At 70.2% G+C, this 57,188-nt stretch carries 54 protein-coding genes (2 of these 54 cut by a window edge); 31 read left to right on the top strand and 23 right to left on the bottom strand.

Annotated features, from left to right (window positions below):
• From AB0F17_RS37145 to AB0F17_RS37095, 11 genes are all read right to left on the bottom strand, one after another.
• On the bottom strand, positions 1-617 hold the start of the coding sequence (locus tag AB0F17_RS37145; protein ID WP_358032593.1) for an aminopeptidase P family protein. Its footprint begins 697 nt before the window's first position; the window shows 617 of its 1,314 coding nt (coding positions 1-617); its start codon is at positions 615-617; its stop codon lies off the left edge, out of view.
• The gene (locus AB0F17_RS37140) at positions 610-1,893 is read right to left on the bottom strand and encodes an alpha/beta fold hydrolase (protein WP_358032590.1); all 1,284 of its coding nucleotides are present in this window, start codon (positions 1,891-1,893) and stop codon (positions 610-612) included. The genes AB0F17_RS37145 and AB0F17_RS37140 overlap by 8 nt, the downstream gene beginning before the upstream one ends.
• On the bottom strand, positions 1,890-2,714 hold the full coding sequence (locus AB0F17_RS37135; protein WP_358032588.1) for an ATP-binding cassette domain-containing protein: 825 nt from the start codon (positions 2,712-2,714) through the stop codon (positions 1,890-1,892). The genes AB0F17_RS37140 and AB0F17_RS37135 overlap by 4 nt, the downstream gene beginning before the upstream one ends.
• Complete coding sequence (locus AB0F17_RS37130) at positions 2,711-3,535, bottom strand: ABC transporter ATP-binding protein (RefSeq protein WP_358032585.1); 825 nt, start codon at positions 3,533-3,535, stop codon at positions 2,711-2,713. Before AB0F17_RS37130 ends, AB0F17_RS37135 begins: the two co-directional genes overlap by 4 nt.
• Positions 3,532-4,527, bottom strand: coding sequence for an ABC transporter permease (locus tag AB0F17_RS37125; protein ID WP_358032582.1), 996 nt, complete (start codon positions 4,525-4,527; stop codon positions 3,532-3,534). Before AB0F17_RS37125 ends, AB0F17_RS37130 begins: the two co-directional genes overlap by 4 nt.
• A complete protein-coding gene (locus AB0F17_RS37120) occupies positions 4,527-5,462 on the bottom strand; it encodes an ABC transporter permease (protein ID WP_358032579.1) in 936 nt (311 codons plus the stop codon). Before AB0F17_RS37120 ends, AB0F17_RS37125 begins: the two co-directional genes overlap by 1 nt.
• A 6-nt stretch (positions 5,463-5,468) precedes the next feature.
• On the bottom strand, positions 5,469-7,151 hold the full coding sequence (locus tag AB0F17_RS37115) for an ABC transporter substrate-binding protein (protein WP_358032576.1): 1,683 nt from the start codon (positions 7,149-7,151) through the stop codon (positions 5,469-5,471).
• Positions 7,152-7,335: 184 nt separating this feature from the next.
• Positions 7,336-9,318 (bottom strand): beta-galactosidase, encoded by a 1,983-nt coding sequence (locus tag AB0F17_RS37110; RefSeq protein WP_358032573.1) that lies wholly within the window; start codon positions 9,316-9,318, stop codon positions 7,336-7,338.
• 11 nt (positions 9,319-9,329) lie between these two features.
• Positions 9,330-10,172: a carbohydrate ABC transporter permease gene (locus tag AB0F17_RS37105; protein ID WP_358032571.1), complete on the bottom strand. Its 843-nt coding sequence runs from the start codon at positions 10,170-10,172 to the stop codon at positions 9,330-9,332.
• Positions 10,169-11,125, bottom strand: coding sequence for a sugar ABC transporter permease (locus AB0F17_RS37100; RefSeq protein ID WP_358032568.1), 957 nt, complete (start codon positions 11,123-11,125; stop codon positions 10,169-10,171). Before AB0F17_RS37100 ends, AB0F17_RS37105 begins: the two co-directional genes overlap by 4 nt.
• Before the next feature lies 1 nt (position 11,126).
• Positions 11,127-12,335 carry an ABC transporter substrate-binding protein gene (locus tag AB0F17_RS37095; protein WP_358032565.1) on the bottom strand — a complete coding sequence of 403 codons (1,209 nt, stop codon included), beginning with the start codon at positions 12,333-12,335 and terminating at the stop codon, positions 11,127-11,129.
• Positions 12,336-12,475: 140 nt separating this feature from the next.
• Here AB0F17_RS37095 and AB0F17_RS37090 point away from each other — a divergent pair, with 140 nt between their 5' ends.
• Entirely contained in the window at positions 12,476-13,666 is a 1,191-nt protein-coding gene (locus tag AB0F17_RS37090; RefSeq protein WP_358032563.1) for an ROK family protein, read from the top strand.
• Positions 13,667-13,684: 18 nt separating this feature from the next.
• On the opposite strand, the gene AB0F17_RS37085 is transcribed toward AB0F17_RS37090, so the two are convergent.
• The gene (locus AB0F17_RS37085; protein ID WP_358032560.1) at positions 13,685-14,911 is read right to left on the bottom strand and encodes an alpha-hydroxy acid oxidase; all 1,227 of its coding nucleotides are present in this window, start codon (positions 14,909-14,911) and stop codon (positions 13,685-13,687) included.
• 163 nt (positions 14,912-15,074) lie between these two features.
• Between AB0F17_RS37085 and AB0F17_RS37080 the strand changes: the two genes are divergently transcribed.
• On the top strand, positions 15,075-15,710 hold the full coding sequence (locus AB0F17_RS37080) for a metal-dependent phosphohydrolase (RefSeq protein ID WP_358032557.1): 636 nt from the start codon (positions 15,075-15,077) through the stop codon (positions 15,708-15,710).
• Here AB0F17_RS37080 and AB0F17_RS37075 read toward each other — a convergent pair.
• From AB0F17_RS37075 to AB0F17_RS37060, 4 genes are all read right to left on the bottom strand, one after another.
• Entirely contained in the window at positions 15,660-15,923 is a 264-nt protein-coding gene (locus tag AB0F17_RS37075; protein ID WP_358032554.1) for a DUF4031 domain-containing protein, read from the bottom strand. The genes AB0F17_RS37080 and AB0F17_RS37075 overlap by 51 nt on opposite strands.
• A gap of 10 nt (positions 15,924-15,933) precedes the next feature.
• Entirely contained in the window at positions 15,934-16,686 is a 753-nt protein-coding gene (locus tag AB0F17_RS37070; protein ID WP_358032551.1) for an HAD family hydrolase, read from the bottom strand.
• A gap of 19 nt (positions 16,687-16,705) precedes the next feature.
• Positions 16,706-17,878, bottom strand: a complete 1,173-nt coding sequence (locus AB0F17_RS37065; protein ID WP_358032547.1) for a cytochrome P450 — start codon at positions 17,876-17,878, stop codon at positions 16,706-16,708.
• A gap of 91 nt (positions 17,879-17,969) precedes the next feature.
• Entirely contained in the window at positions 17,970-18,245 is a 276-nt protein-coding gene (locus AB0F17_RS37060) for a hypothetical protein (RefSeq protein WP_358032544.1), read from the bottom strand.
• Positions 18,246-18,442: 197 nt separating this feature from the next.
• On the opposite strand from AB0F17_RS37060, the gene AB0F17_RS37055 reads away from it, so the two are divergent.
• Complete coding sequence (locus AB0F17_RS37055) at positions 18,443-19,684, top strand: hypothetical protein (RefSeq protein WP_358032541.1); 1,242 nt, start codon at positions 18,443-18,445, stop codon at positions 19,682-19,684.
• Between the two features lie 19 nt (positions 19,685-19,703).
• Complete coding sequence (locus AB0F17_RS37050) at positions 19,704-20,387, top strand: DUF2786 domain-containing protein (RefSeq protein WP_358032538.1); 684 nt, start codon at positions 19,704-19,706, stop codon at positions 20,385-20,387.
• 73 nt (positions 20,388-20,460) lie between these two features.
• Here the strand turns inward: AB0F17_RS37050 and pgm are convergent, their stop codons facing one another.
• Positions 20,461-22,098 (bottom strand): phosphoglucomutase (alpha-D-glucose-1,6-bisphosphate-dependent), encoded by a 1,638-nt coding sequence (gene pgm / locus AB0F17_RS37045; RefSeq protein WP_358032535.1) that lies wholly within the window; start codon positions 22,096-22,098, stop codon positions 20,461-20,463.
• A gap of 76 nt (positions 22,099-22,174) precedes the next feature.
• Here pgm and AB0F17_RS37040 point away from each other — a divergent pair, with 76 nt between their 5' ends.
• The 3 genes from AB0F17_RS37040 to thrS are packed head-to-tail and all read left to right on the top strand — an operon-like array spanning position 22,175 to position 25,737.
• The gene (locus AB0F17_RS37040; protein ID WP_358032531.1) at positions 22,175-23,068 is read left to right on the top strand and encodes an LLM class F420-dependent oxidoreductase; all 894 of its coding nucleotides are present in this window, start codon (positions 22,175-22,177) and stop codon (positions 23,066-23,068) included.
• A gap of 50 nt (positions 23,069-23,118) precedes the next feature.
• Positions 23,119-23,724, top strand: coding sequence for a glycoside hydrolase family 25 protein (locus tag AB0F17_RS37035; RefSeq protein ID WP_358032528.1), 606 nt, complete (start codon positions 23,119-23,121; stop codon positions 23,722-23,724).
• 21 nt (positions 23,725-23,745) lie between these two features.
• Positions 23,746-25,737, top strand: coding sequence for a threonine--tRNA ligase (gene thrS / locus AB0F17_RS37030; protein WP_358032525.1), 1,992 nt, complete (start codon positions 23,746-23,748; stop codon positions 25,735-25,737).
• A gap of 140 nt (positions 25,738-25,877) precedes the next feature.
• Here the strand turns inward: thrS and AB0F17_RS37025 are convergent, their stop codons facing one another.
• A complete protein-coding gene (locus AB0F17_RS37025; protein WP_138664761.1) occupies positions 25,878-26,081 on the bottom strand; it encodes a TM2 domain-containing protein in 204 nt (67 codons plus the stop codon).
• A 460-nt stretch (positions 26,082-26,541) separates the two neighbouring features.
• Between AB0F17_RS37025 and AB0F17_RS37020 the strand changes: the two genes are divergently transcribed.
• Positions 26,542-27,420, top strand: a complete 879-nt coding sequence (locus AB0F17_RS37020; protein ID WP_358032522.1) for an LLM class flavin-dependent oxidoreductase — start codon at positions 26,542-26,544, stop codon at positions 27,418-27,420.
• Between the two features lie 172 nt (positions 27,421-27,592).
• On the opposite strand, the gene AB0F17_RS37015 is transcribed toward AB0F17_RS37020, so the two are convergent.
• Both AB0F17_RS37015 and AB0F17_RS37010 read right to left on the bottom strand, forming a co-directional pair.
• A complete protein-coding gene (locus AB0F17_RS37015) occupies positions 27,593-28,033 on the bottom strand; it encodes an Asp23/Gls24 family envelope stress response protein (RefSeq protein WP_358032520.1) in 441 nt (146 codons plus the stop codon).
• An 895-nt stretch (positions 28,034-28,928) separates the two neighbouring features.
• Positions 28,929-29,570: a transposase gene (locus AB0F17_RS37010; RefSeq protein ID WP_358032518.1), complete on the bottom strand. Its 642-nt coding sequence runs from the start codon at positions 29,568-29,570 to the stop codon at positions 28,929-28,931.
• Between AB0F17_RS37010 and AB0F17_RS37005 the strand changes: the two genes are divergently transcribed.
• The 3 genes from AB0F17_RS37005 (at position 29,451) to AB0F17_RS36995 (ending at position 31,281) form a co-directional block, all read left to right on the top strand.
• Positions 29,451-29,939, top strand: coding sequence for a hypothetical protein (locus tag AB0F17_RS37005; RefSeq protein ID WP_358032799.1), 489 nt, complete (start codon positions 29,451-29,453; stop codon positions 29,937-29,939). The genes AB0F17_RS37010 and AB0F17_RS37005 overlap by 120 nt on opposite strands.
• 14 nt (positions 29,940-29,953) lie before the next feature.
• Positions 29,954-30,610, top strand: coding sequence for a transposase (locus tag AB0F17_RS37000; protein WP_358032515.1), 657 nt, complete (start codon positions 29,954-29,956; stop codon positions 30,608-30,610).
• Positions 30,611-30,750: 140 nt separating this feature from the next.
• Positions 30,751-31,281, top strand: coding sequence for an HIT domain-containing protein (locus AB0F17_RS36995; protein ID WP_284735149.1), 531 nt, complete (start codon positions 30,751-30,753; stop codon positions 31,279-31,281).
• Here AB0F17_RS36995 and AB0F17_RS36990 read toward each other — a convergent pair.
• From AB0F17_RS36990 to AB0F17_RS36980, 3 genes are all read right to left on the bottom strand, one after another.
• Complete coding sequence (locus AB0F17_RS36990) at positions 31,237-33,282, bottom strand: hypothetical protein (protein WP_358032511.1); 2,046 nt, start codon at positions 33,280-33,282, stop codon at positions 31,237-31,239. The genes AB0F17_RS36995 and AB0F17_RS36990 overlap by 45 nt on opposite strands.
• Positions 33,283-33,377: 95 nt before the next feature.
• Positions 33,378-34,958, bottom strand: a complete 1,581-nt coding sequence (locus AB0F17_RS36985) for a family 10 glycosylhydrolase (RefSeq protein ID WP_358032508.1) — start codon at positions 34,956-34,958, stop codon at positions 33,378-33,380.
• 128 nt (positions 34,959-35,086) lie between these two features.
• Positions 35,087-37,225: an elongation factor G-like protein EF-G2 gene (locus AB0F17_RS36980; protein ID WP_358032505.1), complete on the bottom strand. Its 2,139-nt coding sequence runs from the start codon at positions 37,223-37,225 to the stop codon at positions 35,087-35,089.
• 166 nt (positions 37,226-37,391) lie between these two features.
• Between AB0F17_RS36980 and pgsA the strand changes: the two genes are divergently transcribed.
• The 20 genes from pgsA to AB0F17_RS36880 all read left to right on the top strand — a co-directional run.
• A complete protein-coding gene (gene pgsA / locus AB0F17_RS36975; RefSeq protein WP_358032502.1) occupies positions 37,392-38,003 on the top strand; it encodes a phosphatidylinositol phosphate synthase in 612 nt (203 codons plus the stop codon).
• Complete coding sequence (locus AB0F17_RS36970; protein ID WP_358032500.1) at positions 38,000-38,908, top strand: phosphatidylinositol mannoside acyltransferase; 909 nt, start codon at positions 38,000-38,002, stop codon at positions 38,906-38,908. The genes pgsA and AB0F17_RS36970 overlap by 4 nt, the downstream gene beginning before the upstream one ends.
• Positions 38,905-40,035 carry a glycosyltransferase family 4 protein gene (locus tag AB0F17_RS36965; protein ID WP_358032497.1) on the top strand — a complete coding sequence of 377 codons (1,131 nt, stop codon included), beginning with the start codon at positions 38,905-38,907 and terminating at the stop codon, positions 40,033-40,035. Before AB0F17_RS36970 ends, AB0F17_RS36965 begins: the two co-directional genes overlap by 4 nt.
• Entirely contained in the window at positions 40,032-40,574 is a 543-nt protein-coding gene (locus AB0F17_RS36960) for a hypothetical protein (RefSeq protein WP_358032494.1), read from the top strand. Before AB0F17_RS36965 ends, AB0F17_RS36960 begins: the two co-directional genes overlap by 4 nt.
• A gap of 77 nt (positions 40,575-40,651) precedes the next feature.
• On the top strand, positions 40,652-41,659 hold the full coding sequence (locus tag AB0F17_RS36955) for a DUF3048 domain-containing protein (RefSeq protein WP_358032492.1): 1,008 nt from the start codon (positions 40,652-40,654) through the stop codon (positions 41,657-41,659).
• A gap of 114 nt (positions 41,660-41,773) precedes the next feature.
• Positions 41,774-42,688, top strand: a complete 915-nt coding sequence (gene pdxS, locus AB0F17_RS36950; protein ID WP_358032787.1) for a pyridoxal 5'-phosphate synthase lyase subunit PdxS — start codon at positions 41,774-41,776, stop codon at positions 42,686-42,688.
• A gap of 367 nt (positions 42,689-43,055) precedes the next feature.
• Positions 43,056-44,738, top strand: a complete 1,683-nt coding sequence (locus AB0F17_RS36945; protein ID WP_358032489.1) for an alkaline phosphatase D family protein — start codon at positions 43,056-43,058, stop codon at positions 44,736-44,738.
• An 84-nt stretch (positions 44,739-44,822) separates the two neighbouring features.
• Entirely contained in the window at positions 44,823-45,245 is a 423-nt protein-coding gene (locus AB0F17_RS36940; protein WP_358032487.1) for a MarR family transcriptional regulator, read from the top strand.
• Positions 45,246-45,255: 10 nt separating this feature from the next.
• Positions 45,256-46,455, top strand: a complete 1,200-nt coding sequence (locus AB0F17_RS36935) for an MFS transporter (RefSeq protein ID WP_358032483.1) — start codon at positions 45,256-45,258, stop codon at positions 46,453-46,455.
• 77 nt (positions 46,456-46,532) lie between these two features.
• The gene (pdxT, locus tag AB0F17_RS36930; protein ID WP_358032481.1) at positions 46,533-47,111 is read left to right on the top strand and encodes a pyridoxal 5'-phosphate synthase glutaminase subunit PdxT; all 579 of its coding nucleotides are present in this window, start codon (positions 46,533-46,535) and stop codon (positions 47,109-47,111) included.
• A gap of 3 nt (positions 47,112-47,114) precedes the next feature.
• On the top strand, positions 47,115-47,867 hold the full coding sequence (locus AB0F17_RS36925) for a YebC/PmpR family DNA-binding transcriptional regulator (protein WP_358032478.1): 753 nt from the start codon (positions 47,115-47,117) through the stop codon (positions 47,865-47,867).
• Between the two features lie 41 nt (positions 47,868-47,908).
• Positions 47,909-49,543 (top strand): hypothetical protein, encoded by a 1,635-nt coding sequence (locus AB0F17_RS36920; protein ID WP_358032476.1) that lies wholly within the window; start codon positions 47,909-47,911, stop codon positions 49,541-49,543.
• Positions 49,544-49,554: 11 nt separating this feature from the next.
• Positions 49,555-50,712, top strand: coding sequence for a GNAT family N-acetyltransferase (locus AB0F17_RS36915; protein WP_358032474.1), 1,158 nt, complete (start codon positions 49,555-49,557; stop codon positions 50,710-50,712).
• A gap of 170 nt (positions 50,713-50,882) precedes the next feature.
• Positions 50,883-51,440, top strand: coding sequence for a crossover junction endodeoxyribonuclease RuvC (gene ruvC / locus AB0F17_RS36910; RefSeq protein ID WP_358032471.1), 558 nt, complete (start codon positions 50,883-50,885; stop codon positions 51,438-51,440).
• Positions 51,437-52,042, top strand: a complete 606-nt coding sequence (ruvA, locus tag AB0F17_RS36905; protein WP_358032468.1) for a Holliday junction branch migration protein RuvA — start codon at positions 51,437-51,439, stop codon at positions 52,040-52,042. The genes ruvC and ruvA overlap by 4 nt, the downstream gene beginning before the upstream one ends.
• A 37-nt stretch (positions 52,043-52,079) precedes the next feature.
• Positions 52,080-53,111: a Holliday junction branch migration DNA helicase RuvB gene (gene ruvB / locus AB0F17_RS36900; RefSeq protein ID WP_358032465.1), complete on the top strand. Its 1,032-nt coding sequence runs from the start codon at positions 52,080-52,082 to the stop codon at positions 53,109-53,111.
• Positions 53,112-53,329: 218 nt separating this feature from the next.
• Positions 53,330-53,761 (top strand): preprotein translocase subunit YajC, encoded by a 432-nt coding sequence (gene yajC / locus AB0F17_RS36895; protein WP_358032462.1) that lies wholly within the window; start codon positions 53,330-53,332, stop codon positions 53,759-53,761.
• Positions 53,762-53,803: 42 nt separating this feature from the next.
• Positions 53,804-55,615 carry a protein translocase subunit SecD gene (gene secD / locus AB0F17_RS36890; protein WP_358032459.1) on the top strand — a complete coding sequence of 604 codons (1,812 nt, stop codon included), beginning with the start codon at positions 53,804-53,806 and terminating at the stop codon, positions 55,613-55,615.
• A 1-nt stretch (position 55,616) separates the two neighbouring features.
• On the top strand, positions 55,617-56,612 hold the full coding sequence (secF, locus tag AB0F17_RS36885; protein ID WP_358032455.1) for a protein translocase subunit SecF: 996 nt from the start codon (positions 55,617-55,619) through the stop codon (positions 56,610-56,612).
• 217 nt (positions 56,613-56,829) lie between these two features.
• Positions 56,830-57,188: the 5' portion of an adenine phosphoribosyltransferase gene (locus AB0F17_RS36880; RefSeq protein ID WP_358032452.1), read on the top strand. Its footprint extends 160 nt past the window's final position; the window shows 359 of its 519 coding nt (coding positions 1-359); the start codon lies at positions 56,830-56,832; the stop codon falls past the right edge of the window.

Raw genomic sequence — 57,188 nt, 5'->3', positions numbered from 1 at the left:
TCGCCCGCCCCGGCTATCGCGGCCGGGACCTCGGCGAGCACGGCGGCGAAGCCCTCGACCGTCCGGTCCACCGCCTCCCGGAGCTGGCCGATCTCCCAGGCGTCCTTGATCATGCGCAGCTCGGCCAGCGTCCTGGCGACGTCCTCATCGGTGGAGACCGTGCCGTCGAAGTCCGCCAGCGCCCTGACCTCGACGCCCAGCGCCGCCGACCACTCGCCCAGACCGGGGGCCGCGCCCACCCACAGCTCTCCTCGGGCGGCGTCGGCGAAGAACCCCTGCTCGCCCGGATAGGCGGGGACGGGCAGGTACACGACCGCGTCGCCGTCCCTGACCACCGCCACGGCGTCCTCGGCCACGCAGCCGGTCAGCCAGTAGAAGTCGCTGCCGGGGCGGAAGTCGTAGGAGGTGTCGTTGCTGCGTACCGGGGCCCGGCCCGCCGACGCCACGACGGTCCGGCCGGGGAGCGCGGCGGCGAGCCGTAACCGGTGGGCGGCGGCGGCCTCGGCGGCGCCGGGGACGACGGGCGGGGTGCGGTCGGGGATGTCCCAGCCCTTGCCGATGTAGTCGGCGAACGCCGGGATATCGATAAGTTTCGGCGGCTTGTGGTCGTCAGTCACCTGTGATGCCTCCTCCGAGGTCCCGCACCAGTCCGGTCAGCCTGGCGAAGACGCGGTCCTCGCCCAGGCCGTCGTGTTCGTACTCGTTGGTGACCCACGCCTGGGCGTTGCCGATCCGGGCGGCGGTGTCCAGTTGCAGGCCGGAATCCACGTACATGTCGTCGTAGTAGACGGCGGCGGACAGCGGCACCTCGTTGGCGGCCAGCCGTGCCGGGTCATAGAGCGGCGGCCAGTCCGTGCGCGAGGCCAGCGACTCCACGGCCGCGCGGAACGGGCGCAGCCCGCGGATCTCCTCGAACATCCAGGGATACATCATCTCCCCGGTGAACAGCAGTGGTCTGGCCGACTCCGCGAAGCCGGGATGGCGGGCGCGCTCGCGCTCGGCGGCCCAGCCGGTGGCGCCCGGGCCCGAGCCGTAGATGCTCTCCTGGAGCGCGGCGAACAGCGGGTTGTCGCTGTAGGAGGAGCGGGCCAGCACCTGGTGCAGGAAGGTCTCCGTCGGGTGCTCGCCGTCGAGTGCCTCGTCGAGCAGCCAGTGCATGCGCTCGTACCCCGGCTTCATGCCGAAGTCGATGCCGAGCGACTGCAGCCGGCGCACCGTGAGCACGTCGCCGTCCGGCAGCAGGACGTCCCCGGCCGACAACCGGTCGGCGAGGCGGGTCACGGTCTCCCGGTGGTGCGGGTAGCGGCGGTAGAACTCGGCGTTCTTGGCCGCGACGCGGGGATAGGTGCGCCGGTAGACCTCGGCGGCGTCCGGCTCCAGGGCGGGCAGGCCGCCGGTGACGTAGCAGGCCCGCAGTCCCTGCGGCGCCTTCGACAGGTACGTCAGCGTGATGAAGCCGCCGTAGCTCTGGCCCAGCGTCTCCCAGCGACGGCCGCCGAAGACGGTCGTCCGCAGGTGCTCGGCGTCGGCGACGATCGAGTCGGCCCGGAAGCGGGCGAGATGTTCGGCGGCCGCCCGCGCGCTCCCGAACGCGCTGATGACCCGCCCGTCGATCCTGGAGCTGCGGCCGGTGCCGCGCTGGTCGAGCAGGATCACCCGGTGCGTCTTGAGCGCCTGGCCGAGCCAGCCGTTCGTGCCGATCGGGCGCGGGCCCTTGCCGCCGGGACCGCCCTGCAGGTACAGCAGGCACGGCAGGTCCTCGGCGGCCCGCACCGGATCGGCCAGCTCCCGGGCGAACACCGTGATCGTGTCCCCGCCGGGGTCCGACCAGTCGAGGGGCACCCGCACCACGTGGTCGCGCACGCGCATCCCGGGGATCGTGTACGTGGTCAACGGAGACTCCCTTCACGGCGCCTGCGGTCCCATTCGGGATTGATGCGGGGGATGGCGGCCAGCAGCGCACGGGTGTACGGGTCCTGGGGGTCGCCGAAGACCTGGGCGCACGGGCCCTGCTCGACGATCCTGCCCTCGCTCATGACCGCCACCCGGTGCGCGATCTGCCGGACGACCGCCAGGTCGTGGGCGATGAAGACATAACTGAAGCCGCTCTCCGCCTGCAGCCGCCGCAGCAGCTCGATGACCTGGGCCTGCACCGAGACGTCCAGGGCGGACACCGCCTCGTCGCAGATGACCAGCTTGGGGTTCACGGCCAGCGCGCGGGCGATGCCGATCCGCTGGGCCTGACCGCCGGAGAACTGCGCGGGGTAGCGCTGGGAGTGGTCCGGGTCGAGCCCGACCCGCTCCATCAGCTCCCGGGCGTGCGCCCGCTTCCCGCCGCTCGGCGGGATCCCCTGGTACACCAGCGGCGCCATCAGGATGCGCTCGACCGTGTGGCGGGGGTTGAGCGAGGAGTACGGGTCCTGGAAGACGACCTGCACGTTGGCGCGGTAGCGGGCCAGCGCGGTCCCCTTGGCGGTGGTGATGTCCTCGCCCTCGAACGCGAGGGTGCCCGCGCTCGGCTCCATCAGCCGGGCCACCATGCGGGCGGTCGTCGACTTGCCGCTGCCTGACTCGCCCACCACGGCCAGCGTCTCGCCGAGCCGGACGTCGAAGCTGACCCGGTCGACCGCGGTGAACTCGCTCCTGCGGCCCAGCGGCCCGCGGGTGACGAACCGCTTGGTCAGCTCGCTCGCCCTCAGCAAGGGCTCACTCATGACATCACCTCGACGTCGGGGGGGTCCATGGGGGAGTCGTCGATGCGCGGGACGCTGTCCAGCAGCATGCGCGTGTACGCGTGCCGCGGCCCGGAGAAGACCTGCTCGGTGGTGTCGTACTCGACCTGCTCGCCCCGGCGCATCACCAGGACGCGGGTGGCGATCGAGCTGATCACCGCCAGGTCGTGCGTGATGAACACCATCCCGGTGCCGCTCTGCCGCCGCAGGTCGGCGAGCAGGCGCAGGATCTGCGCCTGCACGGTCACGTCGAGGGCGGTGGTCGGCTCGTCGGCGATGAGCAGGGCGGGAGAGCAGACCAGCGCCATCGCGATCATGACGCGCTGCCGCTGCCCGCCGGAGAACTGGTGCGGGTAGTAGTCCACCCGCCGCTCCGGATCGGGCAGGCCCACCTGCTCCAGCGCCTCGATCGCGACCTTGCGCGCCGCCTTGCGCGAGCGCCCCCGATGGGCCCGGTAGACCTCCTCGATCTGCAGGCCCACGGTGTAGTACGGGTTCAGCGACGACAGGGGGTCCTGGAAGACCATCGAGATCCGGTCCCCCCTGATCCGGCGCAGGTCCTTGTCGGCCCGGCCGAGCAGTTCGGTGCCGTCCAGCCGGATGCTGCCCCGGGTCACGGCGCCCCGGGGCAGCAGCCCCATGATCGCGAGGCTGGTCATCGACTTGCCGGAACCGGACTCGCCCACGATGCCGACGGTCTCGTCGCTCCTGACGGTGAAGGAGACGTCCTTGACCACGTCCACCGGTCCCCGCGTGGTGGGGAAGGTGACGGTGAGGTCCTCCACGACAAGCAGGTCGCTCATTTCGCGGTGATCCTCACTCTCGGGTCCAGCCTGGTGTAAACGAGATCCACCACCACGTTGCCCACCACCACGAAGAACGCGGCGAGCAGCGTCACCGCCATGATCACCGGCTGGTCGTTCTTGGCGATGGAGTCGGCGGCCATCTTGCCGACCCCGTTGAGGCCGAAGACCGTCTCGGTGATGAGGGCGCCGCCCAGCAGGGCCGCGAAGTCCATGCCGAAGATGGTGGCGATCGGGGTGAGCGCGGGCCGCAGCGCGTGCCGCCGCAGGGTGAGCGCGGGGGACAGCCCCTTGGCCCGGGCCGTGCGCATGAAGTTCTCGGCCAGCGTGTCGATCACGTTGGCCCTGGTCAGCCGGGCGTAGAGACAGGCGTAGCCGGTGGCCAGCACGACCCACGGCATCAGATACGACTGGAACCACAGCGCAGGGCCGTCGGAGAAGGCGACCGCCGACGGGAAGGGCAGGATCTGCAGCCACACCACCAGCACGTACTGCAGCGCCAGTGCCAGCACGTAGTTGGGGATGCTCGATCCGCCGAGCGCCAGCCCCATCGCGGCGCGATCCCACCAGGTGCCCTCCTTGACCGCGCTGACCAGCCCGGCCACGATGCCGACCAGCAGCCAGAGCACCGCGGCGCCGATCGCGACGGTGGCGCTGACCGGCAGCCGGTCCAGGACCATCTGCCAGACCGACTGACTGGTCTGGAAGCTGTAGCCCAGGCACGGGGCCGCGCAGTGGACGAGGTTGGGTCCCGAGCCGTAGTCCCGTCCGGCGAAGATGCCCGCCAGGAACGTCCAGAACTGGGCGAAGAACGGCCGGTCGAGCCCGAGCACGGCGCGGATCTGGTCGATCCGCTCGGGTGTGCACGTCTTTCCGCAGATCATCACCGCCGGATCCGGCTGCAGCGTGAAGAAGATGAGGAAGGTGAACAGGCAGATCAGGAACAGGATCAGCACGATCCCGGCGAACCGCCCGGCCAGATAACGGGCCATCAGGAGGCCTCCCCGGCGTCGAAGGCGGCACGCAGGCGGTCCCCGAGCACGGTCAGGGACAGCACGGTGCAGAACAGGAAGGCGCCGGGCACCGCGAAGTACATCGGGTCCACGGCGTACCACCCCACCGAGCTGGAGATCATCTGCCCCCATGACGGGGTCGGCGGGGCGACGCCGACGCCCAGGAACGACAGCCCCGCCTCGGTGCCGATGTAGCCGGGCACCGACAGCGTCGTCATCACGATCAGTGAGCTGCGCAGGTTCGGCAGGATCTCCTTGAACACCAGGGCCCCCGTGGAGGCGCCCGAGGCCCGGGCGGCCTCGACGAACTCCCTGTTGACCAGCGTCAGCGTCTGTCCGCGCACCACCCGGGCCAGGTAGGGCCAGCCGAAGACGCTGATCACCACGACCAGCAGCACCGGCCGGTTCCCCGACGGCAGCGTGGACAGGATCGCGATCATGAAGATCAGGGCGGGGAAGGCCATCAGGAAGTCCATGATCCGGCAGATCACCTGGTCGACCCAGCCCTGGTAGAAGCCGGCCAGCATGCCGAGCACCACCCCGAGCAGGGTGGTGAGCACGGTGGCCGCGGCGGCGATCAGCAGCGAGACGCGCGCGCCGTAGGCGATGCGGGCCAGGATGTCGCGGCCGTTCTGCGGCTCGACGCCGAGTGGGTGGCCGGCGCTGATCCCGCCCAGCGAGCCGCGCGGCAGCCCGCCGAGGTCGGTGTCGATGGCGGCACTGTCGAAGTCGTTCGGCCCGTGGCCGGTGATCGCGGAGATCAGCGGCGCGCAGATCGCCATCAGCAGGATCAGCACGAGGAAGGCGCCGGCGAGTACGGCGGCCCAGTCGTGCAGCAGCGCGCCCGCGACCCGCCGGGCCGAGGTGGCGGGCGCCACGGGGGCGCCCGCCGGAGGGAGAGTGGTTGTGGTCATGGTCGGCTACTTGGTCGGCTTGGCCAGTCCGACGGAGACCAGATCGATGCCGCCGGAGAACGAGGCGGACTGGTACGCGCCGGCGATGTTGGCGCCCGAGACGAGGACGTACTTCTCGTAGGCCAGGGGCACGATCGGCGCCAGCTTCATGATCTGCTTGTCCAGCTCGCCGTAGGCGGCGTTCGCGGCCGTGACGTCGGGCATCGCGGCGATCTCGTCGATGCGCGCGTTGATCGCCTTGTCGTTGATCTGGGCGAGGTTCGCGTTGCCCTTGTCGGTGATGTTCCGGCCGTCGAACAGCGGCGGCAGGAACGTCGCGCCGGAGGCCCAGTCGGGGCACCAGCCGGTGACGGCCGCGTCGTGCTGCTGCGCGGGCGTGCCGATCACCTCGTAGTAGGTGGAGGTGTCGATGTTGTTGATCTTCACCTCGATCTTCACGGCCTTGAGGGCCTCCTGGATGGCCACGGCGACCGCCGACATCTTCGCGTCCGGCCGGGTGTCGAGGGTGAGGGTGAAGCCGTCGGCCTGGCCCGCCTCGGCGAGCAGCTTGCGGGCGGCTTCGACGTCGGTGGGATAGGGGTCGTAGTCCACCCGGCCGGCGACCGTCGGCGGCTGGATGGAGGTGCCCTTGGCCGCCAGGCTCGTACCGCCCATCCCGGCCACCACGGTGTCCTTGTTGATGGCGTAATTGATGGCCTGGCGCACCCGTACGTCGTCCAGCGGCTTCTTGGTGGTGTTCAGGCCCATGTAGGTGGTGCAGCCGTTGAGCCCGCTCAGCGAGCGCGCCTTGAGCTGTGGAGTCTGCACCCGCGCCACGGTCGCCGCCTGGATCGTGCCCCCGACGGCGTCGGCGTCGGCGCCCTGCCCGGCCAGCATGCGCTCGTCGATGGTGGCCGGGTCCAGCCCGAACGTCCACTCCCAGGCGTCCGGCTTGGCCGCCCTGACGGTGTCGGTGGTGGCCTTCCACTGCGGGTTGCGCACCAGCTTGAGCGAGGAGCCGCGCTGGTAGCTCGCCAGCTTGTACGGCCCCGACGCGATCGGCTTGGTGTCGAACGCGGCCGCCGCGCCGGTCCCCTTGGGGAAGGGGGTGAAGTTGGCCATGGCCAGCGCGCTGGGGAAGTCGGCGAACGGCTTCTTGAGATGGAAGACGATGGTCTTGGCGTCAGGGGTCTCGATCGTGTCGAGGTCACCGGACAGGTAGGGCCCCTTGTAGTCCTTGGGCGCGTCGAGGAGCAGCTTGGCGTACGGCGAGCCGATCCCGGCCTCCGGGTCGAATCCGCGCGAGGCGCCGAACTTCACCGCCTCGCTGTTGATCGGCGTGCCGTCCTCGAAGAACAGGTCGTCCTTGAGGGTGAAGGTCCAGGTCTTGGCGCCGTCGGACGGCTTGCCCGTGTCGGTGGCGAGATCGGGCACGATCTTCGTGCTCTCCGCGCCGGGGCCCGCGCCGAACGCGGTCAGGCCCCGGTAGATGAGCCGGAAGAAGTTGTTGACGCCGCCGTCCCAGCCGCGCGCGGGATCCAGGTGGGAGAAGTCCGCCTTGACCAGGAAGTGCACGGTGCCACCCGTGGCGGCCGCCTTCGCTGATGACCCGGACCCCGTTGTGGTCGCGGCGCCGCCGCCGCCTCCACAGGCCGCGAGCGCCAGCACGGTGGTCACCGCGACGCCCGAAAGCGCAGCCGATCTCCTCATGTCGCCTTCTTTCTGAAGATCCCTCGACAGCCAGCCATCCGTCCCGCGCGACGCCGTTCGGCCACCGTCGGTTCGTCAGTAATGTGTGGCATTGCACTGAACCATAGGTGTCTGCCGGGTTGACTGCAAAGGGTTGCGGCGAGGAATTCATCGACCGTAACCAGACCGTAAACCGGGAAATGGTCTAATTCAGGAGGCGCCCCGCGATCCGTACCAGGTCAGCGGGGTGCGGCGCGGCCACCGTGCGGCCCGCGAACGTGGCGCTCGCCGCCACCGAGGAGTCCAGCCACCCGTTGACGCCCTTCACCACCAGGTCGCCGAGCTCGCCATCGGTCAGGCGGAGCACCGCCGCCCCGCCCCGCGCGGCCACGACCTCGACGTCCCCGAGCGGGGTCCGCACGCCGACCGGGCCGTCCTGCTCGTCCTGGACGAGCACGGTGAGGTAGTGGACGTCCCGGTCCGGGTGGCTGCGCAGGAACGCGTCCGCCCGGCCGTACAGGATGGACAGCGGGCCGGGTGTGGCGGGCAGCGGCTCGGAGGGGCGGAAGAGCGAGCAGGGCTCCATGTTCTCGTCGAGCGTGGGCACCGGGCCGTCCACCAGCACCCGGCCGCCGCGGGCGAGATGGCCGGCCAGCAGCCGCTGCACGTGACGGTGCATGAAGGGCCCGCCGGGCACGGTCACCGTCGCGAAGGCGGCCAGCCGATCCGGCGTGACCGTCTCCAGGTCGAGCAGCGCGTAGTCGCGGCACCGCGCCCGCATCCGGTCGTGGAAGGCGCGCAGCGTCCGGCCGCACTGCGGGCCGTCGGCGCCCGACAGAGCGGCGATCCCGGCATAGGGCAGGTACAGCCCGAAAGCCTCCGACGTCACCGGGATGCACTCCAGGAACTCGGCTCCGTGGCGCGCGAAGAAGCCCGCCAGCGCGTGGACCACGGGTGCCTTCGCCGAGGCCGAGCCGTCCGCCGCGATCGGCGCGCAGTCGGGATAGCTGCCGGTGTGGGCGGAGTCCAGGTCGGGCGGCCAGCCGGAGGTGGACACCCCGGTGTAGACGTTGACGCCGGTGGCCCCGGCGGCCAGGGCGAGCAGGCTCTGGTGGAAGCTCGTCGCCGCGTCGACGTAGGCGGGGTCGTAGAGCTGGGAGAAGCCCCAGTTCTCCTCCATGTTGGGGCCGGGGGCGCGCTTGGCCGCGATCACGTAACGGGCCTGCGCGTCGGGGTCGGCCGAGACGACGCCCATCCAGTTGGTGAAGCCGTAGGAGATGCCGTCCCACAGCTCGGGGCGGACGCGGGCCAGCCAGTCGTCCAGCTCCGCCACGGTCGGCGGGTTGAGGTTGACCACCACGGGCAGTTCCGAGCCGACGGCCCGCACCGAGACCCGGTAGACCGCCGCCAGGTACTCGGCGTGGCAGCGACCCCAGTCGGCCTTCGCCCGCGGACCGGACCCGGACGGGCGCGGCGGCTCGATCTCCGCCCACCCGCCGAACGACGTCTGATGGACGCGGTTGTACGCCTGGAGCGTGCCGTACCAGGCCCGCAGCCGGTCACGGAAGAAGGCCAGCCCGGACGGGCTGTAGTCGTAGGCGGTCAGGGGCAGCGCGCCGCTGGTGTAGATGCCTTCGTTCGCGATCTGCAGCGCGACGACCGGGCCGCCGTCCACGAGCACTTCCTTGCCCACCGCCGACAGCCACTCGCCGGCCCTGGCCAGGAAGACGGCGCCCAGCGGCGCGGGCAGCGGGCGTCCGGGGACGTGGGCGGGCGAGTCCGACCAGCGGGAGGGGGCGCCCGACGCGTCGAGCAGCGCCTCGATCGCCGGGTCGGCGTCGGGGCAGACCCAGTCGGGCAGCCCGCCGTAGGTGACCTCGGCGTGGATGAACGGGCCCGGCTTGGCCACCACCTTCAGCCCGAGGTCCCGGCAGAGCGCCAGGAAGCCGATGACGTCCCTGGACGGATGGGTCGCGCCGGTGAAGTCGGGCGCCGTGCCCGGCTCGGGCTGGTGGTGGCGCCAGGGCAGGTAACAGGTGATCACCTCGATGCCCAGCTCGTCGCGTACGGCCCGCAGCCGCTCCGCCCAGACGGCGGGATCGTCGCGGTAGTAGGGATAGTCGGCGGTGACGAGCACCCGCGGCTCGCCGTCGACCACGGCGACCCCGTCGCGGAACTCGATGGACACGCTCACACTCCTCATGCCTTGAGCCCGGTGAAGGCGATGCCCTGGAGGATGCGGCGCTGGAAGACCAGCAGCACCCCGATCACCGGAATGACGGCGAGCGTGGCGCCCGCCATGATGTAGTACGCCCGGCCGCCGTCAGGGCTGGCCACGAGCTGCTGCAGCGCCAGCGGCAGGGTGTAGAGGTCCGGGTCGTTGAGCACGACGAGCGGCCAGACCAGGTCGTTCCAGTGGAACAGGAAGCTGGTGATCGTCACGACGGCCAGCACCGGCTTCGACAGCGGCAGCACGATCCGCCAGAAGATCTGCATCCGGCTCGCGCCGTCGATCAGCGCCGCCTCCTCCAGCTCGGACGGGAGCGACAGGAAGAACTGCCGCAGCAGGAAGATGTCGAGCACCGAGGCGATGTTGGGCACGATGAGCCCCCACCCGGAGTCGAACATGCCGAGCGCCTGGGTGATGTGCAGACGCGGCACCAGCAGCGTGATCGTCGGCACCATCATGCCGCCGAGCAGCACCACGAACAGCTTGTCGCGGCCCGGGAACGGGATCCTGGCGAAGGAGTAGGCGGCCAGCGCGTCGATGAGCAGCTTGGCGGGCACCAGGACCAGGCACACCCACACGCTGTTGACGAAGGCCCGGCCGAGCCCGCCGACGTTCAGGACGTAGTCGTAGTTCTCCAGCGTCGCCGCCCACTCGCCGGTCTTGCGGTCCACGGGCAGCAGGTTCGGCACCTTGGTGTAGATGTCGTGGCCGTGCTTGAAGGAGGTGGCCAGCATCCACAGGAACGGCACCACCGACACGGCCGCCAGCAGCACGAGGGCGACGTAGATCGACGCCTTGCGGGCCCTGGTCATGACGCCTCCTGCTTGACGAACCTGAACTGCAGAGCGGTGATGATCATGATGAAGATCAGCAGGATGAACGACATCGCGCAGGCGGCGCCCATGGCGTCGTAGCGGAAGGCGAACAGGTACAGGTGGAGCACGTAGCTGAGCCCCGACTGCTCGGGCCCGCCGGTGACGCTCCGCCCCGACCCCGAGAAGATCACGTACACCAGCCCGAACACCTGCAGCGCCGCGATCACGCCCGTCACCAGCAGGTAGAACGTGGTCGGGCGGAGCATGGGCACGATCACCCGCCAGAACCGCTGCCACGGCCCCGCCCCGTCGATGATCGCCGCCTCGCGGATGGTCCCCGGAATGCCCTTCAGGCCCGCCAGATAGATGATCATCGAGATGCCGCACTGCCAGGCCGAGATGAACGCCAGGGCGGGGATGACCAGCTCGGGGGTGTTCAGCCAGTTCTGGCCGGGGATGCCGACCAGGCCGAGCACCGAGTTGATCAGGCCGTACTGCGGGTCGTACAGCCAGCGCCAGATCGCGCCCACCGCCGCCTCGGCCGTCACCACCGGCAGGAACAGCAGCAGCCGGAACAGGTTCGCCCCGCGCCGGACCGCGTTCACCAGCAGCGCCTGCACCAGCGCCGCCACCATTGTCAGCGGCACGGCGATCAGCGTGTACTGCAGGGTGACCTGCACGGACTTCCAGAAGTGCGGGTACTTGACGTCGTCGAACATCAGGTCCGCGTAGTTGGCGAGTCCCACCCAGGAGGCCGCCGAGCGCAGGTTCCAGTCCGTGAAGCTGTAGTACAGCGCCGACAGGGCCGGATACAGCAGGAAGACGGCGAAGTAGGCGACCGCGGGGGTGACCAGGAGCCACCCCACCAGGCGGTCGTTCGTGCGGCGGCGCGGGCGCCTCCTGGGACGGGTCGCCACCTCCTTCCGGCCCTCCAGTACGGGTGCCGTCACCTCAGCCGGTCCAGCCCAGCAGGGACCGGGTCTTGCCCGCCGCGTCGGTCAGCGCCTGCTGGGCGGTGGCCTTGCCGGTCAGCGCCGACTCCAGGGCCGGGGCGATGATCTCGTCGTTGACCTGGATCCACTGCGGCACGGCCGGCCGGGCGTGCGCCACCTTGAGCTGCTCCAGGAACGCCGCCTGCTCGGGCCCGGCGGCGACGACCTGCGCCTTGAGGTTGACCGGGAAGCCGCCGAACGCGTCGGCGATGACGCCGTTGTTCTGGGCGTCGGTCAGGAACGCCAGCCACTTCCAGGCCAGGTCGGCGTTCTTGCTGGTGGAGAAGACCACGGAGTCCTCGCCGCCGATGTTGCCCGCCGGCTCGCTCTTGTACGGCAGGGGCGCCACGCCGAAGTCCAGGTCGGGGAACTGCTCGTGGATCGTCGGCACGTCCCACGGCCCGGAGATCGTCATGGCGGCCAGGCCGTTCTCGAAGGGTTTGTCCGAGTCGGTGATCTTGCGCGGCGACGACTTCAGCAGATCCACCCACAGCTGCAGCGCCTCGACGGCCGGCGGCTGGTCGAACAGCACCTTCTTGCCCGCGTCGTCGACCATCTGGCCGCCCGCGCCGTGCACGATGCCGGGGAACATCCAGGCGCCGTAGCCGTCGCCCTTGGGCACGTTCATCCCGGCCACGCCGGCGTCGGCCTGGTGCACCCGGGCGGCCGTCGCCTTCATCTCGTCCCAGGTCTTGGGCGGCGCCGGGACCAGCTTCTTGTTGTAGAACAGCGCCACGCAGGTCTGGTCGGCGGGCAGGCCGTAGAGCTTGCCGCCGGCCCGGTTGGTGTCGAGCGCGCCCTTGTAGAAGGCGCTCTCGTCGATCAGCCCGGCGGGCACCTCCTTGATCGTGCCGTCCAGCGCGTACTTGGAGACCAGGGGCTGGTCGAGGATCCCGGCGTCGGGCGCGCTCTTGCCGGCCACGGCGCCGCCCAGCTTGGTGTTGTAGTCGTCCTTGGGGATCTTGACGAGTTTGACCGTGACGCCGGGGTTGGCCTTCTCGAAGTCCTTGCGGACCTTCTCGATGACCTGACCGGCCTGCGGTGTGCGGTCCTGGTACATCCAGAAGGTGAGCGTCTTCTCATTGCCCGACCCCTGGCCGCCGCCGCAGGCGGCGAGCCCGGCCACGAGTACCGCCACCGCGGCTCCTCGGACGACTGCTCGGCTCATTGTCTACTCCTCATCGGGGGGATGGCCAGACCATAATCTAAGTCGTGAATAAAGTCAGGAGCACCGAAGAAACACTTCGGTAACACCAGGCTTCGCGCTGTGAACTAACATGACGGAGCACTCGGGAGAGGACGGCGACGATGGGCACGCCACAGCGCAGGACGGTGCGGGACCTCCGCAGGGGAAACCGCGCGATGCTCCTGCGGGCGCTGTACTTCGGCGGCCCGGCCAGCCGCAACGACCTGTGCGGCGTGACCGGGCTGAGCGCGGCGACGGTCAGCACCATGACGGGCGACCTGCTCGCCGACAACGTCGTGGTCGAGGCGGGTCAGGTCGACTCCGACGGAGGCCGCCCCCGCGTGCTGCTGCGCGTCAACCCCGTCTACGGCTACGCGATCGGCGTGGACGTGGGGGAGACGCAGGTCCGGGTCGAGCTGTTCGACATGGAGATGAAGGAACGCGCCAGGGCGCACTACGCGGTGCGCTCGGCCAGGCACGACCCCGAGCTGGTCGCCCGCCACATCCTCACCGGCGTCGACGCGGTGATCGCCGAGGGCGGGATCTCCGCCGGCCAGGTGCTGGGCGTCGGTGTCGGCGTGCCCGGCATCGTCGAGCCGGGCCCCGACGCGCTGGTGCGCGCCAAGACGTTCGGCTGGGAGGCCGTCCCGCTCGGCGCGCTGCTGCGGGCGGGCACCTCGCTGCCGCTGTACGTGGACAACGGCGCCAAGACGATGGGCCAGGCCGAGCTCTGGTTCGGTTCGGGACGCGGCACCCGCGACGCGATCATGGTGCTGATGGGCTCCGGCGTGGGCGGCATGATCGTCGCGGACGGGAGCATCTACCGGGGCGCGGGCAAGGCCGCCGGCGAGGTCGGCCACCTCAAGGTCGTCGCGGGCGGCCGGCCCTGCCGCTGTGGCGCGCGCGGCTGCCTGGAGGCGTACGTGGGCGCCGAGGCCGTCCTGGAGCGGGCGGGCGTCGTCGCCGACTCGGCCGATGAGGAGTCGGCGCTGGCCGGGGTGCTGGAGTCGGGGTCGCCGGTCGTCGGCGAGACCGTCGAGATGCTCGGGGCCGGCCTGTCGAGCCTGGTCCACCTGTTCAACCCGGAGCGGATCGTGATCGGCGGCTGGGCGGGCCTGATGCTGGGCGGGCGGCTGCTCGACGAGATCCGCGCCGCGACCGCCGCCAACACGCTGGCCCAGCCGTTCAGCGGCGACTCGATCGTGCTCGGCCGCCTCGGCGCGGACGCCGTCGCGCTGGGCGCCGCCACGCTCGTCATCGAGGCGTTCTTCCGGGAGGCCGCCTTCCGGCAATCTGTCACGACTATTGCCTAAGTGTTAAATAAAGTCGCTCTATCGCAGGCGCACGCAGTCGGGGTCGAGGCCCTCCACCCCGCCCACACCCAGGAGTTGCAGCGTGCGGACCAGCTCGGCGCGGAGCAGGGCCAGCACCCGGTCCACGCCCGCCTCCCCGCCCGCCATCAGCCCGTACAGGTAGGCCCGGCCGACGAAACAGGCCCGCGCGCCCAGCGCCACCGCGATCGCGATGTCCGCGCCGCTGCGTACCCCGCCGTCCAGGAACACCTCCGTACGGTCGCCGACCGCGGCCACCACCTCCGGCAGCAGCTCCAGCGGGGTCGGAGCGCGGTCGAGCTGGCGGCCGCCGTGGTTGGAGACGACCAGCCCGTCCACCCCCACCGCCGCCAGGTCCTTGGCGTCGTCCACCCGCTGCACGCCCTTGACCAGCAGCGGTCCCGGCCAGACCGACCGGATCCACTCCAGGTCCGGCAGCGTCACCGTCGGATCGAACATCAGGTTCGTGATCCCCGCCAGGTCGTCCGGCGCGCCGTCGACGGTGGCGAAGCGGAGCGGCTCGCTGGTGAGGAAGTCGAACCACCAGGCCGGCCGGCTCATCGCCTGCAGAACGCCGCGCCAGCGCAGGGCGGGCGGCATCGTCATGCCGTGCCGCACGTCACGCAGCCGCGCCCCCGCCACCGGCACGTCCACGGTGACGACCAGCACCTCCATGCCCGCCTCGCGGGCCCGGTCGAGCGTCTCGCGGCTGCGCCCTCGGTCGCGCACGACATAGAGCTGGAACCAGTTCCAGCCGCCCGGCGCCGCCGCCATCACGTCCCCGGCCGTCGTGGTCCCCATCGTGGACAGCGTGTACGGCACGGCCGCCCGGGCCGCCGCCCTGGCCACGGCCCGCTCGCCCTCGCGGTGCATCATCCGGGTGAACCCGGTGGGCGCGAGCACGACCGGCATCGCGATCCGCTTGCCGAGCACCTCCACCGCCGTGGGCGCCTCGGACACGTCCCGCAGCACCCGCGGCCGCAGCTCGGCCCGCGCGAACGCGGCCACCGACCTGGCCAGCGACCGCTCCGCCTCGGCCGCGCCGTCGACGTAGTCGAAGACCACCCGCGGCGCGCGCCGCCACGCCAGCCGCCGCACGTCCGCGAGATCGGCCGCCTCGGCGAGCCGCCGTTCCCTCGACGGGAACGGCCGCGGCCGGGGCGGCAGCACGGCGCGCAACTCCCGCCAGCGCGGCATACGCCGCGGATCCCTCGCCGTCGGCTCCATGCCCAGAACGCTATCAAGCCGGTAGATCCCGGTATACGCCCTCACTCACGCGCCGCCCAGCGAGCTCGCGCCTACCGCCCGCCGCCCGGCGCGCTGCTCTCGCGAGGCGCGGCGCGCGCTGGCCACTCGCGAGCCGTCACGTGGGGTGATCTACCGTGGTCCCATGCGCGACGACTGGCTCACCCTGGTGGCGGACTCTCCGGCGGCCAGGGCCACCGGTGCCGAGCTGGTCGCCCGGTGGGCCGAGCCGCACCGCCGCTACCACACGCTCGCCCACCTCGCCGCCGTGCTCGCCGCGATCGACCGGCTGGCCGGCGCCGCCGACGATCCCGTCGCGGTGCGGCTGGCCGCCTGGTTCCACGACGCCGTCTACGACGGACGGCCGGGCTGGGACGAGGAGCGCAGCGCCCAACTGGCCCAGGCGCGGCTGCCCCGCTGCGGCGTGCCCGCCGACAGGGTCGCCGAGGTGGCCAGGCTGGTACGCCGGACGGCCGCGCACGACACGCTGGCCGAGGGCGACCGCGACGGCGCCGTCCTGTGCGACGCCGACCTGGCGGTTTTGGGCGGTCCCGGCTACCAGAGCTACACGGGCCAGATCCGCCAGGAGTACGCGCACGTGCCCGACGAGCTGTTCCGCCAGGGCCGGGCCGGGGTGCTGCGCCGGCTCCTGGCCGTACCCAGGCTCTATCGGACGGACGAGGCGCACGAGCTGTGGGAGCGGCCCGCGCGGGCCAACATGAGCGCCGAGCTAGCGGCGCTTGCGGCGGCGCAGCCCGGCGGCGATGAGGCGGCGCAGTAACTCGCGCGAGCTGACCGCCTCCGCGCCCAGCTCCACGGCCTGGGCGTGCACGGTCTCCGGCACGTCGTAGTGGTCCCGGTCGAACGCCCGCTCCGGCACGCCGAGCCGTACCGCGAAGGCGTGCAGTTCGTCCAGGGAGCTGTCGCTGACCAGGTGCGACCACATGAGGCCGCGCGGCCCCGGCCAGGCGGGGGGATCGATGAGCACCGTCACGACGTCAAGGTTAGGAGGTCAAGGGTAGGACCCTGCCCCGCACGGCCAGCTCCACGAGGTCCTTCACCACCACGTCGGCGTCCTGCGAGCTCAGCTCGGCGATCTCGCCGTGCCGGTCGACCGCGACGACGAGCCCGAAGCCGCCCTTGCGGCCCGCCTCGATCCCCGGCAGCGCCGCCTCGACCAGGGCCGCCTTGGCCGCGGGCAGGGCCAGGCGGCGGACCGCCTCCAGGAACAGCGCGGGGTCCGGTTTGCCCGGCAGGTTCATCAGGGCCGCGTCGTTGCCGTCGACCAGCAGGTCGAACAGGTGCAGCACGCCCGCCGAGCCGACCAGTTTACGGGCGTGCAGGCTGGCGGAGACGGCCGCGGTGCGCGCCCCTCTGCGGCGCAGCTCGTGCAGCAGCGCCACGGTCGAGGGGAAGGCGGCCACCCCGTACTTGTCCACCTGCGACATGAACAGCCGGTCCTTGGCCAGGCCGAGCCCGTGCACGGTGGGCGCCCCCGCCTCGTCGTCGGGGGCGCCCTCCGGCAGCGTGATGCCGCGGGAGGCGAGGAACATACGGACGCCGTCGAGCCGCGGACGGCCGTCGACGTGGCGCAGGTAGTCGTCGCGGATGTCGAAAGGCGCCGAGCGTCCGCGCAGGAACGCGTCGAAAACATGCTTCCAGGCGGCCGCGTGCCCCCGAGCGGTGTCGGTGACCACGCCGTCGGTGTCGAAGACGACGGCGCTGATCGCGGTCAGGTCGATGACGGGCTCGTTCACACCTGTGAACGTAACCGCTCTACCACGCTACGGGTAGCTTCTCCACGCCATAGACGATGGCGAGCTTTCTGAACGGCACCTCACCCGCCACGTGGAGCCCCGGAAAGCGGCGCAGCAGCGCGGGGAAGGCGATGCGCATCTCCATCTGGGCCAGGGGCGCCCCGATGCAGCGGTGGATGCCGTGGCCGAAGGCCAGGTGCGAGCCCGCCGTCGCGCGCTCCGGCCGGACCTGCTCGATCCCCTCGCCGAGGTGGGGGTCGCGGTTGGCCGCCGTGAGCGAGCAGAGCACCATCTCGCCCTTCTTGACCGTGTGGCCGAGCAGGTCCAGGTCCTCGCGGGCGAAGCGGGGGAAGGCCACCTGCACCACGGTCATGTACCGCAGCAGCTCCTCGACCACCTGCTCGACGTAGTCGTCGTCCTCGCGTACCCGGGCGGCCTGCTCGGGGTTCTCCAGCAGCCAGAGCGTGCCGAGCGCGAGCATGCTCGTGCTGGTGTCGTGGCCGCCGGTGAGCAGGCCGTCGGCCATGCTGGCCAGCGTCCGGTCGTCGAGATCGTCGCCGTGCTCGCGCAGCAGTTGCCCGAGCAGGCCGTCGCCGGGGTGCTGCCGCTCGCGGGCGACCAGGTCCGTCAGGTACGCCATCGCGTCGTTGACCGCCTGAAGCGACGCCTCGGGCCCCGCGGTGAGATCGAAGCGGTTCGTGCTGAGCTTCAGGAAATCGGACCGTTCCTCGTACGGCACCCCCAGCAGCTCGCACACGACCAGGGACGGGATCGGCAGCGCGAACGACTCCATCAGATCGGCGGACGAGCCCTTGGCCGCCATCCGGTCCAGGTGCTCCTCGACCATGGCCTCGATGCGCGGCACCAGCCTGCGCAGGCGGCGCATGGTGAACTCCGGCGTCAGATACTTGCGCAGCCTGGTGTGCTCGGGCGGATCCCGGAAGCCCAGGCCGCCCGGGTCCTCCTGGCTGGTGCCCAGGCCGATCACGTTGCCGAAGTCGTTGCTGAACCGTTCGTGGTCGGCCAGCACGCCGCGCACGTCCTCGTACCGGGTCACCAGATACACCGTCTGGTCACCCGGGATCCGCATCGGGAACACCGGCTGCTCGGTACGGATGCGGGCGAGCTCGGCCACGGGATCGAAGCCCTCGCGCATGAACTGGACGAGGGGGAAGTCGTCTGTGTCTGACATCGAAATCCGTCCTGCTGGGGATACATCGCACGTTGTTGGGATAAATCCCTACATAGATGGTCCCATCTGGCAGGACGCGATCTGGCCAGCGTCAGTCGAGCGCCAGCATCCTGGTGACCTCGTCCGGGGGTGGGACCGACCGGTCGCGCGCCCACAACGGCGGCTCGGGCAGCGGGACCTCCGCCACCAGGGACGGCGGAGCCGGTTTGGGCCGGCGCGGCTCGCGCACCCCGCCCTTCCCTCCGCCCGGTTCGTCGAACGGGAAGTCGTCGTCGTCCGGGCCGTGCGGCTCGCCCGGCCCGAAGCCGGGCAGCCAGCTCAGAGCCCCACTGGTGAGAACACGGCGCCTGCGGGATCGCTTGCTCACGAAGCCTCCTTGGCCTCCTTCACCAACCGGCTCCATTGTGCGTCACCACCTTCAGGAGCGCGAGGTCTCCTGCGATGGGGGAGGATTGTGGTAAACGTGGGCATAGCGGGGCGGCAGAGGCTGTTTGGCGTACAGGTACGCCGTATTCTGCGATGATCTCGCTATAAGCGGAGTTTGAGCCTCACGGATAGTGACTGATGCCCACATTCGAGGAAATTGCTGCCTTCGTCGCCGAAAAGCCGTTCGCCACCGCGGTCATCGCGCTACTGGGCCTGGCCGGGCTGGTGCTCGCCTACCTGATACTCAGGGTCACCTGGCGGGCCGTCTCCTGGCTGGTCTCGCGCTATATCGCCCCCCGTCCCATCGAGGACGTCCTGACCGTCGTGGCCGCGTCCATCGCGACCGGTGTCTCCGCCCAGGGCATGTGGCGCTTCTCCGGTGACGTGCTCGGCCTCGACGGGCCGCTGCGGCTGCTGCTGTTCGCGTTCATCGAGGTCGCGATCATCACCTCGGCCGTACGGGCGCGCCGCAACATGCGCGAGAACTTCTCCGCCGGGATCGACGGCATCGCGGTGTGGGCGCTGACCTGCCTGACCGCCGTACTGTCCAGCATGGACGCGCGCAGCGCGCCCGAGGCCCTCTTCCGGCTCGCCGCGCCGCTGGTCGCCGCCTGGCTGTGGGAGCGCGGCATGGCCATCGAGCGCCACCGCATCAGGGGCACCGGCCGTATCAACTGGCGGCTCACCCCCGAACGCCTGCTGGTCAGGGTGGGCCTGGCCGAGGTGAGCGACCGCACCGCGAGCGAGGTCGACGCGCACCGCAGGCTCACCCGCGTCGCGCTGGCCGCCAAGCGGGCCAAGTCGCTGCGCGACGGCGGCGGGTCCGAGCGCAAGATGCGCGGCGCGCTGGCCAAGCTCGACAAGGCCATGGACCAGGCCGTCGAGCACACCGGGCTGGCCGTCGACCAGGGCCGCCAGGAGGCGCTGCTCGCCCAGATCGCCGCCCTGTACAACACCTCCGCCCTCATCGACGCCGACCCGCGCGTGCCCTGGGAGCCCGAGGCGGACCACCACCCCGTGCCCGCCCGCCCCGCCCTGCCGCCCGCGCTGGTCGAGCTCGTCCAGGACGACGACGACGACATCCAGGTCTTCGACACCACGCCGCAGGTCGTCGACACCGCCCAGCGGGCCGCGCTGATGCGCTCCGCGCGCGACTACTGGGACCGGCAGATCGCCAAGGGTATCGTGCCGCGTACGGTCGACATCGCGCAGGAGATCGGCCTCTCGCTGATCGCCGCCCGCCAGTATCGTGCCCTGTGGAAGCTGGAGCCCGAGGCGCACGCGCTCATCGAGGCTCTGTACCAGCAGCATGGCATCGTGGACACCGGCGCCTTCCCGGCCATCGCCGACGACGGGCGGATGCTGACCACGAAGTTCTAGAGCACGTTCGGGGGAGCGGTTGAGGGAGCGCACGCTCGAGCGGGTCAGGAAGCTCCTGGCCAAGGCCGAACGCACCGACAACGAGCACGAGCGGGCCACGTTCATGGCGGCGGCGGCGTCGCTCATGGCCAAGTACGGCATCGACTCCCTCGACCCCGCCGACACCCGCCAGACGCCGGGCGACCGGATCGTCACCCTGCCCAACCCCTGGGCCAGGGAGAAGGCGCGGCTGGTCAGCCTGGTCGCGCAGGCCCTGCGCTGCCGCCCCCTGCTCATCGGGCGCGACGACGGCGGGCAGCGGGTGCACGTCTTCGGCTTCGCCGCCGACCTGGAGCGGGCCGACGTGCTGGCCACCTCGCTGCTGCTGCAGATGGCCACGGGACTGGCCAGGGTACGGCCGCCCGACAACGCGATGCGCGCCTACCGGCGGTCGTGGCTGCTCGGGTTCACCGACGAGGTGTACCGGCTGCTGCGCGAGGCCGAGACGCGGGCCGAGGAACAGGCGCCCGCCGCGAGCACCGCGCTGGTCCTGGCCGATCGGCGGGCGGAGGTGGAGCGGGTGGTGGCGGCGCACTACCCGCGCATCCGGCTCACCGTGCCGCGCACCAGCGGCACCGGCTACCGCGCCGGCGTCGAAGCGGGCCGCCGCGCCGACCTGGGCCGCACCCGTGTGGACGCCCAGCCGGGCCGCGAACTGACCTGACCGCGGCCTGATCCGACCCCGACCCCAGCCCCACCCGGCCTCAGCCTCATGCCGGACGCGAGCCGGCCGGGTGTCAGCCCAGGGTGGACGAGACCAGGGAGCGGGCCTCCTCCTGGACCTCCGCCAGGTGGCCGGGCCCCTTGAAGGACTCGGCGTAGATCTTGTAGACGTCCTCGGTCCCCGACGGCCGGGCCGCGAACCAGGCGCTCTCCGTCGACACCTTCACCCCGCCCAGCGGCGCCCCGTTGCCCGGCGCCGCCGTCAGCACCGAGGTGATCGGCTCGCCGGCCAGCGACGTCGCCGTGACCTGGTCGGCCGACAGCTTGCCCAGCAGCGCCTTCTCCTCCCGTGTCGCCGGCGCGTCCACCCGGGCGTACGCCGGCTCGCCGTACCGGGAGGTGAGGTCCCGGTAGTGCTCGCTCGGCGAGCGCCCCGTGACCGCGAGGATCTCCGACGCCAGCAGCGCCATGATCACGCCGTCCTTGTCCGTCGTCCACACCGACCCGTCGCGGCGCAGGAACGACGCCCCCGCGCTCTCCTCGCCGCCGAACCCGAGCGAGCCGTCCAGCAGCCCCGGCACGAACCACTTGAAGCCCACGGGCACCTCGTAGAGCCGCCGCCCGAGCGAGTCCGCCACGCGGTCGATGACCCCGCTGCTGACCATCGTCTTGCCCACCCCGGCGCCCGCGGGCCAGCCGTCGCGGTGCGTGTAGAGGTAGGAGATCGCCACGGCCAGGTAGTGGTTGGGGTTCATCAGCCCGCCGTCGGGCGTGACGACGCCGTGCCGGTCGGCGTCGGCGTCGTTCCCGGTGGAGATCTGGTACTTGTCGCGATTGGCGATCAGCGAGGCCATGGCGTACGGCGACGAGCAGTCCATCCGGATCTTCCCGTCCCAGTCGAGCGTCATGAACCGCCACGCCGGGTCCACCAGCGGGTTGACCACGGTCAGGTCGAGCCGGTGCCGCTCGGCGATCTCCCCCCAGTAGGCCACGCTGGCCCCGCCGAGCGGGTCCGCGCCGATCCGTACGCCCGCCGACCTGATCGCGTCGAGGTCGAGAACCGAAGGCAGGTCGTCGACGTACGCGCCGACGAAGTCGTAACGCCCGGTCGTGTCCGCCCGCAGCGCCTTGGTGTACGGGATGCGCAGGATGTTCTTCATGCCCCCGGCCAGCAGGCGGTTGGCCCGGTTCTGGATCCAGGTCGTGGCGTCGGTGTCGGCCGGACCGCCGTGCGGCGGGTTGTACTTGAAGCCGCCGTCGGCCGGCGGGTTGTGCGACGGCGTGATCACCACTCCGTCCGCAAGCCCGGTGGAACGGCCCCGGTTGTAGGTGAGGATCGCGTGCGAGACGGCGGGCGTCGGCGTGTAGCCGTCACGGCTGTCGATGAGCACCCGTACCCCGTTGGCCGCGAACACCTCCAGCGCCGACACCCTCGCCGGCTCCGAGAGCGCGTGGGAGTCGATGCCGAGGAACAACGGCCCGTCGGTGCCCTGGGCGTGGCGGTACTCGCAGATCGCCTGGCTGGTCGCGAGGATGTGATCCTCGTTGAACGCCGTGTTCAGCGACGAGCCACGATGCCCGGAGGTGCCGAACGCCACCCGTTGCGCCACCTCGTCGGGATCGGGGTGGAGGGCATAGTAGGCGGTGACCAGCTTGGCGACGTCGACCAGGTCGGCGGGCTGGGCGGGTTGTCCGGCGCGTTCGTGGCTCATGGGGCCACTTTACGAGTGGCCGTATGGAGACCGTGGGCTAGACTCGCGTCAGTCACTAGAATGGAGTTCTGTTGCCATGCGTATCGGGCTGCTCCTGAATGAATCCAAGGATCCGGACCCGCTGGGCGGGCTCCGCGACACCCTCGCCCAGGCGGCCGACGACGGCTTCGCCTCCGCCTGGCTTTCGCACATCTTCGGCCTCGACGCCCTCACCGCGCTGGCCGTGGCCGGCAGTCAGGTGCCCGGCATCGAGCTCGGCACCGCCGTGGTGCCGACCTATCCACGCCACCCTCTCGCGCTCGCCCAGCAGGCCATGACGGTCAACGCGGCGGTCCGCGGGCGGCTGTCGCTGGGCATCGGCCTGTCGCACCAGATCGTCATCGAGCACATGTTCGGCTACAGCTTCGAGCGGCCCGCCAGGCACATGAAGGAGTACCTGAACATCCTGATGCCGGCCACCCGCGGCGAGCAGGTCGACAACGACGGCGAGACCCTCAGGGCCCACGCCCGGCTCACCACACCGGGAGCCGGGGTGCGGGTGCTGATCGCGGCCCTGGGCCCGCGCATGCTCAAGCTGGCCGGCACCGTCGCCGACGGCACCGTGCTCTGGATGACCGGCCCCAAGACCGTCGCCGAGCACGTCACGCCCGTCATCACCGCCGCCGCGAGCGAGGCCGGGCGGCCCGCGCCGCGCGTGGTCTGCTCACTGCCGATCTGCGTCACCGACGACGCCGACGCCGCCAGAGCCCGCGCCAACGAGGTCTTCTCCGTGTACGGCCAGTTGCCCTCCTACCGGGCCATGCTCGACCGGGAAGGCGCGGCCGGGCCGGGCGACGTGGCGATCGTCGGCGACGAGGACAGCGTGGGCGCCCAGATCGACGCGCTGGCCAAGGCCGGGGTGACGGAGTTCGTGGCCTCCGAGTTCGCCAAGCGGGAACGTACCAGGGCATTCCTCAAGACGCTTCTCTGATCGGCGCGTCGGCCGGAGGACCAGGAGGCATCCGAATAAACTCCCGCAAGGTGAAGCGCGAGCTGCATGGCATTGACGTGTCCAACTGGCAGGGATCCGTCGACTGGACCGACCACGCGGGAGCGGGCGTCAGCTTCGCCTTCGCCAAGGCCACCGAGGGCGGCGACTACACCGACCAGTACTTCGCCCGCAACTGGCAGGGCATGCGGGAGAGCTGGATCGTCTGCGGCGCCTACCACTACGCGCGTCCGAAGGGCGACGCGGCCGAGCACGCCCGCCACTTCCTGCGCGCGATCACGGCGGCGGGCGGGCTGCGCCGCGGCGACCTGGTCGCGCTCGACCTGGAGAACAACGAGGGGCTCCGGCCCGAGCAGGTCGCCCACCACGCCCGCCGCTGGTGCCGCTACGTGGAGCGGCACGGCGGCGTGCGCCCGTTCGTCTACACGTTCCAGTCATTCGCCCGCGCGGGCAACTGCACGGGCCTCGGCGACTATCCGCTGTGGATCGCCAACCCGGAGAAACCCCGCGGCGAGCCGCTGGTGCCCAGTCCCTGGCGGGACTGGACGATTCATCAGTATGCGAACAGTCCGCTCGACCGCAACGTCTTCCACGGAAGCCGGGAAGACCTGACAAGGCTGGGGTTTCACCCGCGATAGCATCGGTGTTCACCACCGACAGTGCTATCCAAGGGAGTCACCGTGTCAGCCGAGCTACGCATCACCCTCGCCGGAGCCGAGCGTGTGGTCGCGGCCGGCACGACGGCCGGTGACGCGCTGGAGGCCGACGGCCGCACCGTCATCGCCGCCAGAGTCAACGGCGAGCCCCGCGACCTGACCCACCAGGTCGCCGAGGACGACGTCGTCGAGCCGATCGAGGTCGCGAGCGACGAGGGCCGGGCCATCGTCCGCCACTCCACCGCCCACGTCATGGCGCAGGCGGTGCAGGAGCTGTTCCCCGGGGCCAGGCTCGGCATCGGGCCGCCGGTCGAGAACGGCTTCTACTACGACTTCGACGTCGAGCAGGCCTTCCACCCCGACGATCTCAAGCGCGTGGAGAAGCGCATGCGCGAGATCGTCAAGCAGGGGCAGCTGTTCTCCCGCCGGGCCGTCTCCGACGACGCGGCCCGCGAGGAGCTGGCCGGTGAGCCGTACAAACTCGAGCTCATCGGGCTCAAGGGCGGCAGTGACTCCGACGAGCACGCCAACGTCGAGGTCGGCGCCGGGCAGCTGACCATCTACGACAACCTCGACCCGAAGACCGGCGAGCTGTGCTGGAAGGACCTGTGCCGCGGCCCGCACGTGCCCTCCACCAGGTCCATCCCGGCGTTCAAGCTGATGCGCTCCGGCGGCGCCTACTGGCGCGGCAGCGAGAAGAACCCGCAGCTCCAGCGCATCTACGGCACCGCTTGGGAGTCGCGCGACAAGCAGGACGCCTACCTCAAGCTCCTCGAAGAGGCCGAAAAGCGCGACCATCGCAAGCTGGGCGTGGAGCTCGACCTGTTCAGCTTCCCGCCGGAGCTGGGCAGCGGCCTGCCGATCTTCCATCCCAAGGGCGGGATCATCCGCAAGGAGATGGAAGACTACATGCGCAGGCGGCAGGCCGAGGCGGGCTACGAGTTCGTCAACACCCCGCACATCACCAAGTCGTCGCTGTTCGAGACCTCGGGCCACCTGCCCTGGTATGCCGACGACATGTTCCCGGCCTTCGAGCTGGAGGGCATCGAATACCGCGTCAAGCCGATGAACTGCCCGATGCACAACCTGATCTTCAGGGCGCGCGGGCGGTCCTATCGGGAGCTGCCGCTGCGGCTGTGCGAGTTCGGCTCGGTCTACCGCTACGAGAAGTCGGGCGTGGTCCACGGGCTGACGCGGGTGCGCGGCATGACGCAGGACGACGCGCACATCTACACCACCAGAGAGCAGATGGCCGACGAGATCAAGTCGCTGCTGAGGTTCGTGCTCAGCGTGCTGCGTGATTTCGGCCTGGTCGACTTCTACCTGGAGCTGTCCACCCGCGACGACTCCGACAAGTTCATCGGCGACCCCGCCGAGTGGGAGGAGGCGACGCAGGCGCTGCGCCAGGTCGCCACCGAGTCCGGGCTGGAGCTGGTGGACGACCCGGGCGGCGCGGCCTTCTACGGGCCGAAGATCTCCGTTCAGGCCAAGGACGCCATCGGCCGCACCTGGCAGTTGTCCACGATCCAGCTCGACCTCAACCAGCCCAAGCGCTTCGGTCTCGAATACCAGGCGGCCGACGGCAGCCGGCAGACCCCCGTCATGATCCACCGCGCGCTGTTCGGCTCCGTCGAGCGCTTCCTCGGCGTGCTGACCGAGCACTACGCGGGCGCTTTCCCCGCCTGGCTGGCTCCGGTGCAGGTGGTCGGCATCCCGATCGCCGATGCCCATGTGGCCTACCTGCAAGATGTCGCCAAGAAGCTGCGTGAGCGTGGGATCCGGGTCGAGGTCGACGCGGCCGACGACCGCATGCAGAAGAAGATCCGCAACGCGCAGAAGTCGAAGGTCCCCTACATGCTGCTCGCGGGCGACGACGACCTCGCCAACGGCGCGGTGTCCTTCCGCTACCGCAGCGGCGAGCAGAAGAACGGCATCCCGGTGGACGAGGCGATCGCTGAGATCGTCAACGCCGTGGAGCGCCGCGTTCAGGTCTGATTTTCGGCGGGCACTTTGAAGGGGCACTTTGAAGGGGTACGGCGGGTCTCCGCCGTACCCCTTCGTTTGTGCTTTTTCGGCGACGTTATTCGCCGTTATCGCGCACGCTTTGTTCGGGTGCGCTTTCGCGCTATATCGCGTTACTTGGCTAGAGGCTGGCCCTGCTTGTCGGTGAACTTCCCGATGAGGATCATGATGAAGTCGATCAGCACCCAGACGCCCAGCCCGCCGAGGGTGATGAGCTGGAGGATGCCGGTGCCGATCTTGCCGACGTAGAAGCGGTGGACGCCGAGCGCGCCGAGGAAGAAGCAGAGCAAGACGGCAACGATCCATGACTTGGCCATGAAACGATCCTTTCGATTGGGGAGTTGGGCCGGGAGTTTTTGGCATGGTGCACCCGGTCGGTTTTTCATCCACGGGGGTGATCACCGTGGAGCCGCAACGGTAGCAATGGGAACCATATGCCACCAGCGTTTCAGCACTTTGTCAACCGACGTACGATATATACGAAATATCCCTCATCAATGGAAATATCCGCTATAGCGTAAATGGCGAGAGGAATCTCCAGTTAACCGGGCTGCCGCTGCATGGCGACCTGCCTCGGATATGTGGTTACGGGCTCCCGGAGGGCGGCGGTTGCCGGGCGGTAGGGATGCCGTGGGATTGCGGTACGCTGACCCCACTCTGAAGATCACGCTTCCCAGAGAGATGCCGCAGAGCGGAAGCAAGGCCCGCACATCGCGTGTGAGGACCCGGAGGGGCGGTGCGACTGTTCGCATGCCCTTTCGAAGGAGTGTTCTCCCGATGAACGTAGGTCTCGGCCTTCCCATCAACGACCCCGCGAAGCTGCTGACCTGGGCCCGCCGCGCCGACGCCGGCCCCTTCAGCACGCTCGGCCTGCTCGACCGGCTCGTCTACGACAACCCCGAGCCGCTGGTCACCCTCGCCGTCCTGGCCGGCGCCACCTCGCGCGTCCGCGTCCAGACCGAGGTACTGATCGCGCCCCTCCACAACACCGCGATCCTGGCCAAGCAGGCCGCCACACTCGACCGCCTGTCCGGCGGCCGGTTCACGCTCGGCATCGGCACGGCCGGGCGAGAGGACGACTACCTGGCGGCCGGCGCCGACGTCCGCCGACGGGGGCGCCGCCTGGATGAGCAGCTCGCCCTCCTGCGACGCGCCTGGTCCGGCGAGCCGTACGGCGTCGGCGGCGACGGCGGCGGCGACGGCGACCGCGTTGGCCCGATCGGCCCCGCGCCCGCCCGGCCAGGCGGCCCTGAGGTGCTGTTCGGCGGCTTCGTCCCGGCCGTGTTCGAGCGTGTCGCCCGGTGGGGTGACGGCTTCCTCGGCGCGGGCCTGGGGCCCGAGTGGATGGACACGGCCTTCCGCGACGTGGAACAGCGCTGGGCGCTCGCCGGCCGCGAGGGTCGTCCCCGGCTGGTCGCCCAGGTCAACGTCGCCCTCGGCCCGGACGCGGTGCTGGCGGAGGCCCGGGAGGAGATGGGCGGCTACTACGCGTTCACCGGCCGCGCCGAGCACATGCTGGACGGCCTGCTCACCACGCCCGCCCGGATCCGGGAGGCCGTCACGGCGTTCACCGGCATCGGCGCCGACGAGGTGATGCTCTACTGCTGGGCGTCTGACCCGGACCAGATCCACCGTCTGGCCGACACCCTGCCCTGACCCATCCCAGCGACACCCTGCCACCACCCTCGGGGCCGATTCTCCGACGCCGAGGGCGGTCGGCCCGTTGCCCCGCCGTCCCGGCCCGCCCGGTGCTCGGACCCCCGGCCTCGGGTCGGTGCTCTGGTGTCGCGTCCGGGGCTCGGGGGCTTGTGCGGATTCCCTCTCCGGCTCAGAAGGGGTCTGGTTCCGGGGGGTCGGCGGTGGGTTTGGGCTCGCCCGGGAGGCGGACGTCGTCGACCGTGACGTTCACCTCGGTTACCCGCAGGCCGAGCATGCGGCTGACGCTGCGGGCCACGTTGGTCTTGACGGCGGTGGCGACCTCCATCACCACGTGGCCGTACTCGACCACGATCGTCAGGCTCACCGCCACCTGACGGTCCTGGATCTGGGCGTTGATGCCCTGGTTGCCGCGACGGGAGCCGATGCCGACGCGGTCGCGGACCGACTCGAAGGCCCGGGCGAGGTCGCCGCCCAGGTCCGCCACGCCCGGCACCTCCATCACCGCGAGGAAAGCCACCTTCTCCACCACCTCGTCCGCGACCTTGATCCGCCCCTTCACCACGGCTGCGGTGGCAGACGGCTGCTCCCCGGCGTACGCCGACGCGGCCACCTCTCCGTACGGAGCAGCACCGGAGTAGGGGGCGGCACCGGTGTACGGCGAGGCGCCGTATCCGCCGACTGCGGACGCAGCGGTACCAGATCCAGAGGACCCAAGCCCAGAGGACCCAAGCCCAGCGGTGCCAGGCCCAGAGGGCCCAGAGCCAGCCGCTCCAGAACCAACGGCACCAGACGCATGGGGCCCAGGGTCAGAGAGGCCAGATCCAGTAGGCCCAGATCCAGTGGGCCCAGAGCTTGCGGCTCCAGATGCATGGGGCCCAGGGTCGGAGAGGCCAAGTCCGGTGGGCCCAGGTCCGGTGAGGTCAGGTCCGAAGGCGGGGCCGGATCTGGCGGCCTCAGATCCGGCGGAGCCAGATCTGGCAACCCCATAGCCAGCGGGACCAGATTCGGTGGTGCCGGTTCCAGAGAGGCCGGTTCCAGCGGCGCCAGTCGCAGAGAGGCCAGCTCCGTTGGGGTTGGGCTCTACGGTGCTGGCGCCGCTGGAGTCGGCGCTGACACCGCGAACCCCGCGGCCAGAGCGACCAGAGCCGATGGCGCGGACCGGGTCGACGCCATACGTGTCGGTGCCTCGTCCTGGGGTGTCGGTCTCGGTGTCGCTGTATCCCGTGGCACCGGTCCCGGCAGCACCGGTCCCGGCAGCACCGGTCCCGGCAGCACCGGTCCCGGCAGCACCGGTCCCGGTGTCGCCGTATCTCGTCTCGCCGTATCCCGTGGTGCCGGATCCTGCGGCGCTGTATCCCGTGGAGTTGGTTTCTGTGGCGCTGTATCCCGTGGTGCTGGATTCTGTGGTGCCCGGTGTGGTGGTGTCGTCGGCTAACGCGTCGGTCATCGCGGCCTCCTCTGAGCGGTGTTCAGCGCGATCTGTCGTGGAACCCCGGGCGTCCACGCTACGGGAGGAAACGGCAGTGTGAGAGGCCGGTCAAGGGCTGAGCGGTGCGGTGACGGCGACTTTCGGGGAGCGGCTCAGTCTGGGCGTTTCTGATTCTCGAGGTATTCCTTGATGATGGACAGCGGTGCGCAGCCGCACGAGGCTGCGAAGTGCGAGGGTGGCAGACGTGGGCACCCCGCAGGTATGCGCGGATGTGGTCGGGATATTGCTGTCGTGATCTTCGGGCGGACACGCTCTTGAAGGAGCCAACCAGCCGTGCCAGGGAGACTTGTGGGGGATGGTGCACCAGCAGGTGCACGTGATCACGCTCGCCGTTGAATCGCCCGGCTCGCTCTCGAAGTCGGTGCGGACAACCCGCATGATTTCTGCGCACCGCGTGAGGGTTTGGTCGGTGGGCGGTCGGCGCCGGTACTGGGGTGTGCAGACCACGTGTGCGTGGAGGGTGTGGACGACCGTAGGGCCTCTGCGAATGTCGGGGTTCGCACGCGTGGCCACGTAGAGTAACGCTACGATCTTGCCTGTGAAGATCGTCGTACGGGTGAAGCTGATGCCGCAGGCCGATCAGGCCGCCGCGCTGTCGGCGACCCTGCGTGCGGTCAACGACGCCGCGAACTGGGTGTCGGCCGTGGCGTTCGAGCATGGCGTGCCGCGTGAGTATGAGCTGCGCAAGTACACCTACGCCGAGTTGAAGGGGCGGGGGCTGGGGGCGCAGGCCGCTCAGCACACCATCAAGAGGGTCCGCGACGCCTACACCACGTTGCAGGCGAACATCCGTGCTGGCAACCTCGGCGAGAAGGGCTCCAAGCGTCGGACCAAAGCCGAGTCCAAGCCGGTCACCTTCCGCCCCGAGGCGGCGCACCCGTTTGACGACCGGTGTCTGAGCTGGCAGTACGACGCTCAGACGGTCAGTATCTGGACCACCGCCGGGCGTATCAAGAACATCCGCTTCGCCTGTTCCGCCGACGCGCTCAAGACGCTGCGTGAATACCGCAGGGGCGAGTCGATCTGATCGAACGCGACGGCGTGTTCTACTTGATCGCCGTGTGCGAGGTGCCCGAAGCCCCGCTCAACGAGCAGCCCGCCGGCTGGCTCGGCGTGGACCTGGGCATCGTCAACATCGCCACCGTGGACGGCATGACCCGGTTCACCGGACGCGGCCTGAACCGGCACCGCAAGCGGCAACTCGAACTTCGCCGCAAGCTCCAGGCCAAGGCCACCCAGTCCGCGAGGCGGCGGCTCAAGCACCGCCGTCGCAAAGAGCAGCGGCACGCCGCGAACGTCAACCACATCATCTCGAAGAAGATCGTGACCGAGGCCGCACGCACCTGTTCCGGTATCGCTCTGGAAGACCTGGGCGGAATTCGGGACAGGGTACGGCTCCGCAAGCCCCAACGGGTCACGCTCCATTCCTGGGCTTTCCGCCAGCTCGGGACCTTCCTCGCGTACAAGGCGCGGCGGGCCGGTGTCCCGCTGGTGTACGTCGATCCGGCGTACACCAGTCAGGAATGTGCCGAGTGCCACCACATCGACAAGAACAATCGGGTCAGCCAGGCTCTGTTCATCTGCCGGAACTGCGGGGTCGTTGCCCACGCCGACCGCAATGCCTCCCGCAACATCGCCGCACGCGGCGAGGTTGCGTGGATTGCGGGGCGTGAGTCACGCGTCCCAGCCACCCCGTAGGTGGTCTGGACGGAGGAGGCCACACCACAGCCAGTGGTGCCCTACCTCCAAGCCCGGTCCTTCAGAGCCGGGTCAAGTTGACGATTGTGCCGGAAGCCCGTGCCGTTTGTCCCCGGACCTGGGGCCCTATGCTGCTAGATATGCACGATCAGGCAGGGGCCGGGGCACCCGATAACTTCCAGCGTCTGTGGACTCCGCATCGCATGGCCTACATCAAGGGCGAGGGCAAGCCGACCGGGACGGGCGCCGACGACGGGTGTCCGTTTGACGCCATTCCCAAGATGAGCGACGAGGACGGGCTGGTCGTGGCCAGGGGCGAGGTCGTGTACGCGGTGCTCAACCTCTACCCCTACAACTCCGGCCACCTCATGATCGTGCCTTACCGGCACGTACCGGACTATGACTGTCTCGACGGCGCGGAGCTGCTGGAGCTGGCGGAGTTCACGCAGCGGGCGGTGCGGGCGCTGCGCAAGGCGAGCGGCGCCCAGGGGTTCAACGTCGGCATGAACCTTGGCCAGGTCGCGGGCGCGGGCATCGCCGCGCACCTGCATCAGCATGTGGTGCCGAGGTGGGGCGGCGATACCAACTTCATGCCGGTCGTCGCGCAGACCAAGGTGTTGCCGCAGCTACTTCGTGACACCCGCGAGCTGCTCGCCGACGCGTGGGACTGACGGCCTCGGCAGCGCGCCGATGCCCGCCGACAACAGCAGCGGGATCGCCAGGGCCAGGGCCATCGAGAGCACGGCCGCGCCCGAGTCGTTGACCAGCATGCCGATGACGCCGCTGACGAGTGTGCCGATCAGGCCGGCGCGCAGCGCGGGGGAGTAGGTGAAGGCGGCGGGCACCACTCCGGCGGAGGCCTGTTCGGGGCGCAGGATCGCGTAGACGAGGAACGCGACGGCGGCGATCACGATCGGCATCAGGTTGGGGCTGAGCAGCGTGTGGAGCATGGCGTTGAGCTTGCGCAGGATGACGTCGAACGCCTCGCCGGTGAGCACCTGACCGACGAACCGGCCCAGGTGGGTCTGCTTGTCGGGCGGCTGCAGGTAGTTGACGACCGCGAACGTCATCACGATCACCGCCCCCGCCACGCAGAACGCCCCCAGCTTGACGATCGACACCCGCTTGCCCGCCAGGATCAGCGCGGTCACCGCGATGCCCGGCACGAACGCGATGACGCCGCCGAAGTCGCTGCCCATGCCCGAGCCGCCGAGCACCATCGCGAACGCCCCCAGCACCGCCACCGCCGCCACTCCCACCTTGCCCGGGAAGCGGTGGGCGATGGTCGTGGTGGCCAGCAGCGTGCCGGTGGCCAGCAGCGCGAACGGGATGTTGCCCAGGCCGTAGTAGCGGGCGCCCACCTCGGCGCTGTAGCCCATGATGCTGTTGAGCTGCAGGGTCGTGCCGGTCAGCAGGTCACCGGCGAGGGTGAGCGCGGTGATGCCCGCCACGATCGCGAGCGGGCCGAGCGGTGCGCGCCGCCACGGCCCCGCGCAGGCCAGGAGGGTGATGGCCGCCACCCAGCCGAGTACGCCGCCGATCAGGCCCGGCAGGGTGGACCACGGCAGCAGGTTGACCAGGTAGCTGGAGACGGGCAGCGCCGCCAGGGCGACCGCCGCCAGGCGTACCCCGGGCAGGCCCTTGCGGCGGCGCAGCAGCAGGAACGCGATCAGGTAGAACAGGACCTGCAGCACGGCGATGACGGTGAAATAGATGCCCTTGACCGAGCGGATCGTCTGGGCGGTGGCGTCGGCGCGGCGCAGCCGGTCGATCGTCGCGCCCTGCGCTCCCACCTGGAGCGGCACGCCCACGACCGTGCTGGGCACCGGAACGCCCGCCGTGGTCAGCGCGGTGGCGGTCAGGTCGGGCAGGATCGAGATGTCGTCGCGGTGCGTGGAGGCGGCCCCGAGCAGGTGGCCCTGGGCGCCCGGCTGGCGCAGCATCGCGACCCGCAGGTGCGGCACGGAGCCGTGGTCCGACAGGCCGGCCAGGATGACGGTCGCGTCGGCGGGCAGGGCCGACAGCAGCGCGCCCGTCTTCGCGTCGGCCTGCCGCAGCGCGTCGCGGCGCTCGCGCGCGCCGAGCTGGTCGGGTACGCGCGGCAGCGTGCCGGTGGCCAGGTAGGGGCGGATCAGGTCGTCGACCTCCACCGCCACCACCCGGCATCGCGCCAGGTCGGCGGCCGGGACCTGATCGGCGGAGGCGAGGTAGCGGGACACGGCGCCGTTGCGGTCGGCCAGCGCCAGCGCGGCGCCGGGGCCGACCGCGACCGAGCACTGGCCGGCGGCCTTCAGCGCCTCGCCGAGCGTGCCCGCGTTGCGCTGGCCCGCCACGTCGATGAGGTAGCGGTAGTCGGGGATGACGGCGCCGTCGCCGCGCGCCTCCGGCGTCGGGGGCGCGCCGCAGCTGTAGCCGGCCGCCGACCTGGTGCCCGCCGACACGGTGAGCCACCCGTCGTAGGGGCAGGTCAGGCCGCCGACCGTGCGTACGGACAGAGACCCGATCGCGCTGGCACCGGCGAGCCGCCACAGGTTGGGCGTGTCGTTGGGAGTGATGTCGTTCCAGTGGAGCCCGGGAACGCCGATGAGCGCTACCCGCCCGCCACCGACCTCGGCCTGCCCCGCCTGGGCGAACCCCCCTACCAGTAGGAGAGTCGCCAACACGACCAGCACGCGCCTCACGGGAATGTCCCCCTACGATCTACGGCTACCGTCCGCAGCATCGTCTCACCTCGCCGTGGGTGGCGAGACCGTTCGGCACCAGCCTCTCAGGCCGGGGAGACCGTCACCTTGGCGGGCTCGCTCTCGTTCTGGAGGCGGTCGAGGGAGGTCACCAGATAGGTGCCCGGGGTCTTCGTGGTGAACGTGGGTGATGTGACGATGGCCACGAGATTGCGGGCGTCGGTGGACCGGCAGTCCTGGCCCGACTTCGGGACCTGGTAGACCGCGTACGAGCGGGCGCCCTGGCTCGCGTTCCACGAGACGACGCCGCCGGCCGCCTTGGCCCCGGCGGGTTTGGCCGGGGCGACGCCGCCGCGGTCCTTGATGAGCGGCAGCAGCGCCGGGCGGCTGTAGTGGTCCTTGGCCAGGCGGTCGATGGCGCTCAGCGGGTTGCTCAGCAGTTGGGCGGCGCTGAAGAAGACATCGCCGTCGATCCGCTCGTAGTCGCGGTTGAACGTCAGATGGGCGGCCAGCTCGCCCGGCTTGGTCCAGGCCTTGTCGTCCGTGGTGCCCACCCGGTAGAGGGCCTGGCCGATGTAGAGGTCGACGCCGGTGCCCTTGACCTCGTTGTTCCACCAGGGCACCAGGGCCCGGTAGTCGGCCAGCCGGAAGCCGCGCGACCAGTAGAGCTGCGGCATGATGTAGTCGACCGTGCCCGACTTGATCCAGTGCCGCGCATCCGCATAAATCGCGTCATAGGCCGACATGCCGGAGGTGCTGGAGCCCGTCGGGTCGTCCGACTTGTTGCGCCAGATGCCGAACGGGCTCACCCCGAACTTGACGTGATTTTTAACCGCGTGAACGGCCACGTCGACCTGGGCGATCAGCTTGTTGACGTTGTCGCGCCGCCAGTCGGCCAGCTTCGCGCCGTCGCCGTACTTTGTAAAGGCGGCCGCGTCGTTGAACGCGCCGCCCCCGCCCGGATACGGGTAGAAGTAGTCGTCGAAGTGCACCCCGTCGATGTCGTAACGCCGCACCACATCGGTGACGACCTTGGTGACGTGCTCGCGGACCTGCGGCAGGCCGGGGTTGTAGTAGAGGCGGCCGTCGTACTTGACGGTCCAGCCGGGGTGCTGGCGGGCCGGGTGGCCGGCGGGCAGCTTGGCCGTGTCGGCGTCATAGGCGGCGCGATAGGGGTTGAACCAGGCGTGGAACTCCAGGCCGCGCTTGTGGGCCTCGTCGATGAGGAACGGCAGCGGGTCCCAGCCCGGGTCCTTGCCGGCCGTGCCGGTCAGATACTGCGTCCACGGCTCGATCGAGGACTTGTAGAGCGCGTCGGAGGCCGGCCGTACCTGCACGAAGACCGCGTTGAAGCGGCGCTTGACGGCCGCGTCGAGCAGCTTGACGTACTCGGCCTGCTGCTTGGCCACCGGAAGGCCGGTGCGCGAGGGCCAGTCGATGTTCTTGACCGTGGCGATCCAGACGCCGCGCAACTGGCGCTTGGGGTAGCGGGCATCGGCGGTGCAGGCGGTCTTCACCTGCGCGGAGCTCGCCGTCTTCGTAGCGGACTCGCCGGTCGAGGCGGTCGCCGCGGGCGTCTCCTTGGCTCCCGGGCCGAAGAGGTAGGCGGCGCCGGCTGTGACGGTGGCGAGGGCGGCAGCGGCGATGAGAGGGCGTCCGGTTCGCATGATGCTTCAGTCTTACATTGGCTCTGACGTGCTTAGGTCGAAAAAAAGAAATCGATTCGTGATGTTCGTGTGTTGAAAGTGACGGCTGGGCCGGGAGGGGCGGCGCTCCTCCCGGCCCGGATCGGTCGTCAGTCCCCGGTGGCGACCTTGTCGGCCACGTGCGTCGGCAGCGGCTCATAGCGCAGGAACGCGCGCTGGAAGGTGCCGGTGCCGTGCGACATGGACCGCAGGTCGATCGCGTAGCGGGTGATCTCCAGCTCGGGCACCTCGGCCTTGACCAGGGTGCGTCCCGTGCCCACCGGCTCGGTGCCGAGCACCCGGCCGCGCCGCGACGACAAGTCCGACATCACCGAGCCCACGTAGTCGTCGGCCACCAGCACCGACAGCTCGTCGACCGGCTCCAGCAGCAGCGTCGGCACCTTAGACGCGGCCTCTTTGAGTGCCAGCTGCCCGGCGATCTGGAAGGCCATGTCGGAGGAGTCGACCGAGTGCGCCTTGCCGTCGTACAGCGTGACGCGCACGTCCACCATCGGGTAGCCGGCGACCACGCCCCGCTCCATCTGGGCGCGCACGCCCTTCTCGACCGACGGGATGAACTGCCTGGGCACCACACCGCCGACGATCTTGTCCACGAACTCGAAACCCCCGCCGGAGGGCAGGGGCTCCACTTCCAGATGGCAGATCGCGAACTGGCCGTGACCGCCCGTCTGCTTGACGTTGCGGCCCATCGCCTGGCACCTGCCGCCGAACGTCTCACGCAGCGGCACCCGCAGGTCGACGCGCTCGACCTCGACGCCGTGCCGCTTGGACAGCCGGTCGAGCAGCACATCGGTGTGTGCCTCGCCCATGCACCAGAGAACGAGCTGCCGGGTCTCGGCGTTGTTCTCCAGCCGGAGCGTCGGATCCTCGGCCACCAGGCGGCCCAGCGCCTGCGACAGTTTGTCCTCGTCGGCCTTGGACTTGGCCTGGATGGCGACGGGCAGCAGCGGCTCGGGCGTCTCCCACGCCGTCATGAGCAGGGGCTTGTCCACCTCGGACAGTGTGTCGCCCGTCTCGGCCCGGGAGAGCTTGGCCACGGCGATGATGTCGCCCGCCACGCCCTTCGCGGCGCTGCGCTGCTGCTTGCCCAGCGGGCAGGTGAGGGTCCCGATGCGCTCGTCCACGTCGTGGTCCTCGTGCCCGCGCTCGGCCAGGCCGTGCCCGGACACGTGCACGGTCATGTCGGGGCGAAGGGAGCCGGAGAAGATGCGCACCAGGCTGATGCGGCCCACGTACGGGTCGCTGGTGGTCTTGACGATCTCGGCGACCAGCGGGCCGTCGGAGTCGCAGGTGATGCCCTTGACGGGTTTGCCGTCGAGGGAGGTGATCTCCGGCATCGGGTGTTCGAGCGGGGAGGGGAATCCCTGCGTCATGAGTTCGAGCACCTCTTGGGCGCCCACGCCGAGGCCGCTGCAGAGCACGGGGAAGAAGCTGCCCCGCGCGACGGCCTTCTCGAGGTCCTCGATGAGGACCTTGGTGTCGATCGGCTCGCCCTCCAGGTAGCGCTCCATGAGCGACTCGTCTTCGCTCTCCTGGATGATGCCCTCGATCAGGACACCGCGGTGTTCCTCGATCTGCGACTGGTACTCGGTGCCCGGGTCCTTCTCGGTGCGCGTGCCCGTGGCGTAGTTGTAGAACTTCTGCGACAGCAGCCCGATCAGGCCGTTCACGTGCCCGTTGGTGATCACCGGCAGGTAGAGGGGGGCCACGCCGTCGCCGAAGATGTCCTGACAGGTGGCGAGGACCTCGTCGAAGTCGGCCCGCTGGTGGTCGATCTTGGTGATCACGACGGCTCTGGGCATGCCGACCTGGCTGCACTCCTCCCACAGCATCTGGGTGAGCCCGTCGATGCCCTCCGAGGCCGACACGACGAAGAGGGCGGCGTCGGCCGCGCGCAGCCCGGCGCGCAGGTCGCCCACGAAGTCGGCGTATCCGGGGGTGTCCAGAAGATTGATCTTGATGCTGTTGTGCACCAGCGGCGCGAGTGACAGGTTCACCGAGCGCTGCTGCCGCACCTCCACCTCGTCGAAGTCGCTGACCGAATTGCCGTCCTCCACCCGGCCGGCCCGCTGGATCGTGCCGGTCGCGGCCAGCAGCTGCTCGACGAGGGTTGTCTTGCCCGCTCCTGAGTGGCCGACCAGCACGACATTGCGTATCGCATCCGCCCTGTCGGCCGCTGGTGCCCTGCCCGCGGCTCCCATGGCATGGCCAGGGTTCTTCTCTGCCACATTCGCCTCCCGCGTCGTCGGTTGAGGTTGCCAACGCCGCGCCCGAGCGAGGGGACAGAAACCGCATGGACGCGGTGTGTTCACCAAATACCCCTGTGGCGAATATCACAAGAGGGATGGGGCAAAGAAAGTCGTCGGCTCGTTAATGGCCTACGATCAGACGGCGATGCTGAAACTCCTGCGCCCGGCCATGACCCGGATACTCACCCCGCTGGGCAGGGCACTCGCCGCCCGCGGGATCGGCCCGAACGTCGTCACGGCGATCGGCACGATCGGCACCGTCCTCGCCGCCCTGATCTTCCTGCCGGTGGGCCAGTTGTCGTGGGGCGCCCTGCTGATCACGGTGTTCGTGCTGTTCGACCTGCTCGACGGCCTGGTGGCCCGGCTCGGCGGGAAGGGGGGCAGCACCTGGGGCGCGTTCCTCGACTCGACGCTCGACCGGGTGGCCGACTCCGCCATCTTCTCCGGGCTGATTCTTTACTTCATCTCGAAGGACGACACGCTGATGGCCGCGGTGACGCTGGCCGGCCTGGTCGCCGGGGCCCTGGTGTCCTACGCCAAGGCCAGGGCGGAGGGGCTCGGGCTCACCTGTGACGTGGGGCTGGCCGAGCGGCCGGAGCGCCTGGTCGTCGCGCTGGTGGCCACCTTCTTCGCCGGGCTCGGCGTGCCGTACATTCTCCCCGCCGGGATGTGGCTGCTGGCGGTCGCCAGCGCGGTCACGGTGGTGCAGCGGGTGGTCCACGTTCATGGGCAGACGAGGCAGGCTGGGGAGCGATGAGTCAGAAGACGTCCGTCACCGATCGCATCGTCGCCGCGGGGTTCGCGGCCGGCTGGAAACTGGTCCCGCTGCTGCCCCAGCGCGTGACCGCGGGGGCCTTCGACCTCCTGGCCGACCGGGTGTGGCGCCGGCGGGGAAAGTCGGTACGCCGCCTGGAGTCCAATCTGGCCAGGGTGACCGGGCTCGATCCCGACGGCCGCGAGATGCGCGAGCTGAGCAGGGCGGGCATGCGCTCCTACTTCCGCTACTTCCACGAGGTGTTCCGGCTGCCGTCGATGCGCCGCGAGGACATCGTCCGCCGCACGCACGTCACCGGCGCCGAGCACATCCACGACACGGTGGCCGCCGGGCGCGGGGTGGTGCTGGCGCTGCCGCACATGGGCAACTGGGACCAGGCCGGCGCGTGGCTGGTGGGCGTGGGCCATCCGTTCGCCACCGTCGCGGAGCGGCTCAAGCCCGAGTCGCTGTTCCGCCGCTACGTCGCCTTCCGCGAGGGGCTGGGCATGGAGGTGCTGCCGCTCACGGGCGGTGACGGCCACAACTTCGGCAGCCTCGCCACGCGCGTACGGCGGGGCGGCGTCGTCTGCCTGCCGGCCGAGCGCGACCTGACCAAGAGCGGCATCGAGGTGCGCTTCTTCGGCTCGGCCACCAAGGTGCCCGCGGGGCCGCCGCTGCTGGCCGTGCAGACCGGGGCGGCGCTGCTGCCCGCCACCGTCTACTTCCACGGTGACGACTGGGGGATCGACATCCACGAGGAGATCCCCGTGCCCGAGGAGGGCACCAGGCAGGAGAAGGTCGCGATCGTGGCGCAGCGCCTGACGGACGTCTTCGAGAAGGGCATCTCCGAGCACCCTGAGGACTGGCACATGCTGCAGCGGCTCTGGCTGGAAGACCTGTCGAGATGAGGGTCGGCATCGTCTGTCCCTACTCCTGGGACATGCCCGGTGGGGTCAAACAGCACATCGACGACCTGGCCCAGGCGCTGATCGCGCAGGAGCACGACGTCTCGGTCATCGCGCCGGCCGCCGACGACGAGGAACTCCCGCCGTACGTGACGGGTGCGGGCCGGGCCATCCCGGTGCCGTACAACGGGTCGGTGGCTAGGATGTCGTTCGGCTTCCTCTCGGCGGCCCGGGTGCGGCGCTGGGTGCGGGACGGCCGCTTCGACGTGCTGCACATCCACGAGCCGCTGGTGCCGAGCCTGGGCGTGCTGGCCTGCTGGGCGGCCAAGGGGCCGATCGTGGCCACCTTCCACGCCTCCTGGACGCGCTCGCGGGCCATCGCGGTGGCCGAGCCGCTGCTGCGCAGCGCGCTGGAGAAGCTCAGCGGGCGCATCGCGGTCTCCGACGCGGCCCGCAAGAGCCTGGTCGAGCAGTTCGGCGGCGACACCGTGCTGATCCCCAACGGCGTCACCGTCAGCCGTTACGCCCACGCGGAGCCGCTCGACGGGTGGGGGCCCGACGGCGCCACGCTCGGCTTCCTCGGCCGGATGGACGAGGAGCGCAAGGGCCTGCCGATCCTGCTGGACGCCTTCAAGCCGCTGGCGGCCGAACGTCCGGGGCTCAAGCTGCTCATCGCCGGTCCGGGCGACGCCAAGGACGTCTACGACCGGGTGCCCAAGACGCTGCACGACCGGGTCACCGTGCTCGGCCAGGTGAGCGAGGCCGACAAGATCCGCGCCTACCACTCGGTCGACGTGTTCTGCGCGCCCAACACCCGGGGGGAGAGCTTCGGCATCGTGCTGGCCGAGGCGATGGCCTCGGGCGCGACCGTGCTGGCCAGCGACATCCCCGCCTTCCGCAGGGTGCTGGGCGATGGCCAGGCGGGCGCGCTGTTCACCAACGGCGACCCCGCCTCCCTCGCCCGCGAGGCGGCCGCGCTGCTCGACGCCCCGGAGCGCCGCGCCAAGCTGGCCGAGGAAGCGCTGGTGGCGGTCGGCAAGTACGACTGGTCGACGGTCGCCCGTGACGTGGTCCGGGTCTACGAGACGGTGACGGCCAGCGGCATGGGCGGCGTGGAGGAAGACCTGTGACCCCGACCATGATCGTGCTGATCGCGGGCCTCGTCGTGGTGCTCACGGCCGTCTACATCTCGTGGCGGGCGGGCCGTCTCGACCGGATGCACATCCGGCTGGAGCTGGCCCGCGAGGCGCTCGACGCCGCGCTCATGCGACGCCGGGCCGTGGTGCTGGAGCTGGCCGGCTCCCGGCTGCTCGACCCGGCGACCTCGCTGGTGCTGGCCGCGGCGGCGCACGAGGCCAGGATGGCCGGGCCCGAGGATCGCGAGCACGCCGAGAGCGACCTGTCGGGCGCGCTGCGCGCCGCCGTCGACCAGGAGCGCTTCACCGAGAAGCTGTCGGAGTCGCCCGGCGGCCAGGCCCTGCTCGAAGAGCTCGGCGCGGCCGTGGCCAAGGTCGTCTACTCGCGCCGCTTCTACAACAGCGCCGTGGGAGTCACCCGTACGGCCCAGCGCCGCTGGCTCGCCAGAGTTCTGCGCCTGGCCGGGCATACCGAATACCCGCAATTCTTCGAGATTGATGACAATCCGCCCGCGACTATGGCAACTGAATGACCTGATTTGGAGAGCGCCGGTAGGCTTCTTCCGTTTCTGGGCCCATGCGGAGGAGTACACAGGTGCGGCTACCTCGGATGATTACCGTGACGCTGGCCGGGGCGGCTGTCCTGCTGCCGGTCGCGGCCTGCTCGTCGAACGAGCCCGCAGCGGGCAAGGCGCCGCAGGCGGCCACGGCGTCGCCGACCGAGGAGCCCACGGCGGAGGCGGGCGAGACCCATCCCTTCACCGGACTGCCGATGGAGGGGGCCGCCAAGCCGGTGCTCGCCGTGAAGATCGAGAACACCGCGGCCGGCAAGCCCCAGCTCGGACTCAAGAGCGCGGACATCGTCTACGTCGAGCAGGTCGAGGCCGGTCTGACCCGCCTGATGGCCGTCTTCTCCTCGAAGCTGCCGGCCAAGGTGGGGCCCGTGCGCAGCGCCCGCATCTCCGACCTGCACATCGTGCCGCAGTTCGGCAAGCCCGCCTTCGCCTACTCGGGCGTGCAGTCGCTGATGTTGCCGTTCATGGCCAAGGCGTCGTTGTACGACGTCGGCGACACCCGCAACCCGGGCGCCTTCTTCCGCCAGCCGGGCCGCTTCGCCCCCTACAACCTGTTCGCCACCACCAAGAAGTTGCTGACCCGGGCACCGGGCGCCGACAAGGCCAAGGACATCGGCTTCACCTTCGGCGACGCCCCGGCCGACGGCGGCGTGGACAAGAAGTCGTACACCGTCAAGTGGCCCGCCGCGCGCTTCACCTTCGGCTGGTCCGAGGCGGACGAGAAGTGGCTGATCTGGCAGGACGGCAAGAAGGACATGGCGGCGGAGGGCGGCCAGCTCGGCGCGCCGACGATCGTCGTCCAGTACACCAAGACCGAGCGCTCCCAGTTCCACGACAAGAACCAGAGCTACACGCCCCTGGTGCACAGCGTCGGCAAGGGCTCGGCGGTGGTGCTGCGCGACGGCAAGGCGTACAAGGCGAAGTGGGAGCGGAAATCCGAGGAGAGCGGTACGACGTTCACCACGGAGAGTGGCGAGCCGATGAACTTCGCGCCCGGCCAGGTCTGGGTCGCGCTCGCCAGTCGCAAGCCCGTTATCCCGTGAAAAGCCCACCTAGATGTACAAGAGCCTTGATAAATCCTGACATCGTGGTGTGTCGGGGGAGAGGTCTTCAGGACCTACCATGGGCTTGATAACTTACCGTTCGCTTTTGTGAGGATGACCGTCGTGTCCAGCACGCCCGAAAACACCCCCGTCACCGGAACTGCGCGCGTCAAGCGCGGCATGGCCGAGATGCTCAAGGGCGGCGTCATCATGGACGTCGTCACCCCCGAGCAGGCGAAGATCGCCGAAGACGCCGGCGCCGTCGCCGTGATGGCCCTGGAGCGCGTGCCCGCCGACATTCGCGCGCAGGGCGGCGTTTCCCGGATGAGCAACCCCGACATGATCGACGGCATCATCGCCGCGGTGTCGATCCCGGTCATGGCCAAGGCCCGCATCGGCCACTTCACCGAGGCCCGCGTGCTGCAGGCCCTGGGCGTCGACTACGTCGACGAGTCGGAGGTCCTGACCCCGGCCGACTATGCCAACCACATCGACAAGTGGCAGTTCACCGTGCCCTTCGTGTGCGGCGCGACGAACCTGGGCGAGGCCCTGCGCCGCATCACCGAGGGCGCGGCCATGATCCGCTCCAAGGGCGAGGCCGGCACCGGCGACGTGTCCAACGCGGTCACCCACATGCGCACGATCCGCGGCGAGCTCAAGCGGCTCACCTCGCTGCCCGAGGACGAGCTGTACGTCGCCGCCAAGGAGCTGCAGGCGCCGTACGAGCTGGTCGCCGAGGTGGCCCGCGCCGGCAAGCTGCCCGTCGTGCTGTTCACCGCGGGCGGCATCGCCACCCCGGCCGACGCGGCGATGATGATGCAGCTCGGCGCCGAGGGCGTGTTCGTCGGCTCCGGCATCTTCAAGTCGGGCGACCCGGCCAAGCGCGCCGCGGCCATCGTCAAGGCCACGACGTTCTACGACGACCCGGACGTCATCGCCAAGGTCTCGCGCGGGCTGGGCGAGGCGATGGTCGGCATCAACGTCGACGACATCCCGCAGCCGCACCGCCTCGCCGAGCGCGGCTGGTAACAGGGCTTCCGGCTCTTGGTGTGGGCGACGGCGCGCGCGTCTGGCGCGGGCGCCGTCGCCTCTGCTTTACGCGGTTGCGCGACCTTACGCGGTCGCGCGACGCACCCCTGCGGGTTTCGCGCCGCACTGTCTTTGCGCGCCGTCGCGGGCGGCGCGGTCCCGCTTCGGCGCGTCGTCGCAGGCCGCGGGGTCGTGGGGTGAGATGATCTAGGACACCGGGTGCACCGCCGGGACGGCGGAAATTTCCGAATGGGGCGATATCCGTGAAGGATGTCGCCTTTTTCGTGTTAGGTGGTGTTCACCGGGGCGTCATGATCCTCCGTCAGGTTACGAGACGTCCCCTCGCCAACCTCCCCAGGAGCCCCCCTTGACCAAGCTCAACCGCCGCCACTTCCTCGTCGCCGGGTTAACCGCGGGCGCCGCCGCGGCCATCCCGGCCACCGCCGCGAACGCCGATCCCGTCAAGGACCCCGCCACCGAGACCGCCCAGAGCCTGGCCTCGCGCGGCCTGACGACCGACCCGTTCACGCTCGGTGTCGCCAGCGGCGACCCGGACCATGAGGGCTTCGTGCTCTGGACCCGCCTGGCCCAGCAGCCGCTGGCCGAGGACGGTTTCGGCGGTATGCCGCAGCGGCCGTTCCCCGTGCTGTGGCAGATCTACTCCGACGAGCGGTGCCGCCGCGTGGTCCGCAGCGGTGTCACCGTGGCCGCGCCCGAATGGGGCCACACCGTTCACGTCGAGGCCGACCATCTCAGCTCCGACCGTGAGTACTGGTACCGCTTCCGCGTCGGCCCGTACATCTCGCCCGTCGGCCGGGCCAAGACCGCCCCGCACCCCCTGTCGTACGGCGGCGCCCTGTCGATGGCGTTCGTCTCCTGCGCCCAGTACGAGCACGGCTACTTCACCTCCTACCGCAGGCTGGCCGAGGAGCACCCGGACCTCATCCTTCACCTGGGCGACTACCAGTACGAATACACCAAGAACACCTACAACATCCCCGGCGGCAACGTACGCAATCACGAGGGCCCCGAGACCGTCACGCTGGCCAACTACCGCCAGCGCCACGCCCAGTACAAGGCCGACCCCGACCTGCAGGCCGCCCACGCCGCCGCCCCCTGGCTGGTCGTCTTCGACGACCACGAGGTGGACAACAACTGGGCCGACGAGATCCCGGAGCACGCCGAGGACCAGCCGACCTTCCTGCAGCGCCGCGAGGCCGCCTTCCGGGCCTACTACGAGAACATGCCGCTGCGCCGCACCTCCATCCCGCGCGGCGTCGACATGCAGCTCTACCGGAGGGTGCGCTGGGGCAGGATGGCCAGCTTCCACATGCTCGACACCCGCCAGTACCGCGACGACCAGGGCTGCGGCGACGGCTACAAGGACTGCCCGGCCGCCGTCGACCCCAGCAGGTCGATCACCGGAGCGGCCCAGGAGGAATGGCTGGTCGACGGCTTCCACAAGTCGCGGGCCCAGTGGGACATCATCGGCCAGCAGGTGTTCTTCGCCCAGCGTGACAACAACGCCGGCCCGGCCAAGGTCACCAGCATGGACGCCTGGGACGGCTACGTCGCCTCGCGCCAGCGGATCACGCAGGGCTGGGTCGACGCCGACGTGCGCAACCCGGTCGTGCTGACCGGCGACGTGCACGCGCACTGGGCCAGCGACCTCAAGCTGAACTACGACGACCCGACCGGCCCGACGGTGGGCTCCGAGCTGGTGGCCTCCTCGATCTCCACCGGCGGCGACGGCGCCGACTCCGACCCGGCCACGCACCCGTTCCTGGCCATCAACCCGCACCTGAAGTTCTACAACAACCAGCGCGGCTACGTGCTGACGAAGATCGAGCGAGACGCGCTCACCGCGGACTTCAAGGTGGTGCCGCACCTGCGGGAGCCCGGTGCGGAGGTGTACACGAGGGCGACGTTCGTGGTCGAGGACGGCGTGCCCGGCGTGCAGCAGACGTACCTGCGCCCGCTCGACCCGTCCGTGCTCGCCCGGCGCGTCACGGTGGACGAGACCGTCCGCCTGGAGACCGAACGCCCGTAACCCCCGGAAAGGCGGCGTCCGTGAGGGCGCCGCCTTTTTGCGTTCCGGAATATTAGCCAAGCTAAGTTAGTTAGGCTAAGCATTATGAGGGACGATCCCGTCGAGCTGGCCGAACAGGTCTCCGCCGTGCTCCGCCACCTGGTCCTGCTGCTCAGGCGCACGGTGGCGGGCCAGCCGGTCACCAGCCAGCAGTACGCCGTCCTCGGTTCCCTGGAGCCCGGCCCGCGCCGGATGACGGAGCTGGCCGAGGAGCACGCCGTGCAACTGCCCACCATGACCGTGCAGATCAACCGTCTGGCGGACGCCGGGCTGGTGGCCAGGGGCTCAGACCCGGCCGACGCCCGTGTCAGGACGGTCGAGCTCACGGACGAGGGCCGCGTCCGGCTGCTGGCCGTGCGCCAGGCCAGGATCGCCCACCTCAGCCGCGAACTGGTGGCGCTCACCGATGAGGAGCGAGCCGCCCTGGCGGTCGCTTTGCCGGTGCTGGCGAAGCTCGGCCGCACGTGAAAGGAGCAACATGTCGTCCGATGGCGGAATCCTTCGTCAGCCGATGTCCGTCTGGGCCACCGCCTTCGCCGCGGTGGTCGCGTTCATGGGCATCGGCCTCGTCGACCCCATCCTGCCGTCCATCGCCCAAGGTCTGAAGGCCACGCCCAGCCAGGTGTCGCTGCTGTTCACCAGCTACTTCCTGGTGACCGCCGTCGCCATGCTGCTGACCGGCTGGGTCTCCAGCCGCATCGGCGGCAAGCGCACGCTGCTGGCCGGGCTCACCCTGGTCATCGTGTTCGCCGCGCTCTCGGGCACCTCCACCAGCGTCGCCGAGCTCGTCGGCTTCCGCGCGGGCTGGGGCCTGGGCAACGCGTTGTTCGTGGCCACCGCGCTCGCCGTCATCGTCGGCGCGGCCAGTGGCGGCGGCTCCGCGGCCATCGTCCTGTACGAGGCCGCGCTCGGCCTGGGCATCTCCGCCGGACCGCTGGCCGGAGCGCTGCTCGGCGACTGGAACTGGCGAGCCCCGTTCTTCGGCACCGCCACGCTGATGGCCGTCGGCTTCGTGCTGATCGCCACACTGCTGAAGACGACCCCCAAACCCGCCGTCAAGACCAAGCTCAGCGCGCCCATCCGGGCCCTGGCCCATGGCGGCCTGTCCACCACGGCCTTCACCGCGCTGTTCTACAACTTCGCCTTCTTCACGATCCTCGCCTTCACCCCGTTCATCCTGCACATGACCGCCTACGGCATCGGCGCGGTGTTCTTCGGCTGGGGCGTGTGCGTGGCGCTCGCCTCGGTGTTCGGCGCGCCGCCGCTGCAGCGCCGGATCGGCTCGGTGAACGTCCTGCACCTGGCGCTGGGCCTGCTGGCCGTCCTCCAGGTCGGCATCGCCGTGTCGGGACACGCCGGGATCATCGTCTTCACGATCCTGTCCGGCATCCCGATCGGCCTGAACAACACCGTCTTCACCGAGTCGGCCATGGAGGTCTCCGACGCGCCCAGGCCCGTCGCCTCCGCCGGATACAACTTCGTCCGCTGGATGGGCGGCGCGCTGGCCCCGTTCATCGCCACCAAGCTGGGCGAGGAGCTGGGCGCCCCGGTTCCGTACGCGGTCGGCGCCCTCTGCTGCCTGATCGGCATGGGCATCCTGTACGGCCGGCGCCACCACCTCAGCGCCCTGGCACGCGTGGACGACATCGCGGTCCAGGAGGCCGCCGCGGTCGCCTGACCGCGTCCCGTAGGAAGATCCGAGGCCGTCGTGGTGTTGAATTGTCCGAAACCCGCATCCGGACGGAAGGATTCACCGTGCCCACGATCGGTGTACTCGCTCTCCAGGGAAGCGTGCGCGAGCATGTGCGCATGCTCCAGGAGGCCGGCGCGGCGGCCATCGCCGTACGCCGGCCCGCCGAGCTGGACGCGGTCGACGGCCTGGTCATCCCCGGTGGCGAGTCGACCACGATGTGGAAGCTGGCCGACACCTTCGACCTGCTCGACCCGCTGCGGATGCGGATCAAGGAGGGCATGCCCGCGTACGGCTCCTGCGCCGGCATGATCATGCTGGCCGACCGGATCGAGGACGGCATCGACGGTCAGCAGACCATCGGCGGCATCGACATGGTCGTCAGGCGCAACGCGTTCGGCCGCCAGGTCGACTCCTTCGAGGCCGATCTCGACTTCGCCGGCGAGCCGGTGCACGCCATCTTCATCCGAGCCCCCTGGGTCGAATCGGTCGGCGCGGACGTCGAAGTGCTGGGCATCGCCGAGCCTGGGGATAGGATCGTCGCGGTCCGCCAAGGGCCGCTGCTCGCGACCTCGTTTCACCCTGAGCTGACGGGTGACACGCGCGTGCACCGATACTTCGTAGACATGCTGAGGGAGCTCTAGGTAATGTCCGGCCACTCCAAATGGGCGACGACGAAGCACAAGAAGGCCGCGCTCGACGCCAAGCGCGGCAAGCTGTTCGCGAAGCTCATCAAGAACATCGAAGTGGCGGCCAGGACCGGCGGCCCCGATCCGGACGCCAACCCGACGCTCTTCGACGCCATCTTCAAGGCCAAGAAGAACTCCGTGCCCAACGACAACATCGAACGGGCCCGCAAGCGCGGCGGCGGCCTGGAGGCGGGCGGCGCCGACTGGCAGACCATCATGTACGAGGGCTACGCGCCCGGCGGCGTCGCGGTGCTCATCGAGTGCCTCACCGACAACCGCAACCGCGCGGCCTCCGAGGTGCGCGTCGCGCTCACCCGTAACGGCGGCTCGCTGGCCGACCCCAACTCGGTGTCCTACATGTTCAACCGCAAGGGCGTCGTGCTCGTGCCCAAGGAAGGGGTCGACGAGGACGACGTGCTGGCGGCCGTGCTGGAGGCGGGCGCCGAGGAGGTCAACGACCTGGGCGACTCCTTCGAGGTCGTGTCCGAGGCCGGCGACCTGGTGCCGGTGCGCAAGGCGCTCCAGGAGGCGGGCATCGACTACGACTCCGCCGAGTCGAGTTTCCTGCCCACGCTGAGCGTGCCGCTCGACGAGGACGGCGCCAAGAAGGTCTTCCGCCTCATCGACGCGCTCGAGGACAGTGACGACGTGCAGAACGTCTTCGCCAACTTCGACGTCTCCGACGAGATCATGGAGAAGCTGGAGGCGTGAGCGTTCACGCCTGATCGGAGTCGGCTGTAAGGTCGAGCGTCGTGACCTCCCCCCGTACCCCTACCGAGATCTCTGCCGACTCCGCGTCTCCGGCCCTGGGCTGGCTGCTTCTTCTGCCGGCGCTGCTGGGCACGCTGATCTCCTTGGTCCTGCCCACCGTCCAGACGATCCTGCTCAGCCTCCAGTCGGTCAGGCTCACCGGCCCGAGCGACTTCGTGGGGTTCGCCAACTTCGGCCGGGTGCTGGGCGAAGGGGCGTTCTGGAAGGCGCTGGTCTTCACGCTGTCCCTGGCGGTCATGCCGCTGCTGGTGGCCGTGGTGGTGGGGCCGCTGCTCGCGCTGGCGCTCGACCGGTCGGGCGGTCTGGCCAGGCGGGCCGGGCGGATCGTGCTGTCCCTCGCCCTGGTGACGTTCTCCCCGGTGGCCGTGGCGATCTCCTGGATGCGCGGTCTGAGGCCCGACGCGTCCGGCCTGGCCACGCTGGCCGAAGGGTTGCGCGATCCCGCCACGGCACCGCTGACACTCCAGCTCATCACCGCCGCCGCCACCTTCGGCGTGGTCTGCGCGCTGGCGACGATGGCGTTCCTGCCCGCGCTGCGCGGCGGCACCGTCTCCACGGCCATGCTCGCCGTGGGCGCGCTCGTCGCGCTGGCGATGGTCGCCGCCGGGCTGCAGACGTTCTCGATCGGGCTGACCATGACGCACGGCGGGCCCAACGGGTCCACGCAGACGCTGAGCCTCGTCCAGTACACCTACACGTTCATGGTGGTCAAGGTCGAGCTGGGCGCCACGGTGGCGACCGTCATCGGGCTGATCCTGGGCGTCCTGGGGATCGCCGCGGTCTGCGTGGCGGCGGCGAGCGGCATGCGCATCACGATCGTGCCCCGCGAGAACGAGCGGAACCCCGATGCGGCCCGGTCCGGCTCCGGCGCGAAGGTGATCGTCGGCGTGGTGGCGCTGGTCGTCTTCTTGGCCGTCGGGCTCGTCCTGACCTGGCCGTGGCTGTCGGCGCTGTTGGCCCCCGCCCAGCCGGGTTCCGCGGCCCCGTCCGGGCTGCGTACCGTCGTCAACACCTGGGCGCCCGCCCTCATCGGCGCGCTGGTGTCGGTGGGCGTCGCCTACCTCGCGGCGCTCGGCATCGGCGGCCTGCGACCCCTGGGCCGCAGGAGCGAGTGGCTGCTGCTCGCCTTCGCCCCCTGGCTGTTCGTCGGGATCGGCCCGCTGAGCGTCGCCGACTGGCGCACCATCCGCAGCATGGGCATGATCGACTCCTTCGTGGCCCTCGTCCAGCCGATCCTGGTCAGCGTGCCCGCCCTGCTGATCCTGACGCTGCTGTGCAAGGGGCTGGCCGCGCGCACCGACAAGGACTTCCTGAGCGGCGTGGTCCTGCCCTCACTGCCGATGGCGGGCATCCTCGCCCTGGCCGTCACGCTGGTGAACGGCCATGACCTCCTGTGGCCCCTGCTGGTCGCCCAGGAGCCCGGCCTGGCCACCGCACCGGTCACGCTGCTCGCCCAGACGACCGGCTACTCCGGGGCGTGGCCCGACATCGGCCTGGCCACGCCGCTGGCCGTGGTCGCCGGCGCCCTGATCGGCATCGTGGCCGCGCAACTGCTCTACCTCGACCGGCTCGCCATCACGGCGGGCGATTCGCGGGAGGACGCGCCGCCTGCGTAAATTGTGGGTTCGTGGACATCCGTGATGTGACCTCCGACGACCTCGACGCCGTTCTCGACCTTCGCGTGCGCGCCTTCGGCCCGATCCCGGCCGCCGAACGGGAGCGCTGGCGCCAGGGGACCCTGCCCGCGCTGACCGAGGGCCGCTACGTGGGCGTCTTCGACGGCCCCAGGCTCGTCGCGGCCGCGCGGCTGCGCCCGTTCACCCAGTGGTGGCACGGCAGGCCGCAGCCCATGGCCGGGGTCGCGGCCGTCACCGTCAACCCGGAGGACCGCGGCAAGGGCGTCGGCGGCCGGCTCATGCGGGCCACCGTGGAGCGGGCCGTCGCACTCGGCGACGCCGTGTCCGTGCTCTATCCGGCGACCACGCCCCTCTACCGCTCGGTCGGCTACGAGCACGCGGGAGCGCGGCACCACGTCAGGCTCCGGGCCGAGTCGCTGCGCACGATCCCGCGGTCCGGCGAGGTCAAGCTGCGCAGGATGGGTCCCGGCGACGCGGCGGAGGTGGTCTCCGTGCTGCGGCAGGCACACGGCGCCGCGCGCGCCTCCGGGCCCGTCTCGTGGGACGAGCGCACCTGGGGGCGGCTGCTCGCGTCGGAGGACGACTTCCTCTACCTGGCGCCGGACGGCTACGTCATCTACCGCTGGGACGGCCAAAACATCGAGGTCGACAACCTCGTCGCCGGATCCGAGGAGACCGCCAGGGCGCTGTGGTCGCTGGTGGGCTCCGCCTCGTCGATGGCCGAGCACGTCACCGCCAGCGTCGCGCCCGACGACCCGGCGCTGTGGCTGATGCGCGAGCGCTCGACGGAGCAGGTGCGGCAGGTGCGGTGGATGTTCCGCGTCCTCGACGTGGCGGCGGCCGTGGAGCGCAGGGGCTATCCGGCCGTCGTCGCGGGCGACGCGGTCGTCGAGGTGGCCGACCGGCTGCGGCCGGGCAACACGGGGCGCTGGCGGCTGGAGTTCTCCGGCGGCGCCGGGGCCGCCACCCCGCTCGGGGACTCGGCCGAGTTCGGGCCGGTGCTGTCGATCAACGGCTTCTCCGCCCTGTACGCCGGGATCCCGGCGGCCACGCTGCGGCGCAGCGGCCTCATGTCCGGGCATGACCGGTTCGACGAGCTGCTCGACACCGCTTTCGCCGCCAAGCCGTACATGCTGGACTACTTCTGAGCCGTACCTGCCGGACTGCTTCTGAGCCGTGGAGGCGTACATGCCGCACTGTCTGTGACAGGCCCGCCCCCATCCGCCGGTCCGGCGGGGCGTTTCCCGATGCGCGGGCACGTCAGCCGGGGTAGAGTCTCGTGCCGAACAGATGTTCGGCGGCGCGGGGAGGCAGGCCGGTGCGGGTGATGGGCGTCGATCCGGGGCTGACCCGGTGCGGCCTGGGCGCGGTCGAGGGGCGGCCGGGCGCGCCGCTGTCCCTGGTGGCCGTCGGGGTGGTGCGCACCGGCGCCGACGAGGAGCTGGGCGCCCGGCTGGTCGGCATCGAGGCGGGCATCGAGCAGTGGCTCGATGACGTGCGGCCCGACGCGGTGGCGGTCGAGCGGGTGTTCAGCCAGCACAACGTCCGCACGGTCATGGGCACCGCCCAGGCGGCGGGCATCGCGATCCTGTGCGCGTCCAGGCGCGGCCTGCCCGTCGCGCTCCACACCCCGTCCGAGGTCAAGGCCGCCATCACCGGCAGCGGCACCGCCGACAAGAAGCAGATCGGCGCCATGGTGACCCGCCTGCTGCGGCTCAGCGAGATGCCCAAGCCCGCCGACGCCGCCGACGCGCTCGCCCTGGCCATCTGCCACGTGTGGCGCGGCGGGGCCCAGCACCGCCTGGCCGAGGCCATGGCCAAGGCCAAGGGCCGCACCGCACAGGCCCGTACGACACGGAAGGACGTGGCGCTGTGATCGCGTCGGTGGCCGGGCAGGTGACGGCGATCGCCCCCTACGGTGCGGTGATCGAGGTCGGCGGGGTCGGCATCCTCACCCACTGCACACCCGCCACCCTGGCCACGCTCAGGGTGGGCGAGGAAGCGCGGCTGGCCACGTCGCTGGTGGTGCGTGAGGAGTCGCTCACCCTCTTCGGCTTCGCCACCACCGACGAGCGCACCGTCTTCGAGCTGCTCCAGACGGCCAGCGGCGTCGGCCCCAAGCTGGCGCTGGCCATGCTCGCCGTCCACTCGCCCAACGCGCTGCGCGTGGCCGTCGCCTCCGCCGACCTCAAGGCGCTCACCCAGGTGCCGGGCATCGGCCAGAAGGGCGCCCAGCGCATCGTGCTGGAGCTCAAGGACCGGCTCGGCACCCCCGACGAGGCGGTCGACGCGGCACTCAACGGCGGCCGGCGGGTGGCGGCCTGGCGTGACCAGGTTCACTCGGGGCTGGTGGGGCTGGGCTACTCCGGTAAGGACGCCGACGAGGCCATCGCCATCATCGAGCCGGAGGCCGGTGACGACCCGCAGATCGCCGTCCTGCTGAAGTCCGCCCTGCGATCGCTGAGCACCGCGCGATGAGCGGGCCGGCCCGGTCCCCGCTGCGGGAGGTGGCGGCGTGAGTCTCGAGCGTGATCTCGTGTCACCCGACGCCGAGGGCGACGAGGTGCAGATCGAGGCGGCGCTGCGGCCCAAGCGGCTGAGCGAGTTCATCGGCCAGGCGCGGGTGCGGGAGCAGCTGTCGCTGGTGCTGGAGAGCGCCATGCGGCGCAATCGGCCGCCGGATCACGTGCTGATGAACGGTTCGCCGGGTCTGGGCAAGACGACACTGGCTATGATCATCGCAGCCGAGTTGAGCGCTCCGCTCCGCATCACGTCAGGGCCGGCCCTGGAGCGGGCCGGTGACCTCGCGGCCATCCTGTCGACGCTGGCCGAGGGCGAGGTGCTGTTCATCGACGAGATCCACCGGATGGCCCGCCCCGCCGAGGAGATGCTCTATCTCGCGATGGAGGACTTCCGGGTCGACATCATCGTCGGCAAGGGCCCAGGAGCCACCGCGATCCCGCTCGACATCGCGCCCTTCACCCTGGTCGGCGCCACCACCAGGGCCGGGCTGCTGCCCGCGCCGCTGCGCGACCGGTTCGGCTTCACCGCGCACATGGACTTCTACGAGGTCGAGGAGCTGGAGCGGGTCCTCTACCGCTCGGCCAGGCTGCTCGACGTGCGACTGCCGGCCGAAGGCGCGCACGAGATCGCCCGGCGCTCGCGCGGCACGCCCCGCATCGCCAACCGCCTGCTGCGCCGGGTCCGCGACTTCGCCGACGTCCGCGCCGACGGCGTCATCGATCTCGACATCGCCTCCGCGGCCCTCAATCTGTACGAAGTCGACGCCGAAGGGCTCGACCGGCTCGACCGGGCGGTGCTCGGGGTGCTGCTGCGCAAGTTCGGCGGCGGCCCCGTCGGCCTGTCCACGCTCGCCGTGGCCGTCGGCGAGGAGCCGGAGACCGTCGAAGTGGTGGCCGAGCCCTTCCTCGTACGCCAAGGACTGCTGGCCAGGACCCCGCGCGGCCGGGTCGCCACCGCCGCCGCCTGGCATCATCTCGGGATGACACCGCCGCCCGACGCCTTCGGAGCCACGCTTTTCGACTGATCACAGAACGGTTGCAACCGTTTCAATATGGGAACTTCCCCGCGCGCCGAAACGCTGCCTCGTTGCCGCGTTTCGCAACAACGGCCTACACTCCGTGGCTTGGCTGGCTGTGTAGGCTGATGGGCTGAGCGGCGCGGCCCCGACGCTACGCACGGAATTTCCGGCGCGAGGCCGGTGTCAACTTCTTGTACGACAATGGAAGGTCGCTCGTTATGGACATGGGACAACTCGGAAGCATCCTGCCGCTGATCCTTCTGGTGGTGGTGTTCTACTTCTTGCTGATCCGCCCCCAGCGCAAGCGCCAGCAAGAGGCGACCCGCATGCAGAACTCTCTCGGGCCGGGTGCCCGGGTCATGACGACGACTGGCCTGTTCGCCACCGTGGTCGCAGTAGAGAATGAGGACGTGGTTCTTGAGGTCGCTCCCGGGATCGAGACCCGATGGGTGAAGGCCGCCATCGGGCGCGTCGTCACCCCCGGCGACGCCCCGGCTGACGAGCCCCTCGCTGACGAGCCCGTGGTGGACGTCGCCGCTGACGACACGGCCGCCGACGAGGCCAAGGTCGACGACAAGGACGACACCCCCCGCGAAGAGACCGAGCCGACCGTGGAGCGCAACGGCGGCAAGGACTCCAGCTCCAAGCAGTCCTGACCAGGCTCTGCCTCAAACCCCTATCTGAAAGACTGACGACCAGTGGCCCGACCGACCAGCCGCCACAGCCGACCGGGGCGAACGCTCCTGGTGCTGCTGGCGCTCATCATCGCCCTGGGCGGGACGATGTTCCTGCAGAAGGCGTTCACGCCGAAGCTGGGGCTCGACCTCGCCGGCGGCACGACGGTGACCCTCTCACCGGTGACCCTGAACGGTGCCGCTCCGCCCGAGGAGATCCTTGACCGCGCGGTGAACATCATCCGCGACCGGGTCAACGGCACCGGCATCTCCGACGCGGAGGTCACCAAGTCAGGTGACAACATCATCATCTCCGTTCCGGGCGCGGGTCAGGAGGAGGTCATCAAGCTGGTCGGCACCACAGCGGAGCTCCGCTTCCGCCAGGTGCTCGCCATAGCGGCCACGCAGACTCCGCAGGAGCTCGCCACCGAGGCGCCCAAGCCGGGCACCTCGCCGTCCTCCACGGTCTCCCCGTCCACGGCCCCGTCCTCCGCCCCCACGGAGTCGGGCAAGCCGTCCCAGTCGGCGGGGGCTCCCAAGCCCAGCACCTCGCCCACGGGCAAGGCCCTGTCGTCCGCGCTGGTCGCACCGTCGGCCACCCCGTCGGCGGCTGCCACGCCGAAGGCCCAGGAGACGCCGAAGACGCAGAAGACCAAGGACGGCAAGGCCACCCCGACGCCCACGCCCACGCCCACGTCGAGCGGCCAGCCCACGCAGGACTCCACGCCGCAGATCAACACCCAGGGCATCGACAAGGACGTGCTCGCGCAGTTCAACAAGCTCGACTGCAGCGACCCGAAGAACCGCGGGAAGGGCGTCCAGGACGACCCGGCCAAGCAGTTCGCCGCCTGTGAGTCCGACGGCAGCCTCAAGTACGTCCTCGACGTGGCCAAGGTCGTCGGCACCGACATCTCCTCGGCCAGCGCCGGCGTCCAGCAGGGCACCACCCAGTGGCTCGTCCAGCTCGACTTCAAGAGCCAGGGCGCGAGTGCGTGGAGCAAGCTGACCTCCACCGCCTACAACTCGCAGCCGCCGCGCAACCAGGTCGCCGTCGTCCTCGACGGCGTCGTGATCACCGCGCCCAACATCATCGGCCCGATCCCGGGTGGGCGTGCCGAGATCACCGGCGGTTTCACCCAGCAGAGCGCCACCGAGCTGGCCGACCAGCTCAAGTACGGCGCGCTGCCGCTGAAGTTCAATCCCAGCTCGATCGAGACCGTGTCCTCGACCCTCGGCCAGGACCAGCTCATGGGCGGCCTGGTCTCCGGCGCCTTCGGTCTGGCCCTCGTGCTCCTCTACTGCCTGCTGTACTACCGCGGCCTCGGCATCGTCGCCGTCCTCAGCCTCGTGGTCGCCACGATCCTGACCTACACGACCGTGGTCGTGCTCGGCCACAACGCCGGGTTCCGGCTGTCGCTGCCGCACATCATCGGCCTGGTGGTCTCGATCGGCATCACCGCCGACTCCTTCATCGTGTACTTCGAACGCATACGTGATGAGATGAAGGAAGGGCGGCGGACGCTTCGCGCGGCCGTCGAGGTGGCCTGGGTGCGTGCGCGGCGCACGATCCTGATCGCCGACGCCGTCATGTTCATCGCCGCGGTCGTGCTGTACGTGCTCGCCGTGGGCGGTGTGGCCGGGTTCGCGTTCGCGATGGGCCTCACCACGCTGATCGACGTCATCGTGGTGTTCCTGTTCACGAAGCCGTTCATCGCGGTGCTGGCCAAGCTCAAGTTCTTCGCCAAGGGACACCCGCTGTCCGGCCTCGACGCCGAGCGCATGAGGGAAGACCCTGGCCACACCACCGGCCGTACGACCACCCCGCAGGAGGCCTGACATGGGACTGGGGCGTCGCCTCTACCGCGGCGAGATCGACGTTGACTTCGTCGGCCGCTGGAAGCTCTGGTACAGCCTTTCCGGCTTCCTGCTGATCGTGTCCCTCGCCGGGCTGCTCTTCAACGGGCTCAACCTGGGCGTGGAGTTCAAGGGCGGGTCGGTCTTCTCCTTCAAGGCGTCGCAGACCAGCTCTGTGGTGCAGGTCCGCGACACCTTCCTCGAGGAGGGCGTGCACCAGCCGATCGTGCAGACGGCCGGTGAACGCTGGCGGGTCACCACCGAGACCCTCGACGAGGGTGCGGTGACCAAGGTCCAGAACGCCATCTCGAAGGACTTCGGCGTCCCGGTCAAGGACGTCGACATCCAGTCGATCGGCGCGTCCTGGGGCGGCGAGGTGTCGCAGAAGGCGTGGATGGGCCTGGGCGTCTTCATGCTGGCGATCATCCTGTACCTGTCGATGGCGTTCGAGCCGAAGATGGCGCTGGCCGCGATCGTCGCGCTCATCCACGACCTCGTCATCACGGCGGGCGTCTACGCCTGGTCGGGCTTCGAGGTCACGCCCGCGACGCTGCTCGGCTTCCTGACCATCCTCGGTTACTCGCTCTACGACGCGGTCGTGGTGTTCGACATGATCAAGGAAGTCACGGCCAAGCTGGGCACCACGTCGAAGCAGACCTACTCGATGGCGGCCAACAACGCCCTGAACCACACGCTGATCCGGTCCCTGAACACCTCGCTGGTCGCGATCCTGCCGGTGGCGGCGATCCTGTTCATCGGCACCACGCTGCTCGGCGCTGGCACGCTGAAGGACCTGTCGCTGGCTTTGTTCGTCGGCATGATCGTCGGCACCTACTCCTCGCTGTGCGTGGCCACGCCGCTGCTGGTGACGCTGAAGGAGCGGGAGCCGAAGTACCAGGCCATCGCCCGGCGGCTCGCCTCCACCGGCACCACCAAGGCCCCCAAGGGCGGCAAGAAGGCGGCGACGGCCAAGGGCTAGCCCACACGGCCCCGTACGCGCACGAACGACGCCTCCGCCCACCCGGGCGGGGGCGTCGCTCTGTAGAGGCCCTGAGGGCCCTCTCAGAGGCGGACATAACCGGGTGAATGCCACCTAAGCCCCACCCGACGCCGGTGGTGCCCAGCATGGGCCATCATGGAGGCCGTCAGTCGTGGGAATCAGCGACCGCCCGGCGGTCGACCGAAGGAGTGCCGTCATGAGCGACCTGAGCTCGTTGATCTGCGACCGCATCAGAGACGTGCCCGACTATCCCCAGCCGGGAGTCATGTTCAAGGACATCACCCCGCTGCTGGCCGACCCGGTGGTGTTCACGGCTGTGGTCGACGAGCTGGCCGGGGCGTACGATGTGGACAAGATCGTCGGAATCGAGGCCCGGGGCTTCATTCTGGCCGCTCCGGTGGCCTATCGGGCGGGGGCCGGATTCGTGCCCATCAGAAAGAAGGGCAAACTGCCCTCCGAAACCCTTGAAGAGTCCTACGATCTGGAGTACGGTTCCGCGACCATCGAGGTGCACCGCGACGCCTTCACCGAAGGTGACAGGGTGCTCATCGTCGA

This window comes from Nonomuraea sp. NPDC026600 (genome assembly GCF_040638335.1).
Taxonomy (GTDB): Bacteria; Actinomycetota; Actinomycetes; order Streptosporangiales; family Streptosporangiaceae; genus Nonomuraea.
The sequence above is the reverse complement of the archived record's forward strand: the minus strand, read 5'-3'. Positions and strand labels throughout refer to the sequence as shown.

What these genes read in the sequence shown, in the direction of transcription:
- AB0F17_RS37135 (WP_358032588.1), bottom strand. Translation starts at nt 2,714, where the DNA reads ATGAGTGAGCCCTTGCTGAGGGCGAGCGAGCTGACCAAGCGGTTCGTC.
- AB0F17_RS37130 (WP_358032585.1), bottom strand. Translation starts at nt 3,535, where the DNA reads ATGAGCGACCTGCTTGTCGTGGAGGACCTCACCGTCACCTTCCCCACC.
- AB0F17_RS37125 (WP_358032582.1), bottom strand. Translation starts at nt 4,527, where the DNA reads ATGGCCCGTTATCTGGCCGGGCGGTTCGCCGGGATCGTGCTGATCCTG.
- AB0F17_RS37120 (WP_358032579.1), bottom strand. Translation starts at nt 5,462, where the DNA reads ATGACCACAACCACTCTCCCTCCGGCGGGCGCCCCCGTGGCGCCCGCC.
- AB0F17_RS37115 (WP_358032576.1), bottom strand. Translation starts at nt 7,151, where the DNA reads ATGAGGAGATCGGCTGCGCTTTCGGGCGTCGCGGTGACCACCGTGCTG.
- AB0F17_RS37105 (WP_358032571.1), bottom strand. Translation starts at nt 10,172, where the DNA reads ATGACCAGGGCCCGCAAGGCGTCGATCTACGTCGCCCTCGTGCTGCTG.
- AB0F17_RS37095 (WP_358032565.1), bottom strand. Translation starts at nt 12,335, where the DNA reads ATGAGCCGAGCAGTCGTCCGAGGAGCCGCGGTGGCGGTACTCGTGGCC.
- AB0F17_RS37090 (WP_358032563.1), top strand. Translation starts at nt 12,476, where the DNA reads ATGGGCACGCCACAGCGCAGGACGGTGCGGGACCTCCGCAGGGGAAAC.
- AB0F17_RS37085 (WP_358032560.1), bottom strand. Translation starts at nt 14,911, where the DNA reads ATGGAGCCGACGGCGAGGGATCCGCGGCGTATGCCGCGCTGGCGGGAG.
- AB0F17_RS37080 (WP_358032557.1), top strand. Translation starts at nt 15,075, where the DNA reads ATGCGCGACGACTGGCTCACCCTGGTGGCGGACTCTCCGGCGGCCAGG.
- AB0F17_RS37065 (WP_358032547.1), bottom strand. Translation starts at nt 17,878, where the DNA reads ATGTCAGACACAGACGACTTCCCCCTCGTCCAGTTCATGCGCGAGGGC.
- AB0F17_RS37055 (WP_358032541.1), top strand. Translation starts at nt 18,443, where the DNA reads ATGCCCACATTCGAGGAAATTGCTGCCTTCGTCGCCGAAAAGCCGTTC.
- pgm (WP_358032535.1), bottom strand. Translation starts at nt 22,098, where the DNA reads ATGAGCCACGAACGCGCCGGACAACCCGCCCAGCCCGCCGACCTGGTC.
- AB0F17_RS37040 (WP_358032531.1), top strand. Translation starts at nt 22,175, where the DNA reads ATGCGTATCGGGCTGCTCCTGAATGAATCCAAGGATCCGGACCCGCTG.
- AB0F17_RS37025 (WP_138664761.1), bottom strand. Translation starts at nt 26,081, where the DNA reads ATGGCCAAGTCATGGATCGTTGCCGTCTTGCTCTGCTTCTTCCTCGGC.
- AB0F17_RS37020 (WP_358032522.1), top strand. Translation starts at nt 26,542, where the DNA reads ATGAACGTAGGTCTCGGCCTTCCCATCAACGACCCCGCGAAGCTGCTG.
- AB0F17_RS37010 (WP_358032518.1), bottom strand. Translation starts at nt 29,570, where the DNA reads ATGCTCGAACGCCACGGCCGACACCCAGTTCGCGGCGTCGTTGACCGC.
- AB0F17_RS36995 (WP_284735149.1), top strand. Translation starts at nt 30,751, where the DNA reads ATGCACGATCAGGCAGGGGCCGGGGCACCCGATAACTTCCAGCGTCTG.
- AB0F17_RS36985 (WP_358032508.1), bottom strand. Translation starts at nt 34,958, where the DNA reads ATGCGAACCGGACGCCCTCTCATCGCCGCTGCCGCCCTCGCCACCGTC.
- pgsA (WP_358032502.1), top strand. Translation starts at nt 37,392, where the DNA reads ATGCTGAAACTCCTGCGCCCGGCCATGACCCGGATACTCACCCCGCTG.
- AB0F17_RS36970 (WP_358032500.1), top strand. Translation starts at nt 38,000, where the DNA reads ATGAGTCAGAAGACGTCCGTCACCGATCGCATCGTCGCCGCGGGGTTC.
- AB0F17_RS36965 (WP_358032497.1), top strand. Translation starts at nt 38,905, where the DNA reads ATGAGGGTCGGCATCGTCTGTCCCTACTCCTGGGACATGCCCGGTGGG.
- AB0F17_RS36955 (WP_358032492.1), top strand. Translation starts at nt 40,652, where the DNA reads ATGATTACCGTGACGCTGGCCGGGGCGGCTGTCCTGCTGCCGGTCGCG.
- pdxS (WP_358032787.1), top strand. Translation starts at nt 41,774, where the DNA reads ATGACCGTCGTGTCCAGCACGCCCGAAAACACCCCCGTCACCGGAACT.
- AB0F17_RS36940 (WP_358032487.1), top strand. Translation starts at nt 44,823, where the DNA reads ATGAGGGACGATCCCGTCGAGCTGGCCGAACAGGTCTCCGCCGTGCTC.
- AB0F17_RS36935 (WP_358032483.1), top strand. Translation starts at nt 45,256, where the DNA reads ATGTCGTCCGATGGCGGAATCCTTCGTCAGCCGATGTCCGTCTGGGCC.
- AB0F17_RS36925 (WP_358032478.1), top strand. Translation starts at nt 47,115, where the DNA reads ATGTCCGGCCACTCCAAATGGGCGACGACGAAGCACAAGAAGGCCGCG.
- yajC (WP_358032462.1), top strand. Translation starts at nt 53,330, where the DNA reads ATGGGACAACTCGGAAGCATCCTGCCGCTGATCCTTCTGGTGGTGGTG.
- secF (WP_358032455.1), top strand. Translation starts at nt 55,617, where the DNA reads ATGGGACTGGGGCGTCGCCTCTACCGCGGCGAGATCGACGTTGACTTC.